The organism is Leisingera sp. ANG-M1, assembly GCF_000813745.1.
GTDB lineage: Bacteria > Pseudomonadota > Alphaproteobacteria > Rhodobacterales > Rhodobacteraceae > Leisingera.
This window is the reverse complement of the sequence record NZ_JWLC01000018.1, coordinates 111813-169483: the sequence shown is the minus strand read 5'-3', so window position 1 is coordinate 169483 and position 57671 is coordinate 111813. Positions and strand designations below refer to the sequence as shown.

The window sequence follows — 57671 nt, the reverse complement described above, 5'->3', positions numbered from 1 at the left end:
AAGCGGGATCAGATCGAGCTGTCGAAAAAGCTGGTGCAGCTGGACTGCAATATGGAGCTGGATTTCACCCTGGATGACCTGGAGGTGAAGGAGCCCGAGGGCGAGACCCTGCTGAACTTCCTGAGCGAGATGGAGTTCCGCACACTCACCAAGCGGCTGGCCGATCAGCTGGGCATGGATGCGCCGGCGATCCCCGAGGCACCAGCCGCGGCGGCAGAGGCTGCGGCGCCGGAGGCGGTGCCGTTCGACAAGGAGAAATACGAATGCGTCCGCGACGCAGCCGCCCTGCAGGTCTGGGTCGACCGCATCCGAGAGCGCGGCTGGGTGGCGGTGGATACCGAGACCACCGGGCTGGACGAAATGGTGGTGGATCTGGTCGGCATCTCGCTGTGCGTAGAGGCGGGCGAGGCCTGCTATATCCCCTTGGCGCATAAGGCGGGCGGCGATGATCTCTTTGGCGGCGAAGGGCTGTCCGAAGGGCAGATGCCGCTGGAAGAGGCCGTTGCGATGCTGAAAGGCGTTCTGGAGGATCCCGCGATCATCAAGATCGGCCAGAACATGAAATACGACGCCAAGATCTTCCACCGCTACGGGGTGGATGTGGCGCCAGTGGATGACACCATGCTGATGTCTTATGCGCTGCATGCAGGCATGCACGGGCATGGGATGGACACGCTGTCGGAGCGTTACCTCGACCACACGCCGATCCCGATCAAGCCTCTGTTGGGCAGCGGCAAATCAGCCATCACCTTTGACCGGGTGCCGATAGACGATGCGGTGCCATATGCGGCCGAGGACGCCGACATCACCCTGCGCCTGTGGCAACTGTTCAAGCCGCAGCTGCATCAGGAGCGGGTCACCACGGTTTATGAAACGCTGGAACGCCCTCTGGTGCCGGTGCTGGCGGATATGGAGCGCAACGGCATCAAGGTGGACCGCGATACGCTCTCGCGCATGTCCAATGCATTCGCCCAGAAGATGGCCGGTTTGGAGGCCGAAATCCACGAGCTGGCGGGCGAGAGTTTCAATGTCGGCTCGCCCAAGCAGCTGGGCGAGATCCTGTTCGACAAGATGGCACTGCCCGGCGGCAAGAAGGGCAAGACCGGCGCCTATGCCACCGGCGCCGATATCCTGGAGGATCTGGCGACCGAGCACGACCTGCCTGCCCGTGTCCTGGACTGGCGCCAGCTGTCGAAGCTGAAATCGACTTACACCGATGCGCTGCAGGATCATATCAATGCAGACACCGGCCGGGTCCATACCTCTTATGCCCAGACGGGCGCCAGCACAGGCCGGATGGCCTCGACCGATCCGAACCTGCAGAACATCCCGGTCCGCACCGAGGAGGGCCGCCGCATCCGCGAGGCTTTTGTGGCGGAAGAGGGCAATGTGCTCTTGTCGCTCGACTACAGCCAGATCGAGCTGCGCATTCTGGCCCATATGGCCGGGATCGACACGCTGAAGGCGGCTTTTGCGGAAGGCAAGGATATCCACGCGATGACCGCGTCGGAGATGTTCGAGGTGCCGCTGGAGGAGATGACGCCGGAGATCCGCCGCCAGGCCAAGGCGATCAACTTTGGTGTGATCTACGGCATCTCCGGCTTTGGCCTGGCCCGCAACCTGCGCATCCCGCGCAAGGACGCGCAGGGGTTCATCGACCGCTATTTCGAGCGCTTCCCGGGCATCCGCCGTTACATGGATTCCACCGTGGAGTTCGCCAAGGAGCATGGCTATGTGCAGACGCTGTTCGGGCGCAAGATCCACACGGCGGAGATCAACGCCAAGGGGCCGAAAGCGGGCTTTGCCAAACGCGCCGCGATCAACGCGCCGATCCAGGGAACGGCAGCTGATGTGATCCGCCGTGCGATGATCCGGATGCCTGCGGCAATTGCTCACCTGCCCGCGCGGATGCTCCTGCAGGTGCACGACGAACTGCTGTTCGAAGTGCCGGAAGCGGCGGTAGAGGAAACAATCGAGACCGCCCGCAAGGTGATGGAAAACGCAGCAAACCCAGCTGTGCATCTGGACGTGAAGCTGGTGGTGGACGCAGGCCGCGGCCAGAACTGGGCGGAGGCGCATTAAGGCAAGCGGCGCACTCCCGCCCGGCTTCGATCTGTCGATCTCATCCCGTTGGGTCCAGCGCCGCTGACGCGGCGCGGGATATGCCCGGACCCTCGCCTCACCGGGTCAAGGGAGCCGCCAGGCTCCGCGCGGCAGCGCGGCTTGCCCTTGACGCGGCCCATGCAGAAAACAATGGGGCCCGCCCCTCAAGGGCAGACCTGCCCTTAGGGGCTTCTCAGCAGAAACACTTGCGCCGCGCCAGCGGCGCCACGCCCAACGGCTGCTGCTGCATCTTTGATGCAGCTTGCAGCGGGCGGGAGCCCCCTTTGGCCGGGTCAGCCGCCGGCGGGCTGCTTTACCAGCTTCGACACCAGCTTGCGCACCAGCGGAGCTGCGGTAAAGGCAACGGCAAAGGCAATCGGCCAGCTCAGGCTCCAGGCGTTCATCCAGGCGCCGGAAAACCCGTCTCCGAAACCCAGCACCTTCCAGGTCGCCACTCCGGTCACGATAAAGGACATCAGCCCCGACAGGATAAAGCTGAACAAAAGCGGCGCAAAGCGGGCAGGCAGCATGGGAGGTATCCTTCCTTCGGTCTCAACCGCCTTATGCAAGCTGCAAGTTCACATTTCAATTCACGAATGTGAAACCGCTTTGAAGCGGCTCAGCGCATCCAGCCAAGGCTGTCTTCGGTGCGCTTGCTGGACGGCGTGTATTCGGCGCTGACCCAGCCTTCATAGCCGCTGGCATCAATTGCCGCAAACAGCTCCTGGAAATCCACTGGCCCGGTGCCCGGCTCGCAGCGCCCGGGGGCCGCACCGATCTGCACATGCACGGCCTGGCTCCCGAACTCTTCCCACACTTTGGCCGCATCGCCGTGGATCAGCTGGGCGTGGTAGGCATCGTACTGCAGGCCGACATTGGGACGGTCCACGGACGCAAGCACTTCCATCGCCAGATTGTAATCGTCCAGAAAATATCCGGGCTGGTCGCCGCTGTTCAGCGGTTCGATGGTGAACTGCTGCGCGGGCGCCCGGTCGGCGGCCCACCTCAGGTTTTCCACAAACGTCTCCTGCGCCGCCTCCCCCTTCGCGTAGCCGGCCATCACGTGGATCCTGCCGGCCTTGAGCGCCTCGGCATAGCGCAGCACCCGGCGGATGTCCCGCTGGAAGCGGTCGACGCCCTCGGGCACTGCGGCATAACCGGGCATGCCGCCAGTGTAATTGGGGGGCGGCGCGTTGATCAGCAGCAGCTCCAGCCCATTGGCCAGCAGCGCGCGCTGGGTCTCCTTGGCCGCGAGTTCATAGGGGTAGAGAATCTCCACAGCCTCAAACCCGGCGGCGGCGGCGGCCTGGAAACGGTCAAGATAGGGCAGCTCGGCAAACAGCATTGAGATGTTGGCTGCGAATCTGGGCATGGAAATCCTCCTGGCTTCACGGTGGTTTACCCCGCAGAAATCCGGGCCGCCAAGAGATAGAAAACGACGCATTGTCGCTTTCCCGCAAGACGCGGGCGGCGGTTTCTGATGCTACTGCAGAAAACCGGCGTATTTCCGCTGGATTCCCTGAGGATCGCAGTCATGACCATGAACCCTGAGCGCCTGCCCGCAGGCTCTTCTGCATCGCCGCGTGCCCATGCGCTTGGCGGCAACGCTTTGGCGGCAGCGGCGATGATGACTTGGGCCGCAGGCTTTCCTGCCGCTGAAGTGCTGCTGCAGACCTGGCCGCCAGTGATGCTGCTGGCGGCGCGGCTGTTGCTAGCGGCGGTTGGCATCCTGCTTCTGTGGGGAATGCGGGAAGGTGTGCAGACCGTACTGCGGGCGCCCTGGCGCAAGGGGCTGATGATCGGGATTTTCGGCTTTGGCGCAAGCGCCTATCTGATCATCCAGGCGCAGGTGCTGACCAATGCAGTAACCGCAGCGCTGATCTGCTCTGCGGCCCCGGTGATCGGCGGGGTGCTGGAGATGCTGCAGGGCCAGCGGCGGCTGGGGGTGCGGTTTGCTCTGGGCGCCGTTGCAACTGTAATCGGAGGAATCATCGCCACCAGCTCGCTCAGCGGTGCTGAACTGGGGCTGGGCGCGGCGGCAGCCGCAGCTGCCATCACGCTTTATACCTGGGCAAGTTCGGCAGCGGTGCGCGAGCTGCCGGATCTGTCGCCCTCGGGGCGCAGCGCGGTCACCATTTGCGGCGGGCTGATTCTGGCAAGCGTGCTGACCGCAGGCACCGCGGCCTTGGGCGGGGAATGGCTGCCGAGCGCACCAGTGGATGGCTACCAGCTGCAGATGCTGCTGATTTTCGGCCTGGTCTCGGTGATGATCAGCCAGTTGCTGTGGCTATCGGCGGTTGAGCGGCTGGGGGTGGCGCTGGCCTCGTTCCACACCAATCTGGCGCCGTTCTATGTGATGATCCTAATGCTGTTTCTGGGCGAGAGCTGGGAGTGGCCGCAAGCGATCGGCGCAGCGGTTGTCGGGCTGGGGGTGATCGTGGCTCAGGACAAGCGGCCCAAGCTGGCGGAGCCGGTGAACGGCAGCCAGGCGTAAGGAAACTCGAGAACTTGCAAGGGCAGCGCCCGGCCCGTCGGGGTGGGAAGCGTAGCGCCCGCCCCGGTGGGGGCGGGTCGGGCGCAGCCCGGCCTATCGGCCGGGCGGGACGTTCCTTGGATGTTAATCCGCTTCCAGCTCAGACGACAGGATCAGCGGGAAGAATGTGCCGCCGGACCAGACGCCGAACCACTCATCGTGATGTTCCCCGAGCTCTGCCAGCCGGTAGAAGCTCTTGCGGTCGATGCGGGCTTCCAGGCCTGCGCGCACCATCACATAGGGAGACGGCTCTCCGCTCTCTGCATCGCGCTCGACCCGGATCGGGGTGTCCGGGCCTGCTGCGGTAGTGTCCTCGACATTTGTCGTGAATGTGATCACCTGATCGCGCCCCTCGCCCGCCGCATCAAAATCCACCGCCACAAAGGGCGCGTCTTCGACCGTGATGCCGACCTTCTCGACAGGGGTGACCAGGAAATACTTCCCCTCTTCCAGCTTCAGGATCGAAGCGAACAGCTTGACCAGCTCGAACCGGGTGAAGGGCGTGCCGAGGTAGTACCAGCTGCCGTCGCGGGCGATGCGGATGTCGAGATCGCCGCAAAACGGCGGGTTCCACAGGTGGACGGGCGGCAAACCCTTGCCTTTCTTGGCCGCTTTCACCGACGCGGCGATGCCTTCGGCACCGGGTGTCACAGCTTTTTGTCCGCTCATTGCTTTTGCCATTTCCTGTCAGCACGATAGAGTAACAGCATATATCCTGGAAACGAGGAATGACATGCCTGAAACCGACGATCTGCTGGCCGGCATCGAGGCGCTGGAAGCCAAGCTGAAACAGGCCCGCGAGTCGATCACCAAGCGATTCATCGGCCAGGAGCGGGTGGTGGACCTGACGCTGTCGGTGCTCTTGTGCGGCGGCCATGGGCTGCTGATCGGCCTGCCCGGGCTGGGCAAGACCCGGCTGGTGGAGACACTGAGCACGGTGATGGGGCTGGATGGCAGCCGGATCCAGTTCACCCCGGATCTGATGCCTGCGGATATTCTGGGCTCCGAGGTGCTGGACACGGCAGAGGACGGCCACCGCTCCTTCCGCTTTGTGCCGGGGCCGGTGTTCTGCCAATTGCTGATGGCGGATGAGATCAACCGGGCGAGCCCGCGGACGCAGTCGGCGCTCTTGCAGGCGATGCAGGAGCGGCAGGTGACAGTGGCGGGCGAAGACCGGCAGCTGGGGGCGCCGTTTCATGTGCTGGCAACCCAGAACCCGATCGAGCAGGAAGGCACCTATCCGCTGCCCGAGGCGCAGCTGGACCGGTTCCTGCTGCAGATCGACGTGAATTATCCGGACCGCAAGACCGAACGCGATATCCTGCTGGCCACCACTGGGGCTGAGGAAGCGGAAGCCTATCAGGTGTTTACCGCCGCCGAGCTGATCGCAGCCCAGACCCTGCTGCGGCGGATGCCGGTGGGCGAGTCTGTTGTTGAGATGATCCTGGATCTGGTGCGGGCGTTCCGGCCCGAAGAAGAGGGTGTCTCCGAGCGGGTGGCGCAGACCGTGGCCTGGGGGCCGGGTCCGCGGGCAGCGCAGGCGCTGATGCTGGCGGTGCGGGCGCGGGCCTTGCTGCACGGGCGGCTGGCGCCGAGCGCCGAGGATGTGCTGGATATGGCCAAGCCGGTGCTGAGCCACCGGATGCAGCTGAATTTTGCCGCGCGGGCGCGGGGCGACAGCCTGACCGCTTTGATCGAAGAAACTGCGGCTGATCTGGCCCGGACCAGGACCGCGGCGTGACCAGACCTGCCGCCTCTCAGGCTGCAACCGGATTGCGGCACCGCGCCGAGGCCGAGGCCAGCGCCTTTCCGCCCTTGCTGGTGCAGGCGCGGCATCTGGCAGGCTCGGTGCTGATGGGCGAGCATGGCCGCCGCCGGGCCGGCACCGGCGATGACTTCTGGCAGTACCGCCCGGCGCAGCCCGGCGACAGCCGCCAGATGATCGACCACCGGCGCTCGGCCATGGGGGACGTGCAATATGTGCGCGAGCGGGAGTGGCATATTTCGCAGACGGTGCATCTGTGGGTGGATACCGGCGCCTCGATGCGGTTTTCCTCATCGCCGAAGCTGCCGCAGAAGATTGATCAGGCGCGGCTGCTGGGTTTGGCCGCATCGGTGCTGATGGTGCATGGCGGCGAGCGGGTGGGCCTGACGGGCGGCAGCTTGCCGCCCCGGCGCGGCAACGTGCAGATCCTGCGGCTGGCTGAGGCGCTGTCGGATGACGGCGATGAGGATTACGCCCCGCCCAACGACCGGGCGCTGATCCCGCATGCCCGGGCGCTGTTCATCTCGGATTTTCTGGGGCCGTATGAGCCGATGGAGCAAGCGCTCTCCAAAGCCGCTGCGCGCGGGGTGCGCGGGGTGCTGTTGCAGGTGCTGGACCCGGCGGAAGAAGCCTTTCCCTTTACCGGCCGCACCCTGTTTGAAAGCGTCAAAGGCGGCGTTACACATGAAACATTGAAAGCCTCGGCGCTGCAGGAGCGCTATCTGGACCGGCTGGCGGAACGGCGGGATGCGCTGGAGCGGCTGTGCCACGAAGCCGGCTGGCGGTTCGGCCAGCATCACACCGGCGACCCGGCGCAGGCTGCGCTGATGTGGCTTTACCACGCTTTGGAAAGAACCGCGCCATGACGACGATTGCGGGCATCGGCTTTACCGCACCCTGGCTGCTGCTGGGGCTGCTGGCGCTGCCGGTGCTGTGGTTCCTGCTGCGGGCGATCCCGCCGGCACCCAAGCGGCAGCCGTTTCCGGCGGTGACGCTTCTGCTGGGGCTGAAGGATGACGAGAGCCTGTCGGACCGCACGCCTTGGTGGCTGCTGCTCTTGCGGATGCTGGCGGTGGCGGCGGCCATCATCGGGCTTGCCGGGCCGGTGCTGAACCCCTCAGCCGAGGAAAGCGGCGGCAGCGGGCCGCTGCTGGTTGTGATGGACGCTAGCTGGGGCGGCGCGGCGGGCTGGAAGCAGACCAGCGCCCAAACGGCAGCGCAGCTGGAGGAGGCCGGACGCGCCGGGCGGCCAGTGGCGGTGCTGCGGCTGAGTGCGCCGGAACCGCTGCAGTTCCGTGCCGCCAGCGACTGGCAGCGGCAGATGGCCGGGCTTGTGCCCCTGCCCTGGCAGCCGGGTCCGGATCAGCTGCAGGGTGCTTTGGCGGCGATTGACGGCGCCGAAGGCGGCTTTGACACGCTGTGGTTCAGCGACGGGCTGGAGTATGCGGGCCGCGACGGGCTGATCGAAGCGCTAAGCCGCCGCGGCGATATCGAGGTGTTCGAACAGCCGGTGCCAGTGCTGGGGCTGCTGCCTGCGCTGTATACCGGCGGCAATATCGAACTGACGGTTCAGCGCAGCCGTGCCGGACCCGCGCAGGAGGTGACGGTGCTGGCGCAGGGCGCGGATCCGGGCGGCACTCCGCGCAGCCTGGCGGCGCTGCCGCTGCGCTTTGCGGATGGCGCCCGCAGCGCCTCGGCCGAGCTGTCGCTGCCGGCCGAGCTGCGCGCGCGGCTGTCGCGGTTCGAAATCCGCGACATGAAATCCGCAGGCGCCGTGGCACTGACCGATGACAGCTTGCGCCGCCGCGAAGTGGCGCTGGTCTCTTCGCAAAGCGCCGATGAAGGCTTGGCGCTGCTGTCGCCGCTGCACTATTTGCGTCAGGCGCTGGCGCCCTCGGCGGAACTGCTGGAGGGGGCGCTTGCGGATCTGCTGCCGGCCAATCCCGATGTGATCGTGCTGGCCGATGTGGCGCGGCTGGCGCCCGCGCAGGAAGAGGCGGTGATCGAATGGGTGGAAAACGGCGGGCTGCTCTTGCGCTTTGCCGGGCCGCGCCTGGCGGCGAGCGATACCGCCCGTTCCGGCGAAGAGCCCCTGATGCCGGTGCGTCTGCGCATTGGCGGCCGCAGCATCGGCGGCGCCATGAGCTGGGGCGAGCCGAAGACTTTGGCGCCCTTTGCCGAGGGCTCTCCGTTTTATGGCCTGGAGGTGCCCGGCGAGGTCTCGATCAGTTCTCAAGTTGTGGCGCAGCCCGACCCCGAGCTGGCCGCGCGTGTGATTGCTGAGCTGGCCGACGGCACGCCCCTGGTGACCCGCAAGACGCTGGGCCAGGGGCAAGTGGTGCTGTTTCACGTGACGGCAAACGCCGAGTGGAGCAGCCTGCCGCTGTCGGGCCTTTTTGTGGCGATGCTGGAACGGCTGGCGGTGTCCTCCTCGGCGGCACAGCCGGATGCGGAGGATCTGGAGGGCACCACTTGGACACCGGTTGAAGTGCTGGACGGGTTCGGACGCATTGAGGCGGCGGAAACACTGCCGGGGGTCAAGGGGCCGGATCTGGTGGCCGCGCCCGCGGGGCCGGAGCTGCGGCCGGGCGTCTATGACGGCGGGCGGCGGATGCTGGCCCGAAACGTGCTGCGCCCTGGCGACGAATTGCAGGCGGCGCGCTGGCCTGCTTCGGTTGAGGTCAGCGGTTATGATGCGCCGCAGGAGCTGCCTTTGAGCGGCGCGCTGCTGACGCTGGCGCTGCTGCTGCTGGCGCTGGATGTGCTGGGCACGCTGCTGGTCTCGGGCCTGCTGGGCGGCGCCCGCACTGCGTCTTTGGCCGGGGCACTGGCTTTGTCGGCACTGGCCCTGCCGCAGGACGCACGGGCGCAAGCCCCGCCGGTGGCAGAGGATTTCCGGGCAGCCGGGCTGGCCTCGGAACTGGTGCTGGCGCATGTGCTGACCGGCGACGCGCAGGTCGACAGGATCGCTGAAGCGGGGCTTCGCGGGCTGTCGGACACGCTGTTCTTCCGCACCTCAGTAGAGCCGGCCAAACCGGCAGGTGTGGATCTTGAGCGCGATGAGCTGGCGTTTTACCCGCTGCTCTACTGGCCCATCACCCGCGACCAGCCGCTGCCCTCGTCCGAGGCTTACGGCAAGCTGAACGCTTACCTGCGGGCAGGCGGGATGATCCTGTTTGACACTCGCGACGCCGATCTGAGCACCTCCGGCGCTACCAGCCCGGCGGCACGGCGGCTGCAGCAGATTGCCCTGCCCCTGGACATTCCGCCGCTGGAGGTGGTGCCGGAAGATCACGTGCTGACCCGCGCCTTTTACTTGCTGCAGGCCTTCCCGGGGCGGCACAGCCGCGGGCCGGTCTGGGTCGAGGCGGCGCCGCCAGATGCCGAGCAGGCCGAAGGCATCCCCTTCCGCAATCTGAATGACGGGGTGACGCCGGTGGTGATCGGCGGCAACGACTGGGCCGCAGCCTGGGCGGTGGATGAGAACGGCCGGCCGCTACTGCCGGTGGGGCGCGGCTATGCTGGCGAACGGCAGCGCGAGCTGGCGTTCCGCTTTGGCGTTAACCTGGTGATGCATGTGCTGACCGGCAATTACAAATCCGACCAGGTGCATGTGCCGGCACTGCTGGACCGGCTGGGGCAATAAGGAGCGGATAAGATGACACAAACGATCCTGTTTGACCCGCTGATGCCCTGGCCCGTGATCTGGGCCGCGGGCGGCATCACCCTGGCGGCGCTGATCCTGGGCCTGTGGAAGGGGCTCTCGGGCTGGGCCCTGCGTGCGCTGGCGGCGCTGGTGCTGCTGGCAGCGCTCTCGGGGCCGGTGCATCAGAGCGAGGACCGCGCGCCGCTCAGTGACATCGTGATTGTGGCCGAGGACCAGACCGCCAGCCAGCAGCTCAGCACCCGGCCTGAGCAGATGGCGCGGGCACGCACCCAGTTGAAGGCGGCCCTGGCGGACCGGCCCGGGACCGAAGTGCGCTGGGTCACGGTGGAAGACGGAACCGGCGATGAGGGCACTCAGCTGATGGAGGCAATTGCCGGCGCGCTGGCGGATGAGCCGCGGGCGCGGGTGGCGGGCATCATCGCCCTGTCGGACGGGCAGGTGCATGATGCGGGCCAGATGATGGCCCTGCCCGCGCCGATGCATCTGCTGCTGACCGGCCGCGCGGACGACTGGGACCGGCGGCTGATCGTCAAAAACGCCCCCGGCTTTGCTATCATCGGTGAACCGGTGAAGCTGACCTTGCGGATCGAGGATCAGGGCGCGGTGCCGGAGCCGGGCGGATTTGCCGAACTGGAGATTTCCGTGCGGGGCGAGGAGCCGCAGCGCTTTACCCTGCCGGTGGGTGTGGATTTCGAACTGCCGATGGTGCTGCAGCACGGCGGCCGCAACGTGATCCAGTTCAGCGTGCCGGAGGAGCCGGGCGAGCTGACCGCGCGCAACAACACCGCTCTGGTGCAGATCAACGGGGTGCGCGACCGGCTGCGGGTGCTGCTGGTCTCCGGCGAGCCGCATGCAGGCGGGCGCACCTGGCGCAACCTGCTGAAATCCGACAGTGCGGTGGATCTGGTGCATTTCACCATCCTGCGGCCGCCGGAGAAGCAGGACGGGGTGCCGGTGGAGGAACTGTCGCTGATCGCCTTCCCCACCCGCGAGCTGTTCCTGGAAAAGATCGACGATTTCGACCTGATCATTTTTGACCGCTACAAACGGCGCGGCATCCTGCCCGCGGTTTACCTGGACAATGTAGCAAACTATGCGATGGGCGGCGGCGCTGTTCTTGTGGCGGCAGGGCCGGATTTTGCCAGCGCCGACAGTATCTACCGCTCGCCGCTGTCCCTGATCCTGCCGGCTGAGCCGTCGGCGCGGGTGCTGGAAGAACCGTATCGGCCGGAAGTGACCGATCTGGGCAAGCAGCATCCGGTGACTTCGGGGCTGGAGGGGACAGAGGATTGGGGCCGCTGGCTGCGCCAGATCGAGCTGCGCACACCGGAAGGCCATGTGCTTATGAATGGTGCGGGCGAGCGGCCCTTGCTGGTGCTGAACCGGGTCGGTGACGGCCGGGTGGCGCTCTTGGCCTCGGACCACGCCTGGCTGTGGAGCCGCGGCTATGAAGGCGGCGGCCCGCAGCTGGAGCTGCTGCGGCGTCTGGCGCATTGGATGATGAAGGAGCCGGAACTGGAGGAGGAAGCGCTGTGGGCCGAGGCATCAGGCCAGCGGATGCGGATCCTGCGCCGCACGCTGGCGGGCCAGGCCGGGCCGGTGATGGTGACCAACCCGGATGGCTCGACGGCCGAGCTGGAGCTGCGGCAGACCGCGCCGGGCCAGTGGGAGACCCGCTATGACGGGCCGGAGCCGGGGCTCTACCGGCTGGAGGAAGGCGGCGAAACCGCAGTGGCCGGGCTGGGGCCTGCGGCGCCGAAGGAGTTTGAGGAGACCATTGCCACAGGGGATGTGCTGGAACCGGTGCTGGCGCCTTTGCGCGGCGGGGTGCTGCGGCTGGAGGACGGCCTGCCATCCTTGCGCAGCGTCCGGGCCGGGCGGCCCGCAGCGGGCCGCGGCTGGATCGGCCTTACCCCGCGCGACGCTTATGAAACGCTGTCGGTGAGCCAGGGGCCGCTGCTGCCGGCCTGGCTGGCACTGCTGATGGCGGCGTTTTTCCTCATGGCAGGCTGGCTGCGCGAAGGCCGCCGCTGACTATCCACGCATTTTCCCATCAATAAGCCGTTCATTCCGTCCAAGAAGCACTCCCGCCAATCGCCGGGGTCCTGACGGACCCCGCGCCAGTTGGGCCAGGCGCCGCGCCATAGGCGCGGCGCGGATCGCTTCGGGCAAAGCCCGAAGCGAAAAACCTCAGCAGAATAGCAGTTGCCGCCTGTTCTGAGGCTATTCGGCGAAAGAGACTGAAACGGTGGGATTGCCGGGCAGTCCCTGGTAGGTGACGCTGACCCCGCCTTTGGTCTTCTGCGGCGGGAACAGCGGGCCGAAGGAACCAACGGAGATCAGGTCGCCCGCTTTGAAGACGATCCCCTTGGAGCGCAGCCACAGGGCAGAGTTCACCGGGTTGCCCAGAACCGCACGTCCTGGCGCCTGCACCAGAACATCTCCGGCGCCATCGTGCATGGTGACAGTCATCTCTTCGAGCATGCGGGCCATCGCAGCGGGCTCCTCAACTGCCACCGGGGAGCCGAGCACGCCAAGCCTGGCGCCCACCCCCATAGCGGTGATGGTCACGGGGGTGATGGGCTCGCCCTTGGCCAGCGCCAGGTCGGGGAGCTCGATAAAAGGGCGAATGGCGGCAGTATGGGCCAGGGATTCCTCTGGCGTTTCTGCGGTATTGATCCCAGCGTCCTTCACCACCAGCACTAGGTCCGCCTCCACCATCGGCACCGCGCCCCAGCGCACATCGACTGTGGCGCCGTCCTGGAGCATCATGTTTTCATAAAGCAGCCCTTGCACGGGTTCGTCAGTGCCGAAGCGTTCCTGCGCGGGCCGGCTGGTGAGCCCGGCCTTATAGCCCGCAACCGCACCTAGGTGCGGTTCCATGGAAAGAACCAATTTCGCTTGAGTACAGAGCGCATCCGCCATGCTGGCGCCTGCTGCCAGCGCTTTGGCCGGGGTTTTGGCGGCATAGCTTTCCACAAACGCCGCCACTTCGGCATCTGAGGCGCAAGCCGCCCAGGCAGCAGGTGCAGCAAGGGTTATGGCACAGGCAGAGAGCAAGGATTTCAGCATGATGGGGCCTCAGCAAATGGATGGGGTCAATCAATCCGCAGGTTAACCCGGCCGGAGCGGCCTGCGCCATCGACAATCACCAGCGAGGAAAAGCCGGTACCCGGACTGGGCACCGGAAACTCTCGGCGGCGCTGGCCGGACAGAACGGGGCGGCCGTTGGCCAGAACCAGGAAGGGCGCTGTGCCGCCGCGCAATTTCAGGGTCAGGCTGCCGCCGTCCAGCGCCAGGCGGGCGCCCTCAGGCGGAAACAGAATTTGCGGCGCATCGCGGCTGTCATCAAAAGCCGCCGCCCGCGGGCGGAAACGCTGCAAGGGCAATGGCAGCTCGGCGGAGCTGACGATGAGTGCCGCAGGCGGCGGAGACGGCAGCGGGTCGAGAGCGGGTTTCAGACGGCCGAAAGCCTCGAAAAGAACCGGAGCTGCCAGATCGCCGCCGAAGATGCCCGGTACCGGCGTGCCATCGGCGCGGCCCAGCCAGATCCCGATCACGTGGCGCCCGTCCCAGCCGATGGCCCAGGCGTCGCGGTGGCCATAAGAGGTGCCGGTCTTATAGGCAATGGCGCCGGGCTGTGCGCCCGGCGGCACCGGCAGGCCGCGCAGGATGTCTCCTACCTGCCAGGCGGCTTCGGCTGAGATCAGGCGGCCAGTCTGCTGCGGCGGCGCGCCCTGCAGAACGCGCAGCCTGGGTCCCTGCCCGCCTGCTGCCAGCCCGGTATAAAGCTGCACCAGGTCCTGCAAGCTGATCCCGGCTCCGCCCAGCGACAGCGCCAGCCCGGGCGCGCCGCCCGGCAGTTGCGGCTTGGCCCCGCCTGACCGCATGGCCGCCATCAGCCGCGCCGGGCCCAGCTCCTGTGTCAGCTTTACCACCGGGATATTGAGCGACAACTGCAGCGCCTCGCGGATCCGGATATCGCCGCGGAACGCATTGTCGAAATTCTGCGGCGCATAGCCTGCGAAATTCACCGGCCCGTCGTGGATCAGCGTTTCCGGATGCGCCAGCCCCTGGTCGAAAGCCAGCCCGTAGACCAGCGGTTTCAAGGTGGAGCCCGGGGAGCGCAAGGCCTGGGTCATATCCACAAATCCGCGCCGCGCGGCATCGGCGTAGCCGGGCGAGCCAACCAAAGCCTGTACCTCGCCGGTCTGGTGATCAGCGGCGATCAGGGCCGCGGAAAGCTGCGGGCCTGCAGCCCGGGCAGCCTCTGCCAGCAGTTGCTGCATCCGGGATTGCACCGCGCTGTCAATGGTGAGGCGCAGCTGGTGTTTGCCAGGGTGCGCAGCCCGGACCCGCTCTGACAGATGCGGTGCCAGGCGCGGGAAGGCTGCCATACGGTACGGCAAAGCGCTGCGGCGGGCAGCCTCTGCGTCTTCATGAGACAAAACACCTTGCCGCTGCATCCGTGCAAGCACCCGGTTGCGGGCTTCCTGCGCCGCTTCCGGGAAACGGTCCGGGCGGCGGCGTTCCGGCGATTGCGGCAGCGCCACCAGAAGCGCTGCCTCTGCCGGAGTCAGGCGCCCCGGTTCCTTGCCGAACCAGGTATAGGCCGCGGCCCGGATGCCCTCTGCTGCGCTGCCATAAGGCGCATGGGTCAGGTAGAGAGTGAGAATCTCGTCCTTGCTGAGGCGCCGCTCCAGCGCCAGGGCCACCCGCATCTGGCGCAGCTTGCCGGACCAGCGGCCGGTGCTGCCGTCCTCCAGCAGGCGCGCCACCTGCATGGTAAGGGTGGAGCCGCCGGAGACCGTGCGGCCGTTCCACAGCGCCTGCCCCGCGGCGCGGAGCAGCGCCACTGGATCGACGCCGGCGTGAGCGTAGAAGCGCTTGTCCTCGTAGCGCAGCAGCATGGCCAGGAAACGCGGGTCGGCCTGGTCCGGCCGGACCGCCAGGCGCCAGAGCCCGTCTTCGACCGGAAAGGCGCGCAAGAGCCGGCCCTTGCGGTCGAGAACCTCGGTCGAGGTTTCAGCGAGGGTAAGAGGGAGATCGGTACGGTCTATCCAGGCATCGAAGCTGCGCCAAACTGTGAAAGCCGCCGTGAGTACAAACACGAAAGCCGCCGCGCGCCACTTCCACCTGCTGCCTGTGCGATAGGCCGGGCACCGCCCGTCCGCCTCCCCGGGCTGGCGAAGCTCCCCCTGCCGCGGCCGGGCGATGCCCTTCAGTTTGTTAAACCGCCGTTTCACTTGACCTCTACGCGTCCCGCCCCTGTCCGTGCCCTATAGGCCGGGCGGTACATGTCCTCGACCGAGGCCGCCGGGTGGTGGAAACGGCCCGGTGTCACTGCACGGGCGATGTAAGCCAGCGTCACAGGGGAGGCGTCCCGAACGTCCACCGCGGCCAGGAAGCGGTCGCTGCGGAACTCTGCGTGCTCGGCTTCAACCGGGTTCAGCCAGTCCAGATCGCGGAGATCTCCGGAGCGCAAGAGGTTGGGGTTGTCGATCTCAAAGCCCGCCGGCAGCGGATCATTGACCAACAGCCGGGCGCCGGTTTTCTCATGCGGACGGACCTGCAGAACGGTAACAAAGCGCGTACCGGCCTGCAGCGCCTGCATGTCCAGCGGCTGGCCCTCTAGCGTGAAATAGCTGCGGTCGATTGTGTAGCCGAAGCCCCCTGCGGCAGGCGCAACTTCAGGCACGCCCAGCGTGGTCAGAGTGATCTCAGCCGTTCGCCCGCTGGCGGCGGTCAGGGCCAGTTCCGGGGTTTCCAGCCCGCCTGCCGCCCGCACAAAGGGCCCCTGAACCGGCTGGCCGTTGACCAGCAGGCCTGAGTCCTCGGGCCGCTGCGCCAGGGCGTGGGCCGCCATCAGGGTCCATGCGGCTTCCTGGGTGGAGCGGCGGCTGGAGGCCTGCACGATCCGGGCCGACAGGCTGCTGCGGTCCACGGCTTGCGACCCTGCCTCGGCCGCCAGCGCCAGCACGCCCGCGGTGTCGCGCAAAGAAGTGCCGAAGTCTGCGCGCCACAGGGAGGTGTTCTCCCGGGTGCCTTGCAGCATCTGCGCCGCACGAGCAAACATCCGGTCGGCGCGGCGCTGGTCGCCATAGGCTGCCAGAGCTGCTCCCAGCTGGGCGGCGGCCAGCGGGGTTGCGAAGGCTTCGCCTTTTACATCGGCATAGTAGCGCAAGTCGCCCATCTGGGCGGCGCCTTCGCGGGCCAGAACCAGGAGCGCATAGGCGATCTCTTCACCGCCGCTGTCGAAGTCGGAGGCATAGTTGATGCGGTTGCGCAGGTTGTCCATCGCCTGGGCAAAGGCCTGCTGCGGCACCTCATAGCCCTGCGCGCGGGCACGGCTCAGGAAATCGCTGGCATAGGCATCCAGCCAGAACTCGCCGCTGTCGGCCCGCCACATCCCAAAGGCGCCGCTGGGGGCCTGCCGGGTCAGCACCTTGCGGATGGCGGCGTTGACGCGCTGGTCCACCGCCGGGCCGTCGCCCAGCCCCGCGGCTTCTGCAACGCTGCTAAGGTAAAGAAGCGGCAGTGCTTTGGACGTGACCTGCTCGGTGCAGCCGTAGGGGTACTGATCAAGATCCGCCAGCAGCCCCGGCACGTCGAACTTGGCCAGCGGGCCGGAGGAGATGACGGCGCGGGCCGTGCCGGGACGCAGGCCGGTGAAGACCTCGCCGTTGAACAGGAAGGTGTCGCCGCCTGCCAGGGTGAAGCGGCGGGTCTGCGCCACCACCGGGTCATTGGCCCGCACAGGCAGGCGGAGGTCCTGCCGCAGCTCCTGCCCATCGGGCGTGGTGAGCTTGAGGGTCAACTGGTGATCTCCCACGGTTTCCGCGGAGACCGGCAGCTCCAGCACTGTCTTGCCCTGCTCTGCCAGGGTGATGGCGGCAGGCAGGGTTCCGAGCGAGAGGCCGCCGGCAGTGCTGGCGGTCAGCGCCATCTCTCCGGCCGGGCCGTCGGCGTGCACGATTTCAATGCGGGCGCGGCTTTGGTCGCCAGGCGCCAGGAAGCGCGGCAGCGACGCAGTGACCACGACCGGGTCGCGCACCAGCATGTCGGCTTCGGCCTGGCCCACGGCTTTGCCCGACCAGGCCACCGCCATAAGCCGCACGGTACCATTGAAAGTCGGCAGGGAGATGGGGAACTCGGCCTCGCCGTTTGCATCCACGCGCAGCGGGCCGGAGAACAATGCCACCAGATCCTGGGTGGGCGGCGGCGATTGCATCTTGAGCCCGCTGTCCGCATCGCCGCCGGAGCGGATCCTTCCCATGGCGCCGTTGCCGGGGTCGATGAGCCTGCCGTAAACATCGCGCAGTTCCATGCCCAGCCGGCGCTGGCCGTAGTAATGCGCGCTGGGATCGGGGCTTGTGAAGCCGGTGAGGTTGAGGATACCGAGGTCAACGGCGGCCACGGTGAGCCAGACCTCTTCGCCTTCGGCCGCGCCATCAACGCGGAGCTTCGCCACCTGGGTGCCGCGCGGGCGGGCCACTTCGGGCACTTCAATTGCAACCCGCAGCTGCTGGCCTGGCTGGGTGATGCTGGCATGAGCCAGACCCAGGGCACGCACAGGCGTGCGGTTTTCTTTGCCTGCCACAGGCTGGATCACCGTTGCGGTCACATAGGCACCGCTTCCCCACTCTTGGGTCACATCCAGCGGTATCACGGTTTCACCTGCGGGCACGTCAACCGCCATCCGGTGGATCAGCCGGTTTGAAACCACCGAGACCAGCGCGGTGCCCGCGGCCTGCGGCACGATGCGCAGGCGGGCAGTCTCACCGGGGGCATAGTTTTCGCGGTCCAGCGACAGTTCCAGCCGGGCCGGCGTATCCTGGCTGCCTGCAGGCGCGTACCAGCCCGCATAGAAATCAAATGCGGCCGAGGCATAGGCGCCGTCCAACCGCTCAACCACCAGTTCGTAGCGGCCCCATCCGACCGGCTGCGACAGCGGCAGGGGATCGCTGCCAAGCTGCGCCTCGCCGGTGGCAATGCGGGTGCGGCGGGTGATCGGCTCCCAGTTCCAGTTGCCGTAAAGCTGGTACCACTGATAACGCGTCTCGACCCGGTTCAGCGTCCATTTCACCCGCATCGGCATCGGCGTGAGATCCGGCGCCAAGGCGATCAATTCAAACCCTGCCTCGGCACCTTCTGCTGCGACCTCATCAAACAGCGGCTTGATGCCGATGACAGGACCCGCGGGTTTTACAGGCAGCTCGAGGCTGCGCTCCACAGGCCGCGCGGCGCCATCGGCAACACGGGTGGCGAGAGTGGCCAGCAGCGGCTTGCCCTCGGCCGGAATGGTGTCCGGCAAGCTGACCGGGAAGACTGCATGGCCGTCGGCACCGGTTTCCTGCCCGCCGAAATAGGCGGTTTGAGCTGAAGATGGCTCGTCATAGCGGCCGAAGCGGAAGCCGGGCCATTGCTCCAGGGTGCTGGCGGCGGTGAGGCGGATATCGCCCTGCACTTTCAGACCTGCACCCGGTGCGCCGAACAGGTAATCGGCCTGCAGCTCCAGCTGAGCGGCGGCGCCGGGCTGGAGGGCCTCGGCATTGATGACCTGTTGTTCGAAGTCGATACGTTCCGGCAGGAAGTCCTCAACCAGGATCTGACGGCTGGCGAGTGCGGGCGCCTTGAGATCGCTCTTGATCTCGATCCGCCAGGTGCCGCGCGGAGCGGCGGGGCCGGTGGCCAGCGCAAAGACATGGCCGCCCTGGTGGCCAGCCGCGGAGGTCTGGCGGGTGTATTCCACACCGTCGGGGCGCAAAAGGATAGCGGTCAGCGGAAGTCCGTCGATGGCCTGGGCTTTGCTGTCACGCGCCAGCGCCGTCACATGCACGGTCTCGCCGGCCCGGAAGGCACCGCGGGTGGTGGCCAGGAAGACATCCACCGGGCCAGGCGCGGGCCGCCCGGCAACGCCGCGGTCGGAGAGATCAAAGGCCGCATCGGTCAGCGGCAGAAAGGTGAAGTCGTCCTCTCCGGCCTGGGCGGTGATCAGCGCGGGCGCAGCGCCGCCCGTACCGCGGATCAGGCCGGGTGCAAAGCGGACATAGCCGCTGGCATCGCTGGTCTCGGAGGCCAGCACCTCGTTGGCGCTGGAAATCAGGCGGACTTTGGCGCCTGCATGCGGCTTGGCATCCGCAAGCCCCTGCACCTGCACATGCAGCCCGTCGCTGCCGGACATGGTGCTGAGGCCAAGGCCGGTCATCACAAACCATTGGGTCGCGCCGGCATCATCATAGGGATCGGCGCCCGGCACCCGCGCGGTCAGCGCGTACAGGCCCGGCTTTTGCCCCGCCATTGCCTCAGCCAGCGGCACGCGGCTGGTCATGGTCTGATTGATGGCGGTGTCCACTTCGGCGCTGCCCTGCCAGACTTCTTCGGCAATATCCGAGGCGAAATGGGTGTCCTCCCAATGGGAAAGCGGCTTGGCAAAGTAGCCCTCCTGCAGGGTGCGCAGCACGTTGCGGCTGCTGACCCGGCGCAGGCGCAGGTCCAGCTCCGTCAGGTTCACGGTCTCCACTGGCAGCGCCGCTTGACCGCCTGCGGGCAGCACATAGGCCCGGCCCGGGAAGCGCACCAGCGGGGCACGGTCGCGCACATAGTGGGTCAGTTCCACATCCTTGTAGAGCTGCTCGCCGCTGGCCGCAGGCAGGCCCCGGCGCAGGGTCAGGCGGTACTGTTGGCCATGCTCGACCCCGTCGAAACAAAGCTGACGCCCTGAGACGGTGACCGCCAAACCGCCCTGCGGCAGGCGCACGTAGTTTTCATATTCCGTGCCGGCCTGTTCAAGATCTTCGGAAAACTCGGCACAGATCCGCGGCGCCGCGCTGTCGCTTTCAACCGTGGAGCCGGTCACCCGGAAGCCGTATTTCCGGATGGCATAATTCAGCAGCTCGGCATTTGCCTTGAGCGGAATGATCTCCTCTGCCAGGTGCAGCAGCGGCAGCATCTCCCGCCCCCGCCCAAGCGATTCCACAGCCTCCGCCGCCTGGCGCAGAGCCTGGGCCTGGGCTTCGGGCGCGTCAGCTCTCAGATAGCCGTTGAGCGCAGCAAGATAGGCGTCCTGGCGGAACCGGCGCTGCTGGCGGCTGCTGCCGCGCTCCTCGAAGGCGCGCAGGAGATAGTCCGAGAATCTGGTCCAGTCCTGTGCCGAATCCGTAAGCACCACCGCCTGCCCCATCCAGCGCAGAGCGGCGAGCGGATCGCCTGCGCGAATCAGGGAGCGGGCCGCCGAGAAAGCTTCGGCCGCATCCTTGGCCGACAACGGATACGCGAGCCCCAGCGAGCGGGACAATTCCGCCGCCTGCTGCAGGTCCTGTGCGGTGACGCTCTTTAGCCGGCCTGCACGGTCCTTGGCCGCGGCCGCCAGACCGGCCGGGACCAGTTGTTTCACGGCTGAGAGCGCGCCGTCGTAGGGACTGGGCTGCTGCAGCTCTGATTTCGGGAAACAAGCGTTGGAGCGCTGGTTGAAAACAAAACCGGCACACTCAGCCTGCGCGGAACAAGCCCGTGCACAGGCAGCCTGATCCGTGTCGAACAGCGGCTGCAGGTCCGATCCGAAAAAATCAGTGTTGGCAAAAGACTGGTAGCGGAAGTCCGGCACCGCCGGCCCGGCAAAGGCAGCGGTAAGAGAAATCAGGAATCCAAGGCAGAAATTGAAAAAACAGGCAAACAGACGCGGCATGGCACCCTCCAATACTGTTTGCAGGCTGGCACGGGCTTAACGTCATAGCAAGATTCACCCGCGTAACACGATAGGAGCAGCCTTGCTGCCGCCTGCGCGCGGAATTTGCCGCGCGCCGTTCGTGTTTATGTATTGCCGGAGTTCGCAGGGATGAGCCTTGCAGAAAAATTAGCGGAAGAAAGGCGGGCCCGGCTTGCCGCCGAGCGGCTGCTTGAACTCAAGCAGGCCGAGCTTTCTGCCGCGAACCGCAAACTTGGCCGCCACGCTCTGGCGCTGACCAAGCAGATCGGCCAGACGCAGGCCGAAGTGGCCACCGTCCGCGACGAAAACGCCAAGGTGAAGTCTGACCTGCACACCGTGCAATCCGACCTGCACACCGCCAATGAGAAGATCGAGACCGCGGAACGGCGGCTGTGGCATTCGATCCAGGTGTTCCAGGACGGCTTTGCCTTTTTTGATTCCGACAGCAAGCTGATCGGCGCCAATACCGCCTATCTAAACATCTTCGACGGGCTTGAGGAGATCACTCCCGGTATCTCCTATACGCGCATTCTGCAGCTGCTGACCGACGAGGGGCTGATCAACACCGGGGAAATGGGCCCTGATGCCTGGCGCTCGATGATGAACGACCGCTGGCTTCTGCCCGCGCCTGCGCCAGTGGTGGTGCAGCTGTGGGACGAACGCTATCTGCGGCTGATCGACCAGCGCGGCCATGGCGGCGATGTGGTCTCGCTGGCGCTCGATATCACTTCAACGGTGCGCTACGAGAAAGAGCTGCGCGCCTCCCGCGCCCGGGCCGAGGCAGCCAACCGGGCCAAATCCGCCTTCCTTGCCAATATGAGCCACGAGATCCGCACCCCGATGAACGGGGTTGTCGGCATGGCCGAACTGCTGAGCGACACCGCTCTGGATGAGGAACAGCGGCTCTACGCCAACACGATCAAAAACTCGGGCGAAGCGCTGCTGGTCATCATCAATGACGTGCTCGACTATTCCAAGATCGAAGCCGACAAGTTGGAGCTGCACCCCGAACCGTTCGACTTAGAGCGCAGCCTGCATGAGGTGGTAATGCTGCTGCAGCCCAGCGCGCGCGACAAGGGGCTGGCGCTGCTGGTGGATTACGACCTGTTCCTGCCAACCAAATTCGTTGGCGACCCGGGCCGGATCCGTCAGGTGCTGACCAACCTGGCCGGCAACGCGGTGAAATTCACCAAGGAGGGCCATGTGACCCTGCGGGTGACCGGCATCTCCTCGCCGGAAGACAAGCAATGCGCGGTGCATGTGACCATCGAGGACACCGGCATCGGCATTCCCGAGGAAATGATCGATCACGTCTTCGGCGAGTTCAACCAGGTCGAGGACGAGCGCAACCGCAAGTTCGAAGGCACCGGGCTGGGGTTGGCGATTTCCAAGCGGCTGATCGAGATGATGGGCGGCGAGATCTGGGTCGACAGCGAAGAAGGCAAGGGCTCCTGCTTCGGGTTCCGCCTGCCGCTGCCGATGGACGGCAGCCCGGACCAGCCGGAGCCGAAGCTGCCCAGCTCCCTGCGCCATGTGCTGCTTGTGGATGATGTTCCGCTCAACTGCGAGATCCTGCAGAAACACCTGCTGATGCTGGGCATTCAGGTCACCGCGGCGGAAACCGCGGCCGCGGCCCTTTCAGCGATGCAGGACAGCGTCGATCTTGTGATCAGCGGCCACAACCTGCCGGCTCTGGACGGGCTGCAGCTGGCCAAGGACCTCAAGGCCGGCCCCTGGGCCAGTGTTCCGGTGCTGCTGCTGAATTCCAGCCCGAACGCCGCCAACGAACCTGATATCCGCCAGCTGGTGGACGGGGTGCTGCAGAACCCGGTGCCGCGGGACGATCTGTTCAACCAGCTGGCCAAGCTGGGCGCCAGCGCAGACGCAGACGCAGACGATGTGATTTCCGAACCCCGGACCGAAGCGGGAACCGCTCAGGCCGCGGCCGGGCCGGAACAGGCTGCCGCGCCCAGCAGCCCGCAAGAGCCGCACGAACTGCAAGAACCGCAAGCACGGCGGATGCGGGTGCTGGCAGCGGAGGACAACAAGACCAACCAGCTGGTGTTCCGGAAGATGGTGAAAGAGCTGAACATAGAGCTGCAATTTGCCAACAACGGGCTGGAAGCCGTAGAGGCCTTCCGTTCATTTGGCCCGGATCTGATCTTCATGGATATCTCCATGCCGATGATGGACGGCAAGGAGGCCACCGCGGAAATCCGCAGGCTTGAAGACGGAACCGGCGCCCATGTCCCGATTGTCGCGCTGACCGCGCATGCGATGACGGGCGATTCAGAGGGGATACTGGCCGCCGGACTGGATCATTACCTCACCAAACCTCTGCGTAAGGCTCTGATCCACGATAAAATCCGGACTTTCGCGCCCGATGAGGCCCAGCCGCTTGATCCTGACGGTGCAGCTGCCGCGGCAGGACAACCCTGAGCAAAGCGGCCAAGGGGCTCTATTCAGCCAGCCTTCACGGCAGTTGCCGCCAATCAGGCTCTCCCGCGCCCGCAGGCGTGCCAGCTGTGCAGGCACGCCTTTCGTGCGGCCTTGGGCCCGGCAGCGCGCAAAGCGCGCTGCCGGGCCCAGCCGGGGCGGTGCCTTCTTTGAATACGCCAAAGCGGGTGGAAGTGCTCTGGCTGCCTTAAGCCTTGCGCAGAAAAACCGGTTTGTGCGGTTCGGACATCGACGGCTGATAAGCATAGCCGCCGGTGTCGAAATCCTTCAATGCCTCGGCATCATCCAGCCGGTGCTGAATGATGTAACGCGCCATCGCGCCGCGGGCGCGCTTGGCGTAAAAGCTCACGACTTTCGGCGTGCCGTTCTTGTCTTCCATGAAGACCGGAGTGATCACCTCCGGCTTCAGGGCTTTGAGATCCACCGCACCGAAATACTCCTGGCTGGCGCAATTCACCAGAAGCCTGCTGCCAACCGCGTCCGCCTGCGCATTCAGAGCTTCGGAAATCCGGCTTCCCCAGAATTCATAAAGGTTCTTGCCGCGTGTGTTTTTCAGCCGCGAGCCCATTTCCAGCCGGTAAGGCTGCATCGCATCCAGCGGCCGCAGTACGCCATACAGACCGGAGAGGATGCGGAAATGATCCTGTGCCCAGGCCATCTCTTCGGCATCCAGCGACGCGGCTTCCAGCCCCTGATAGGTATCGCCGGCAAAGGCCAGTGCCGCCGGGCGGGTGGCACTGGCTGCCGGGTCAGCCGAGAAGTCCCGGAACCGGGTATAGTTCAGCTTGGCCAGATCCTCGCTGATGTGCATCAGCTTCATCAAATCCGCCACGGATTGCCCGCGGGCCACATCTGCCAGTTCCACCGAGTCATCGTGGAGCTGCGGCCAGGTCATCTCCTGATCCCGTTCTGCCCAGTCCAGCTTCTTGGCCGGAGAGGTTACTACCAGCATCTCTGCCCCCTCAGATAACACGCATTGTTCTTGGCGCGACCCTAGCCCGCGCCGCGCAGGACGTCCAGAAACGCCGAGGCGAAACGTTCGGCGCGGCGCTCCCCTAACAGCCTTGTGATGCCCGCTTCGTCATCCACGCGCATCTGCGCCACCTTAGCCAGCAGCGAGGCCGAGCAGGTCAAAGGCTTCAGCGTGCCGCAGTCCCCGCGCGAAAGCTGCGCCTGCACTTCCAGGAGCGCGTCGTAGACCGAGCCCGCCTCGCGCCCGGCCAGCTTGCGACGGGCGGGATGCAGCTGCTCAGCAGCGCCCGTGATGACGCCGAGGAAATCATCGCCGTAGCGTTCCAGCTTCTTGGCGCCGACGCCGTTGATGCGGGCCATCTGGTCAAGGGTTTCCGGACGCATCTCTGCCATCTCAATGAGGGTGCGGTCGGGGAAAATCACATAGGCCGGCACTTTCTGTGCCTCCGCCAGCGCCCGCCGCTTGGCCTTCAGCGCCGACAGCAGCGGCGCGTCCTCTTCCGAGACCAGTGCCTTCACTGCCGGGCGGCGGTCGGCCTTGCGGATGGTGTCCTTGCGCAAGCTGATCTGCTGCTCGCCGCGCAAAACCGGCTGCGCGGCCTCGGTAAAGCGCAGGGCGCCGTGGCGTTCCGGGTCGGGGCGCAAGAGGTCGTGCCCCATCATCTGCCGGAACACCGCCTGCCATTCGCGTTTGCTGTATTCCTTGCCGCAGCCGAAAACCGAGAGCTGGTCGTGGCGGCGTGCCTGCACCCGCTCGGTTTCATTGCCCAGCAAGATGTCGATCAGATGGCCTGAGCCGAACCATTCCTCGGTCCTGAGCACCGCCGACAGCGCCTTCCTCACCGCTGTTGTGCCGTCGAACACATCCGCCGGCGTGTCGCAGAGATCGCAATTGCCGCAAGGCTCTGCCTCCTCGCCGAAATAGCCCAGCAGCTTCTGGCGGCGGCAGTGCAGCGCCTCGGCCAGTCCCAGCAGCGCATTGAGCCGGGCATGATCGGCGGCGCGGCGTTCCGGCGGGGCGAGGCCCTCGTCAATCTGCGAACGGCGCAGGCGGATATCGTCGGGGCCGAACAGGGTGAGGGTTTCCGCAGGGGCGCCGTCGCGGCCGGCGCGGCCGATTTCCTGGTAATAGGCCTCGATGCTTTTCGGCAGGTCGGCATGGGCAACCCAGCGGATGTCGGGCTTGTCGATGCCCATGCCAAAGGCAACGGTGGCGACCACGATCAGACCATCCTCTCGGGCAAAGCGGGTTTCGACAAAGCGGCGGTCTTCGGGGTCCATGCCGCCGTGGTAGAAACAGGCGGAATGGCCGGCCTCGCGCAGGGCGGCCGAGAGCGCTTCGGTCTTGGCGCGGGTGCCGCAGTAGACAATGCCCGACTGGCCCTTGCGGGCGGCGGCGAACTCCAGGATCTGGCGGCGGGGGCTGTCCTTGGCGCCGAAGGCCAGGTGGATGTTGGGCCGGTCAAAACCGCGCAGGAAGCTGCGGGGGGCATCGCCGTCGAACAGCTTCTGGACAATCTCTTCCTGGGTTTCCTGGTCCGCGGTTGCCGTGAAAGCCGCCAATGGCACGTCCAGCGCCTGACGCAGCTCACCAATGCGGAGGTAGTCGGGGCGGAAGTCGTGGCCCCATTGGCTGACGCAATGGGCCTCGTCCACCGCAATCAGGCTGACGCCGATGCGGCGCAGCATGCCCATAGCGGCGCCAGAGGCGAGACGTTCGGGCGCCATGTAGAGGAGTTTCAACCGGCCGGCCTCGATGGCTTCCCAGACCAGTTCAGTTTCTTCTTCGGTATTGCCGGATGTGAGGGCGCCTGCGGCAACACCTGCCTCTTGCAATGCCCGCACTTGGTCACGCATCAAAGCGATGAGGGGCGAGATAACCACGGTAATGCCGTCGCGCAAAAGCGCTGGCAGCTGGTAGCACAAGGACTTGCCGCCGCCCGTCGGCATGATTGCCAGCACGTTTTCCCCGGCCGTTACGGCGTCGACAATTTCCTCCTGCCCGGGGCGGAAGGCATCAAAGCCGAAGATCTCGCGCAGGATGGGTGCGGCGCCTGACAGCTCTGTCATGGGGCGGGGGGCCTCGTGGTGGTGGTCTGCTCTTTATGGCAGGCACAATCCCACAGGAGGCATGGGGCGGCAAGGGCCGCCAGGCAAAAGCCCGGCGAAAGCCGCCGGGCCGGAGGAGTTCAGATCAGTAGAACGCCGAGATATTGTTCACCAAGATGATGCGCACGGCATAAACCGCGATCAGCACCACCAGCGGTGCCAGGTCGATGCCGCCCATATTGGGCATCAGGCGGCGCACCGGGGCATAGAGCGGTTCCAGGATCCGGTTCAGCATGTACCAGATCTGCGCCACCAGCTGCTGGTGCAGGTTCAGGACCTGGAAGTTGATCAGCCAGCTCATGATCACATGGGCAATGATGAAGAACCAGACGATGTCCAGGATCAGCATCAGGATTTGGAACAGCGAAACCATCTGTATTTCCCTTTTTCGAACAGCCTCACAGGTAAGCAGCCTGCAGGAAATACGCAAGGCTTCCGCGAGGTTGCGGTTGACGCGCTGTAAACGGGTGGCATCACGGGCACATGGCAACAAGGAGCCTCTGCCCATGTACCCGATTGTCCGCCTAATCAAGGATACCGTGCTGGCCAGCCGGATGGCGCCGCTGGAGATCACCGGGCTGCATGTCTCAAGCCACATCTGCTGGCCCTGGGATCTGGACATGTGGATGGAGCTGAACAACGGCCGCACCATGACGTTGTATGACTTGGGGCGCACCATGCTGGCGCAGCGGGTGGGGCTGATCAAGGCGCTGCGCCAGCAGCGCTGGGGGCTAACGGTGGCGGGCTCCTCAGTACGCTACCGGCGCCGCATCCGCGGGTTCGAGAAGTTCGAGATGCGCAGCCGCGCGGCCGGGTGGGACGAAAAGTTCATCTACGTTGAGCAGTCCATCTGGAAGAAAAACGGCGAGTGCGCCAGTCATGTCATGCTGCGCACGGCGGTGACGGACCGCAGCGGCATCGTGCCGCCAGCGCGTGTGCTGGAGGCGCTGGGGCATGATGCAGCGGCTTCGCCTGAATTGCCCGAGTGGATCCGGAACTGGTGCCAAGCGGATGCCGGCCGGCCCTGGCCGCCGATGCAGGACGGGCTTGCCTAGGCCCCTGCCCGCCTGTCATACCTGAAAGCAACTATAACAAGAGGCCGGGTATGCAGCAGATATCCACGCGCAAGCGCATCTGGGGATGGTGGTTCTTTGACTGGGCCAGCCAGCCGTATCAGACACTGCTTGTGACCTTTGTCTTCAGCCCGTTCTTTGCCGCCGTGGCAGCGGAGTATTTCATGGGCCAAGGGGTGGAGAGCGAGGCCGCCAAGGCGCAGGCGCAGACCGTCTGGTCGATGTGCCTGACCGTGACCGGGCTGATCATCGGCTTCGGGGCGCCGTTCCTGGGGGCGCTGGCTGATATCACCGGCCGCCGCCTGCCCTGGATCATGATGTTCTCGCTGATGTATCTGATCGGCGCCTGGGGACTGTGGTTCATGGATCCGGGCGGCTCGAACCTGTGGTGGATGCTGGTCAGTTTCGGCTTCGGCTTCATCGGCGCCGAATTCGCCCTGATCTTTATCAACGCGCAGCTGCCAACGCTCGCCAGCCGCGAGGATGTCGGCGACATCTCAGGCTCGGGCTTTGCCTTTGGTTACCTCGGCGGGGTGCTGTCGCTGTTCATCATGCTGCTGTTGTTTGTCGAACAGAGCACCGGAAAAACACTGATCGGGCTGAGCCCTGCCCTGGGCCTGGACGCTGAAGCACGCGAAGGCACCCGGGCGGTCGGGCCCTTTGTCGCGATCTGGTTTGCCGTCTTCATGATCCCCTACTTCCTGTGGGTGAAGGACCGCGGTGCAACCGGGCGCAAGGCGAGCCTGGGCAAGGCCTGGCAGAAGGTGGTCAAGCTGGTCTCGGGCCTGCGCCACCGGCTGAGCCTGGCAAGCTACCTTGGCTCCTCGATGTTCTACCGGGACGCGCTGAACGGGCTATACGGATTTGGCGGCGTTTACGCCAAGCTGGTGCTGGGCTGGGAGATCACCCTGATCGGCATCTTCGGCATTGTTGCCGCTTTTGCCGCCACAGTTTTCAGCTGGCTGGGCGGCAAAGCGGACAGGCGGTTCGGTCCGAAGCCAGTGATCATCACCTCGATCCTGATCCTGTCGCTTGTCTGCCTGATCATCGTTTCCATGTCGCGCACCCAGATCTTCGGCATCGGCCTGGCCGAGGGATCAGGCCTGCCGGATGCGGTGTTCTTTGGCTGCGGCGTGCTGATCGGCGGCTTCGGCGGCATCCTGCAATCGGCCAGCCGCAGCCTGATGGTGCGCCACACCAGCCCGGCCAATGCCACCGAGAGCTTTGGCCTGTTTGGCCTGTCGGGCCGCGCCACCGCTTTTTTGGCACCGATGCTGATCGGGGTGGCGACCACGGTGACCGGCAGCGCCCGGCTGGGGATCACCCCGGTGATCGCGCTGTTTCTGATCGGATTGGTACTGTTGTTCTGGGTTCAAGCAGAAGGAGATCAGGAGTGAGACTGTTCCTTGCCATATTTTTAGCGGTTGCTGGTTTTATGAGTCCGGCAAGCGCGCAGACCCCCGCCAAGGCGCTGTTCGGGGCCAAGCCCAGCGCCTCGCAGCAAAAGCCCGCCCCGTTTGGCTCTTATGCCAAGGGCTGCGTGGCCGGCGCCGCGCAACTGCCTGAGACCGGCCCCACCTGGCAGGCGATGCGCCTTAGCCGCAACCGCAACTGGGGCCACCCGGAAGCGGTGGATTTCGTAAAGGATCTCAGCCGCTTTGCCGCCACCCAGCCCGGCTGGAAGGGGCTCTATATCGGTGACATCAGCCAGCCGCGCGGCGGGCCTATGCTGTCGGGTCACCGAAGCCACCAGATCGGCCTCGATATCGACATCTGGATGCGCCCGCCGGACCGGCTGAACCTCAGCCGCAGCGCACGCGAAAACATCTCCTCAATCTCCATGCGCCGGGCCAAAGGGGCCTATGTAAATGCCAGCTGGACCCGCGCCCATCACGAGATCCTCAAGGCAGCCGCACAGGACAAGCGGGTGGCCCGGATCTTTGTCTTCCCCGGCGCCAAGGTGCAGATGTGCAACGATGAGAAGGGCGACCGGCGCTGGCTGCGCAAGATCCGGCCCTGGTGGGGGCACCACTACCACTTCCACGTGCGGCTCAACTGCCCGCGCGGCGCCCGCGGCTGCGTGGATCAGGCCGCCCCGCCCAAGGGCGACGGCTGCGCCGATGCCCAGCGCTGGGTCAATGACATTCTGAACCCGCCGCCGCCGAAACCGGTTGACCCGAACGCGCCAAAGCCTAAACCGAGACGCGACTACACCCTCGCGGACCTGCCCAAGCAATGCGCCTCCGTTCTGCAATCAAACTGATCCTGGCTCTGGCCGCGGCTGGCTGTCTTGCGGCAGCCGCCTATGCCGCGAACCGCCCTGGCGCCGCCGCGGGCGAGGCGCGGTTTCTGGGCAGTTTCACCTGGAAACTGAACCAGCCCTGGTTCGGCGGCTTCTCTGCGCTGAAGCTCAGCAACGATGGCAACGCGATGACCGTGCTCAGCGACCGCGCCACACTGGTGACAACAGCAATCCAGCGCAAGCAGGGTCTGATCTCAGGCATCACCACCCAGCAAGCCCACGGGCTGCGGGCGTCAACCGGCAAAACGCTCCGAGGCTTTGCCGGCGACAGTGAAGGCCTGGCGGTGGCCAAAGACGGCAGCCGCTACATCTCCTTTGAAGGCGCCGCCCGCGTCGCCCGCTACCTGCACCCCGGAGCCCCGGCCAAGGTGCTGCCGCGCCCCAAAGCGTTCCGAAAGCTGCCGCCGAACAAGTCGCTGGAAACCCTGGCCATCGACCGCCGCGGCCGTCTCTATACCTTGCCGGAGCGGGCTTTGGACAGCCAAGGGCAGATCCCGGTCTGGCGCTGGAACGGAGACCGCTGGTCGCGGCCTTTCTCCTTGCCGCCTCAGGGAGGTTTCTTGCCGGTGGATGCAGATTTCGGCCCCGACGGGCGGCTTTACCTGCTGGAGCGCGACTTTACCCTCTTCGGTTTCCGCAGCCGCTTGCGCCGCTGGGACATCACAGCGGCAGGGCCGGCAAACGAAGCCGTCCTGCTGCAAACCCGGGCGGGAACCCATGACAATCTCGAAGGCCTGTCGGTCTGGCGCACCCGGAATGGGGAGCTGCGCGCGACCATGGTGTCAGACGACAATTTCCTGCCGCTGCAGCGCACGGAACTTGTGGAATACGCCCTGCCCCGCTGACAGGCGCCAACCGCGCCGCGGCAGCGGCGCCACGCCCAACTGCAACGCGCATTCTTTGAATGCGGCGGCGCAGGCGGGAGCGCTCCGGCTGCTGGAATGCGCTTGCTCAAACCACCGCTCCGGTCTAGACGGGGCCGCTTCCCGCACAAGCGGGACAAGTCTCCGCGACCTCGTCTAAAAAACGGATCCGAAAAATGAGCCGCGCCCATATCCCCGGCATTCTTGCCATGGCCGCCGTTGTGGCGGCCTCGAACATCCTGGTGCAATTCCTGTTCGGTCAATGGCTGACCTGGGGCGCCTTCACCTATCCCATCGCCTTCCTGGTCACCGATGTGATGAACCGGGTCTACGGCACAGCTGCCGCCCGCAAGGTGGTCTTCGCGGGTTTCATCGCGGGGGTGATCTGCTCGCTGATCGGCACCCAAATCATGCTGCAGGGCGACGGCTTCACCTATCCGGCGGTCACCCTGCGCATCGCCATCGGATCGGGCGCCGCTTTCCTCACCGCGCAGCTGCTGGATGTCGCTGTGTTCTCCGCACTGCGCGAAGGGAAATGGTGGCGGGCGCCCTTGGCGTCCACTCTGATCGGCTCCTCGGTGGACACCGCCTTGTTTTTCACCATCGCCTTTTCCGGAACGCTCAGCTGGCTGGAACCAGCAAATGACATCTCCTGGGCCGCTGAGGCCCTGCCGCTGCTGGGCGCGGGCCCGGTGGCGCCGCTCTGGGTGTCCCTCGCCGTGGCGGACTGGCTGGTGAAATTGTCGCTTGCCCTCCTCGCCCTTGTGCCCTTCCGCATCATCGTGCGTAAGCTCACCGTAAAGACCACATGATTTTGTTTTGACATTAACCGAATCTGTGGCAGGCTGAGGGCACACGAAACATTCAGAAAGGAGGTGCCCATTGTCTAGAGAAGCTATGGAGAGCAGTGCCGGAACAGTTCAGAAGGAGTGCGGCCGAGGCAGCCCTTGGCGCGTATAGAACTTTGAATTGGTGCTGACCTAACCGGTGCACCTCCTATCATCTCGAAGGGCTGTTCCCGCGTGTGGGAGCGGCCCTTTCGCTTTCAATGCTGCCCTGCAATAACCAGCCATGATCCGCATCAACGACCAAATCATCCTGCAAGACTGGGAAATGACCGAGAGCTTCATGCGCGCCTCGGGCCCAGGCGGGCAGAATGTGAACAAGGTGGCCACGGCAGTTGAGCTGCGGTTCGAGGCGGCCCGCTCGCCTGCGCTCGCGCCTGCGGTCAAATCCCGGCTGAAACGGTTGGCCGGGCGGCGCTGGACCAAAGAAGGCGCCATCATCCTGCAATGCGACGAGACCCGCTCGCAGCAAAGAAACCGCGAGATTGTGCGTGAACGGCTGGCCGAACTGGTGCGCAAGGCGCTGGTGGCACCCAAGCGGCGGATTGCCACCAAACCCACCCGCGGTTCGGTCAAACGCCGGCTGGAGGCCAAGAAGCAGCGCGGCGAGCTGAAAGCGACGCGCGGTAAGATCGACCCGGACTGACTTGGGATTGCGCCGCCGCCCGGCCCGGCCCATTCTGGCGCCAGGCAATTCAGGAGGGAAAACCATGCGGCTGGAAGGAAAAACCGCCATCGTGACCGGCGGTGCCTCGGGGTTCGGCGCGGGCATCGTCCGGAAGTTCCTGACTGAGGGTGCCCGGGTGATGATCGCAGACATCAACGGGGCCGCGGCAGAGGAAATGGCCGCAGGCCTGGGCAGCCATGCCTTGGCGCAAACCGTGGATGTCTCTGACCGCGCCTCGGTCAATGCCATGGCTGAGGCCGCGCTGGACGCCTTCGGACACCTCGACATCCTGGTCAACAACGCAGGTGTCACCCATCTGCCTGCCCCGCTGGAGGACATCACCGAGGACGACTTTGACCGGGTGATGGGCGTCAACATGAAATCGGTCTACCTGACAGCCCGTGCGCTGGTACCGCATATGAAGGCACGCCAGGCTGGAGCAATCCTAAATGTCGCCTCCACCGCCGGTGTCTCGCCGCGGCCTAACCTCAATTGGTACAACGCCTCCAAGGGCTGGATGATCACCGCCACCAAGACCATGGCGGTCGAACTCGCCCCGCATGGGGTGCGGGTCAACGCGATCAACCCGGTGGCGGGCGAAACCCCGCTTTTGAAATCCTTCATGGGCGAGGACACCCCGGAGCGGCGTGCCCAGTTCTTGTCAACCATCCCGATTGGCCGGTTCTCAACGCCCGAAGATATGGGCAACGCCGCCTGCTACCTGTGTTCAGATGAGGCAAGCATGGTGACCGGCGTCGCCATGGAAGTGGACGGAGGCCGCTGCATATGAAACCCGTGAACCTGGCCGAGAAGCTGGCGATGTTCTCCAGCCATTGGGACCCGCATGTGGTGGCGGATTACAACGGCAACGACGTGATGGTGGTGAAGTTCCAGGGCGAATTTCCCTTTCATGTCCACCCCGACACCGATGATTTCTTCCTAGTGCTCGAAGGCGAAATGGTGATGGAGATCGAAGGCCAGCCGCCCCAGACCGTGCGCCAGGGCGAGTTGTTCGTGGTACCCAAAGGCGTTACCCACCGCCCCCGAGCCGCGCAGGAATGCAAGGTGCTGCTGATCGAACCCAAGGGCGAGCCAAACAGCGGCGACCCGGCAACCGCAGCCCCCAAACCGCGGATTTGACCTCCTGCTTTCCTCTTGCTTCAAATATCCCCGCCGGAGGCAGCGCGCCAAGGCGCGCATTGGCAAAACAAAGGACCGATCGCAATGATCCCCGGCTCCCGAAACCTGATCACCGACGTGCCCGGCATCCAAGTTGGCAACGCCCAGGACGCACTGCTGAAATCCGGCACCACGGTTCTGACTGCTGATCAGCCTTTCACCGCCTCGGTGCATGTGATGGGCGGCGCGCCGGGCACGCGGGAGACCGACCTGCTGGCGCCGGACAAATCGGTAGCAAAGATCGACGCCTTGGTTCTGTCTGGCGGTTCCGCTTTCGGGCTGGATGCCTGTTCCGGCGTGATGGACGCGCTGCGGGCACAAGACCGCGGCTTTCCAGTTGGCCCTGCGCGGGTGCCGCTGGTGCCGGGGGCAATCCTGTTCGACCTGCTGAACGGCGGCAGCAAAGACTGGGGCGAAAACCCCTACCGCGCCCTAGGGCGGGCCGCGTTTGACTCGGCTTCGGAAGATATCAAGCTGGGCACCGCTGGCGCGGGAGCCGGTGCCACGACGGCCATGCTCAAGGGCGGGCTGGGCTCGGCCTCGCTGGTGCTGGAGAGCGGCGCCACAGTTGGCGCATTGGTTGCGGCCAACCCGATGGGCTCGGCGACTACGCCGGGGGACAGGCACTTCTGGGCCGCGCCGTTCGAAATTGATGGCGAGTTCGGCGGGCTGGGTCCCGACCCCGCGGCCGGGCTGGGACGGCAGCTGCCCAGCCGTAAGATTGCCGCCATGACCCGGCAAAGCGGCGGTGCGGTACTGCCTGAAGAGCGCGCCAATACTACCATTGCCATCGTCGCCACCGATGCCGCCCTGACCAAGGCGCAATGCCAGCGCCTGGCCATGGCAGCGCATGACGGGATCGGCCGCGCCATTGTGCCGGCCCATATGCCCGGCGACGGCGATCTGGTGTTTGCCGCCAGTACCGGCGCCCGCCCGGCCGCAAACCCGGAGGCAGAGCTGTCCTCGCTCTGCCACGCCGCGGCACTGTGCCTGTCCCGCGCCATCGCCCGCGCGGTCTATCTCGCCCGGCCCGAGTCCGGCGACCTGCTGCCCTGCTGGGCGGCCCCCTGAACAACCGCGGCTTTCTGCCGGGACTTTGACGCGCGTCAAACTGCCGGTTGACACCGCGGGCTATTGAACCATGAGTCACACGTGCCAACTCAAAACCGGAGCAAGCAATATGAAACCTCTGATGACTGCCGCCATTCTCGGCCTCCTCGCCGCCCCCGCCTTTGCCGAAGGCGACCCGGCCAAGGGGGAGAAGGGGTTCAACAAATGCAAATCCTGCCACACCGTCACCTCGGATGCGGGCGACGTGATCGTCAAAGGCGGCAAGACCGGCCCCAACCTGTGGGGCATTGCCGGGCGCACCGCAGGCACTGTCGAAGGGTTCAAATACAGCAACGACCTGACCGCCGCCGGTGAAGCGGGCCTGGTCTGGGACGAAGAGAAATTCGTGGCCTTCACCACCGACCCCAAGAAATTCCTGCAGGCGGAAACCGGCAACTCCAAGGCCAAATCGAAAATGTCCTTCCGCCTGAAGAAAGGCGGCGAGGATATCTTTGCCTTCCTGGCGGCCAATGGGCCTGCTCCGGCGGAAGAGCCCGCAGCGGAGGAAAGCGCAGAGGCAGCCTCCGAATAAACCTGGAGCAGCCAGCGGAACGGCTACAAAGCCGCGGCATTTTCGCCGCGGCTTTTCGCGTAATTGCTTTCGTAACCTGCAGGCGGTAGCGGTAGAAGACGGATTTTGCGAAATGCGGCATGCCGCACCATTTGAACACCGTCACGGAAACAGCATGAGCCACATGATCCCCGCCTGGGTGAACGGCGATTTGACACCGGTTGACAAGCTCGCAGCGCATGAGCGCGGGCTGAAGCACAAGGCGGTCTCCGTCTTTGTGGTGAAAGGCGTGGAAATCCTGATGCAGCGGCGGGCGATGGGCAAATACCACACCCCGGGCCTGTGGGCGAACACCTGCTGCACCCATCCGATGTGGGACGAGCAGCCCTCGGCCTGCGCGGTGCGGAGGATGCAGGAGGAGCTGGGGATCAGCGGCCTGTATCCTGAATTCCGCCATCACCTGGAATACCGCGCCGATGTCGGCAACGGGCTGGTCGAGCATGAGGCGGTCGACGTCTTCCTGGCCCATGTGCACCGGCCTCTGAACGTGACACCCAACCCCGACGAAGTGATGGAAACCCGCTGGGTCGACTACCACGACCTGCTTGCCGAGGTCAGCCGCCACCCCGAACGCTTCACCCCCTGGCTCAAGATCTACCTGCACAACTACGCCGATGTGATTTTCGGACCCGACCTGATCATTGCCGGCAGGCGCTGAGCAGGCGCCCCGCCCGCTTCCGCTTGATCGCGCACCCGGCCTGTGTTCCTCTGCGCTCGAAAATAGGAGGCACACTTATTATGACCATTCTCATCGCTGGCGGCGGCATCGCGGGCCTGAGCCTCGGCCTCACGCTGCATCAAATCGGCGTGCCGTTTCATATCTATGAAGCGGCCGAGCGGCTGGAGCCGCTGGGTGTAGGCATCAACTTACAGCCCAATGCGGTGCGGGAGCTTTTCGACCTCGGGCTGGAGCGGGAGCTGGATGGCATCGGGGTGAGAACCCGGCAGCTGGGGTTTTACAGCAAGCTGGGCAAGACGATCTGGGAAGAGCCGCGCGGCACCTGGGCGGGCTATGCCTGGCCGCAGTATTCGGTGCACCGGGGCAAACTGCAGATGATGCTGTACCGCGCGCTGGTTGAGCGCGCCGGGCCTGAGTGTATTACCACCGGTGCCCAGGCTGCCGGTTTCGAGACCAGCAGTGCCGGCGCTGCACTGCTGCTGCAGGACGGGCGGCGGGCCGGCGGCAGGATGGCCGTTGCCGCGGATGGCATTCACTCGGCGCTGCGGGCGCAGATGGTGCCGGATGAAGGCGCTCCCATCTGGAACGGCCGCATTCTGTGGCGCGCCACCACCCGCGCGCCGGAGGTCAAGGGCGGAGCGGCGATGGCCATGATCGGCCATGACCATCTGCGGCTTGTGGCCTATCCGATCTCTCAGCCGGATGCAGATGGCACTGTCACCATGAACTGGATTGCGGAGAAACAATTTGATCCATCATCGCCCTGGCGCAGGGAAGACTGGAACCGCCCGGCCGACATCACGGAGTTTCTGCCGGACTTCGAAAGCTGGCGCTTCGGCTGGATTGATGCTCCGGATCTGATCCGCGGCGCAGAGGCGGTTTATGAATACCCGATGGTGGACCGCGATCCTCTGGAGACATGGACGCAAGGCAATGTAACGCTGATGGGCGATGCCGCCCATCCGACCTATCCCATCGGCTCCAACGGCGCGAGCCAGGCGATCGTGGATGCCCGGGTGATCGGAGCAAAGCTGCTGAAGCACGGGGTGACGCCCAGCGCCTTGCAGGCCTATGAGGCCGAAGTGCGGCCGCTGGCCACGGCGGTTGGGCTTGCAAACCGCGCAGGCGGCGGGCCGGATGCGGTGCTGCAGCAGGTCGAAGACCTGTGCCGCGGCGATTTTCAGGACATCAGCGAAGTGATCCCGCAGCCGGACCTGGCCGCCCATGCCGCCAAGTACAAATCCATTGCCGGCTTCTCCATCGAAGACCTGAACGCCCGTCCCCCAACCATTCCGGCAGGTGCCCGCATCTGCTGAGGAAGCACTCCCGCGCCTGTGCCGCTGCATCGAAGATGCCGCAGCTAGCCTTGGGTCCGGCGCCGCCCTGGCGGGCGGCGTGCGCCTGCGGCGAACCGCAGGGCAAGGGCGGCACGGCCGCCGCGCCGCGGGCTCGGTTCAAACTAGAGGCGGGGCTCGCCGCACCCATGTTTGGCAAGGCACGTTATGGGCAGGCCTGCCCTTGGATCGCTTCGCAGCAAAAAAGGACAGCGCCGTGCAAAGCACGGCGCCACGCCCAACTGCGCAGGCACATTCTTTGAATGTGGCGGAACAGGCGGGAGTACTTCCCCTCCGCTTCACACCCCAATCACCGCCTGCACAGCACGCAGCCAGCGGGCATAGGCTGCTCCGCGCACCTCCGGCTGCATCTGCGGGGTGAACTGGCGGTCGAGCTTCCAGGTCTGAGCAAATCCCGCCTGATCCGGATAAACTCCGGCCCGCATCCCCGCCAGCCAGGCAGCGCCCAGCGCGGTGGTTTCCTGCATCACCGGGCGGTCGACAGCAGCGCCCAGGAGGTCCGACAGGCTTTGCATGGTCCAGTCGCTGGCGCTCATGCCGCCGTCAACGCGCAGGGTCACCTTAGCCTCGCCGCCCCAGTCGGCGCGCATCGCCTCCCACAGGTCGCGGGTCTGATAGGCGACGCTTTGCAGCGCGGCGCGGGAAAATTCCGCCGGTCCGGAGTTACGGGTCAAGCCAAAGACCGCCCCCTGGCAGTCCGGCTTCCAATAGGGCGCGCCGAGGCCGGTGAAGGCAGGCACCAGAACCACGTCCTGGCCAGGATCGGCCTGCAACGCCAGTTCGCCCGATTGCGATGCCTGCTCGATGATTCCGAGCCCATCGCGCAGCCATTGCACTGCCGCGCCCGCAATGAAGATTGAGCCTTCCAGCGCGTAAGTGGGTTTGCCATCCAGCTGATAGGCAATTGTGGTCAGCATCCGGTTTTTGGAGACAACCGGCGCATCGCCGGTGTTCAGCAGCGCAAAACATCCCGTGCCATAGGTCGACTTCATCATGCCCGGCTGGAAGCAGGCCTGACCGATGGTGGCGGCCTGCTGGTCGCCGGCCACACCGAGGATTGGAATCGCGCCGCCGAGGATCTCCGGATCGCTGGTGCCGAAATCGGCGGCGCTGTCCTTCACCTCAGGCAGCATCTGCTGCGGCACGTCCAGAAGATTGCTGATGGTGCGGCTCCAGCGGCCTTTGCGGATGTCATACAGCAGGGTGCGGGCGGCGTTGGTAGCGTCAGTCGCATGCGAGGCGCCGCCGGTCAGGCGCCAGATCAGGAAGGTGTCGATGGTGCCAAACAGCAGCTCGCCAGCCGCCGCCTTCTCCCTCGCGCCCGGCACTGTGTCGAGAATCCATTTCACCTTGGTGCCGGAGAAATACGGGTCCAGCAGCAGGCCTGTCCGGTCGGTCACCATTTCTTCATGTCCAGCCGAACGCAGCTCCTCGCAGATTGAAGCGGTGCGGCGGTCCTGCCAGACAATGGCGTTATGAATAGCTTTGCCAGAGGCCTTGTCCCAGACCACCGTGGTTTCGCGCTGGTTGGTAATGCCGATGCCGGCGATCTCCGCAGCAGAGACATCCAGATCCGCCATCACCTTGCGGCAGACCGCAACGGTGGTGGACCAGATCTCTTCCGGGTCATGTTCCACCCAGCCCGCCTGCGGGTAGTGCTGGCTGAACTCCTGCTGCGCCGTGCCCGCGACCTGCATGGCATCGTCAAACAAAATTGCCCGGGTCGAGGTGGTGCCCTGGTCAATCGCCAGAATATAGGTCATCTGCTGCCCTCCAGTCTCCTTTGACCGGGGACAATAAACGCAAATTCGGTACCGCTACCAGCCCTTACTAAGCGTTTAGTTCAGGAACCTCGATATTGTCGATCAGACGGACGCCGTCCATCCAGGCAGCAGCCAGCAGCCGGGCGGACCGGGAGGGGGTGTCCAGAGCTTCCAGCGTGCTGGCGCAGCGCAGATCGAAATATTCGACATCGCCAAACCCGGCATCCGCCAGCGCCTGCCGTGCGGCAGCTTCCAGCTGCGTCCAGGGTTCTCCTGCGGCAGCCTTGGCAGCCGCTTCCCGCATCGCGGCGTTCAGTGCGGCCGCCTTGGACAGCGCGCCCTCAGACAGCAGCAGATTACGCGAGGACATGGCAAGCCCCGAAGGCTCGCGCACCGTCTCGCAGCCGATCACCTCGACCGGGATGTCCAGATCACGGGCCATGCGGGTCACCACCATCAGCTGCTGGTAGTCCTTTTGGCCAAAGAACGCCTTGTCGGCGCTGGTCTGCAGGAAGAGTTTCGCCACGACCGTTGCCACCCCGTCGAAGTGGCCGGGGCGGAAGGGGCCTTCCATCACCGCGGTGATGCTGCCGCCGACCGAGACATTGGTGGCATAGCCGTCCGGATAAATCTGGTCCGGGTCCGGGCAGTAGATCAGATCGACACCTAGATGGGCGAGCTTCGCGGCATCCTCGTGTTCGGTACGCGGGTAGTTTGCCAGATCTTCCGGCTTGTTGAACTGCTTGGGGTTCACAAAGATGGTCACGATCACCCGGTCACAGGCCTGTTTGGCAGCTTCGGCCAGCGACAGGTGGCCCGCATGCAGCGCGCCCATTGTGGGCACCAGGCCAATGGTCTCGCCGTTGCGGCGCCATTCAGCCGTCTTGGCGCGCAGGTCAGACAGGCGGCGCAGGATCGGAGCGGTCATCTCAGAAGTCATCCTTTGGAGGGCGCCTGATCGGCAAAGACATGTTCGGCAGCCGGGAAGCTGCGGGCCCGCACCTCGGCGGCGTATTCGGCAATAGCGGTTTCCGCCAGCGGGCCAAGGTCGGCATAGCGTTTCACGAATTTCGGTTTGAAGGCAGTGAAGAAGCCCAGCATGTCGTCAACAACCAGGATCTGGCCGTCGCAGCCGACGCTGGCGCCGATACCGATGGTGGGGATTGCGACCTCGGCGGTGATCCTGTCAGCCAGCACCTGCGGCACTTTCTCAAGCACCACCGAGAACGCTCCGGCCTCTGCCACGGCACGCGCATCGGCCAGCACGGCCTCAGCCTGCTCCTCGCGGCCCTGCACCTTGTAGCCGCCCAGCGTGTTGATCGACTGCGGCGTGAGGCCAATATGCGCCATCACCGGGATGCCGCGCTTGACCAGGAAGCGGATGGTCTCGGCCAATTCGACGCCGCCTTCCAGCTTGACTGCGGCGCAGCCGGTCTCTGCCATCAGCCGGGCGGCGTTGCGGAATGCCTGCTGCGGGCTTTCCTCATAAGAGGCAAAGGGCATGTCGATGACCAGCATTGCCTTGTCCAGCCCGCGGGCCACCGCCAGGCCGTGCAGGATCATCATCTCCATTGTGACGGACAGGGTCGAGGTCAGACCGTGCAGCACCATACCGACGCTGTCGCCGACCAGAACAAAGTCGCAATGGGCATCCATCAACCGCGCCATCGGCGTGGTGTAGGCTGTAAGGCTCACCAAAGGCGTGCCGCCCTTGCGGGCCCGGATGTCTTCGGCGTTGGGTGCCTGTTTCTTGGCTGTTGCGCTCATGGCTTCCTGTCCGCGGTTCCTTAAGTGCGCACGGATTATCAATTAACGCCGCGTGCTTCCAGTGCGCGAAATGTCCCTAGCCCTTGATTACGCCCGGGAAAGTGGGAAACTCGTTTCCCATAAGCGCCGTTCAGGGCCCGAGTATAGCACATCAGGGAGATTTCAAATGGCATTCAAATCATTCGTTCTTGCGGCAAGTTCCGCGCTGGCCCTGATGGCGGGCAGCGCCTGGGCCAAGGACAGCGTCACCATCGCCATGCAGCTGGAGCCGCCGCATCTGGACCCGACCAGCGCCGCCGCCCAGGCCATCGACTCGGTGGTCTATTCCAATATCTTCGAGGGGCTGACCCGCTTCATGGGCGACGGTTCCGTGGTGCCGGGGCTGGCCGAGAGCTGGGAAATTTCGGAAAACGGCACCGTCTATACTTTCAAGCTGCGCGCAGGCGTGACATTCCATGACGGCAGCGCGATGGATGCGGAGGATGTGAAATTCTCGCTTGACCGTGCCCGGGCCGAAGACAGCACCAACGCGCAAAAGGCACTGTTTGCCGGGATCACCTCGGTGGAGGCCGTGGACCCGCAGACGGTAAAGGTCACGCTGGACGGGCCCAACGGCAATTTCCTGTTCAATCTGGCCTGGGGCGATGCGGTGATTGTGGCGCCTGAGAGCATTGAGGACATCAAGACCAAACCCATCGGCACCGGCGCCTATACCTTCCAGGAGTGGGTCCAGGGCGACCGCATTACCGTGGCCCGCAACCCCGACTACTGGGGCACGCAGCCGACGCTGGCCTCCGCCACCTTTAAATTCATCTCCGACCCCACCGCCGCCTTTGCTGCGATGATGGCCGAGGATATTGACGCTTTCGACAACTTCCCGGCACCGGAGAACCTGCCCCAGTTCGAGGCGGATCCCCGGTTCCAGGTGCTGGTCGGCTCGACCGAGGGCGAGACGATCCTGTCGACCAACAACAAGCAGCCGCCGTTTGACGACGTGCGGGTGCGCGAGGCTGTGGCCCATGCCATCGACCGCCAAGCAATCATCGACGGCGCAATGTTCGGCTATGGCACCCCGATCGGCACCCATTTCGCGCCGCATAACCCGGCCTACAGGGACCTGACCGGCGCGTCTTCCTTCGACCTGGATAAGGCCACGGCGCTGTTAGCCGAGGCGGGGTTTCCCGATGGGTTTGAAACCACCCTGCACCTGCCGCCGCCGTCTTATGCTCGCCGCGGCGGCGAGATCATTGCGGCGCAGCTGGCCGCCGTAGGCATCAAGGCAGAGATCATCAACGTAGAATGGGCGCAATGGCTTGAGACCGTATTCCGCGGCAAGAACTTCGGCCTGACAATCGTCAGCCATACTGAACCGATGGACATCGGTATCTATGCGCGGCCGGAGTATTACTTCCAGTATGACAGCAAAGCTTTTCAGGAACTGATGGCCAAGCTGAACGCCACCACTGACCCCGGAGCCCGGACCGCGCTGCTGCAGGAGGCGCAGGAGATGATTTCGGCAGACTACGTGAACGGCTACCTGTTTCAGCTGGCCAAACTGGGCGTCGCCAAAGCCGGGCTGCAGGGGTTGTGGGAGAATGCACCCACGGCGGCCATCGACCTGAGCGCGCTGAGCTGGGCTGAGTAAACATCACCGAACTCTTGCCCGGCGGCACTGCCGGGCAACGCCTGCCCCTTCCCGCGGGAGGGCGCTTCGCATCCGCACAGGGCCGGACTCTGCCCTCCTTGGCCTAGAGCCCGTGTCTTACCCGCAAATAGGCCACCCCTTGCCGGATCACTTGCCTGACCTCCCCGCCGCGCGGCTGGTCGCGCAGCGTGGTGAACCAATGCTCCGGCGGGTTGCGGCCCAGCCGGTTGCCGTTGAACTCCAGCCCGCGCAGGACCTTTTCACCCGCCTCTGGCAGGTGCTCTGGTATTTCAAACCCATTGAGCGTCGCCCAGACCCCTGTCCACAGCCGCCCGACCGACCACGGGTTATACCCGCCCCCGCCCAGCACCAGATAACGCGGCGCCATCCCCATAAGCGCCCGTACTACCGCCCAATGCGCGTTGTTTGACAGATCCAGATGCGGCAGCGGGTCTTCGGTCACCGCATCTGCCCCGCATTGCAGCACAATGGCATCCGGCGCAAAAGCTTCGACTGCGGGCAGGATCAGTTCGTCGCGCACATGGGCCATCTCGTCATCGTTGAAGCCGCGCGGCACCGGCAGGTTCAGGGCCGAGCCTCCAGCGTCCTCCATCAGCGTTCCTGTCTTGGGCCAGAGGTTTTCCTCATGCACCGAGATCATCAGCACGTCAGGGTCGCCGGCAAAGCCATGCTCCACCCCGTCGGCATGATGCGCATCGATATCCACATAGGCGATCCGCTGCGCGCCGTGGTGGCGCAGCGACAGCATCGCCAGCACCGGATCGTTCAGGTAGCAGAAGCCGTTGGCCCGGTCCGGCATCCCGTGATGGGTGCCGCCCGCCGGGTTGTAGACCACGCCGCCATTGGCCAACAGCTCGCCCGCCAGGATCGAGCCGCCCGCAGCCGTGGCCGGGCGGCGGAAGATTTCCGGGAACACCGGGTTGGAGATGGTGCCCAATTGGTGCCGCGCGCGGACCTCCTCGCTCACCCCCTGTGCAGCCTCTGCCGCCTGAAGAGCCGAGACATACTCCGGCGTGTGCCAGGCAGTCAGCGCCGCCGCTTTGGCCTGGGGTGAGTTCACATAGACCTCATCCGGCAGCCAGCCCAGCGCCCGCGACAGATCCATCACCGTTGAAACGCGCGGCACGCGCAAAGGGTGCGTGCGCCCGTATGAGGAGCCGCGGTAGATTTCCGATCCAATGAACAGAGGCTTGGCAAGCATTTGCCAGTGATACCCCGCTCCTGCCCCGGCAAGAAAGAGCCCAATCAGTATTCCAGCCGCCCATCCGTTGCACACATTGCACGCATTTCGCACACCTCTGGATCCGAAATGCACCAACCCTCTGACATGGAGTGATTTTTTTCGCCGTCCGCAACGTTCTCCAGCTTCTTCTCTGGACCGCTGCTTTACGCAGACCTAACGTAGCCGCAATGCTGCGCTATGCCTTGAAACGCCTTCTGTCCCTGCTTCTCAGCCTGGCTGCTGCCTCGCTGGTGATCTTCTTTGTGGTTGAGGTTGCTCCGGGCGATCCCGCTTCCTTCATGCTGGGAGTGAATGCGCAGGCGGATACGGTTGCTGCGCTGAAGGCCGAACTAGGGCTGGACCAAAGCAAGCCTGCCCGGTACCTGACCTGGGTCATAGGCATGCTGGGCGGCGATTTCGGTACCTCCTATACCTACCGCACGCCGGTGGCCGGGATGATTGCTGACCGGCTGTGGGTGTCGCTGCCGCTGGCGGTCTACGCTCTGACCCTCTCCACCCTGATCGCTTTTCCCGCAGGCATCTACGCCGCTGCCCGCCGAGGCAAGGCGGGAGATATGGCGGTGACCGGCGCCACGCAGCTGGGCGTTGCGGTGCCGAACTTCTGGTTTGCGATGATGCTGGTGCTGATCTTTGCTATCAACCTGCGCTGGTTCGGGGCCGGCGGGTTCCCCGGCTGGGAAGCCGGGCTTTGGGCAGGCCTGCATGCGCTCACCCTGCCCGCCATTGCGCTGGCGCTGCCGCAGGCGGCGATCCTGACCCGGGTTATGCGCTCGTCGCTGCTGGACATACTGGGTGAGGACTTCATGCGCACCGCCCGCGCCAAGGGGCTGACCCGGAATCAAGCGCTGTGGCGGCATGGCGTGCGCAATGCACTGATCCCGGTGCTGACCATCATCGGCCTGCAATTCTCCTTCCTTCTGGCAGGCGCCATCATCATCGAGCAGGTCTTCTACCTGCCCGGCCTTGGGCGGCTGGTGTTCCAGGCGATCTCCTCGCGCGATCTGATCGTAGTGGAATCAGTGGTGATGCTGCTGGTCTTTGCGGTGATCACGGTGAACTTCCTGGTCGATCTCGCCTATGCACTGGTGGACCCGCGCCTCAGGAGCCTGACATGAGCCGCAACCTGATCCTTGGCGGCCTGCTGTCCGCACTGGTGCTGCTGGCCGCGGCGGTGTCGTTCTTATGGACGCCGTTCGATCACGCCGCATTGAACATCCCGGCCAAATTGCAAACCCCCAACGGGCAGCACTGGCTGGGCACCGATCATTTCGGGCGCGACCTGATGTCGATGATCATGGTCGGCGCCCGTACCTCTATCGCCGTGGCACTGGTCGCCGTGGGTATCGGCATGGGGGCCGGCGTGCCGCTGGGGCTGGCCGCGGCAGCACGCAAAGGGTCATGGCTGGACGAGGGGATTATGCGCGGCAACGATCTGGTCTTTGCCTTCCCGTCGCTGGTGATCGCCATCCTGATCACGGCCGTCCTGGGCGCCGGTGCCGTCAACGCCATCATCGCCATCGGCATCTTCAACATTCCCGTCTTTGCCCGCATCACCCGCGGCGCGGCGCTGTCCCTTTGGGAGCGCGAGTTCATCCTGGCAGCCCGGGTGGCAGGCAAAAGTGCAGCGCGTATTTCGGCCGAGCACATCCTGCCCAACGTCATGAACCTGCTGATCGTGCAAGGCACCATCCAGTTCTCGCTGGCGATCCTGGCCGAGGCCGGCCTGTCCTACGTCGGCCTGGGTGCTCAGCCGCCCACGCCCAGCTGGGGCCGGATGCTGGCCGATGCGCAAACCATGGTGAGCTTTGCCCCGCATCTGGCGCTGGTCCCCGGCTCGGCCATTATCCTGACGGTGCTGGGGCTGAACCTGCTGGGCGACGGGTTGCGCGACTACCTGGACCCGAAACTGCGGGTGGCACGCGCATGACCTTGCTGGATGTCACCCATATGTCGCTCTCCATCGGCTGCCTCCCGGTGTTGAAAGATGTGTCTTTCCACGTCGACCCGGGCGAGATCGTGGCCGTCACCGGCGAAAGCGGCTCGGGAAAGTCGATGACCGCGCTGGCGGTGTTGGGGCTGCTGCCGGAACTCGCACAGGCGAAAGGCTACATAACACTGGACGGCACACAGTTGCTGGAGCAGTCCGAGACTGAGATGTGTGCCATTCGCGGTCAATCCGTGGGCATGGTCTTCCAAGAGCCGATGACAGCCTTGAACCCGGTCAAAACCATTGGCGAACAGGTGATGGAGACCATCCTGATCCACAAAGCAATGGCCCGCGCCGAGGCCGAAGCCCGCGCGCGCGAGGTGCTGGACCGGGTCGGGCTGCCTGCGGACCGCTTTCCCCTGACGCGCTATCCGCATGAACTGTCTGGCGGCCAGCGCCAGCGGGTGGTGATTGCCATGGCCATCGCCCTGCGTCCCAAGCTGCTGATCGCGGATGAGCCGACCACCGCGCTGGACGTGACCACCCAGGCGCAGATTCTCGATCTGCTGAAGGATCTGGTGCAGGACTATGGCATGGGGCTGCTGATCATCACCCACGATCTGGCGGTGGTGGCAGATCTGGCCGACCGGATCGTTGTCATGCGCCACGGCGAGGTGGTGGAGACCGGCCATACGGATTGGCTGCTGCGCAATATGCGCCATCCTTACACGCAGATGCTGTTTGCCGCCTCGAACCATCAGGTCGCGCTGCCGGCCCCGCCTGCCCCTGCCCCGCTGCTGGAGGTCAGGAACGCGGTGCGCGACTACAAGACGCCACGCAAGTCGCTGTTCTCCAAACCCGGCACATTCCGTGCCGTGAACGGTGTCTCCTTTACCCTGAACCGCGGAGAGCGGCTGGGGCTTGTTGGTGAGTCGGGCTGCGGAAAATCGACCCTAACAAGGGCAATTCTGGGGTTGGAACCGCTGCAGCAAGGCGCGATTCGCCTGGATGGGCAACCCGTCACGACTCACCTTGCCCCCAGCCTCCGCCGCAAGATGCAAGTGGTGTTTCAGGACCCCTACGGCAGCTTCAATCCGCGTCATAGGGTTGAGCGGCTGATCACCGAGCCTTTCTACACGCTGCCAGACCCGCCAACGGGGACAGCTCGCAGAGACCTGATTGCCGAAACCCTCACCGCCGTTGGACTGCAGCCTGACGATGCACAGAAATACATCCACCAGTTCTCCGGCGGCCAGCGGCAGCGGATCGCCATTGCCCGAGCGCTGATCACGCGGCCGGAGCTGATCATATTTGATGAGGCGGTCTCGGCCCTGGATGTGTCTGTCCGCGCCCGTATCCTCGACCTGCTGGCAGAGCTGTGCGAGGCCTACGCCCTCACCTATCTGTTCATCAGCCACGACCTGAGCGTGGTGCGCACGATCACTGACCGCTGCCTGGTGATGCAGCAGGGGCAGATTGTCGAGCAGGGCGAAACCGAAACCGTTTTCAGCAACCCGCAGCATCCCTACACCCGGCAGCTGATTGCCGCCGCGCCAGTGCTGCCCGATCTGGATCAGGGGGCCGCATGACCCTGGCGCTGGCACTGATCATGCCGCGGGAGCAGGCCTTCTTTGCCGCAGCGCTGGCACCTTATTTTGCCGAAGTCGCCCCGCAGGCCGTCATTGATCCCACGGAGCGGGCAGGCCAGATGCTGAACCGCAAGGACGTGACCGCCTTCTGGATCCTGAATGATATCCGGCGCATCGGGTTTGCCATCGTGCTGAACCTGCCGGATGACCGGCGCGAATTGTCGGAATTCTGCATCCTGCCGCAGCATCGCCGCCGGGGCTGGGGGCAGCAGGCGGCCACCTTGATACTCCGCGAATTTCCGGGCCGCTGGCGCATGGGGCTGTCCAAGTCCTCACGCGAGGCGGTGGCCTTCTGGGGCACCTGTCTCAGCATTCTGCCGGGTATCCGGGACTTGCGCGAAGGCGCGCCTTTCACCGAACATCAGATCAAAAGCTACAGCTTCGACATCGCAGGAGCGCATGATGACTGACACCTCCCCTCTCTGGTTCGATCCCGCGCTCTGCCTCATCGGTGGAGAATGGCTGCCTGCTGCCAGCGGCGAAACCCTGCCGCTGATGAATCCATCGGACGGCAGCGAAATCTGCCGGATCGCCCGGGGCAGCGAAGCCGACATCAACGCAGCGGTCGCAGCAGCAGGCGCCGCACTGGAGGGGGAATGGGGTGCGATGACCGCGCTGGAGCGGGGCCGCATCCTGACCCGCATCGGACAGCTGGTACTGGAGCGGGTTGAAGACCTGGCGGTGCTGGAAGCCATGGATGTGGGCAAGCCGCTCACCCAGGCGCGCGCCGATGCGGTGGCGCTGGCGCGCTACTGCGAGTTCTACGGCGGCGCGGCGGATAAGGTGATGGGGGAAACCATTCCCTATCTGGATGGCTACACCGTCTATACCCTGCGCGAGCCGCACGGGGTCACGGGGCATATCGTGCCCTGGAACTATCCGATGCAGATCATCGGCCGCTCGGTCGGTGCGGCGCTGGCGATGGGCAACGCCTGCGTGCTGAAACCCGCCGAGGAGGCCTGCCTGACAGCTCTGGCCTTTGCCTGTATCGCCATTGAGGCCGGTTTGCCCGCCGGGGTTCTGAATGTGGTACCGGGCCTGGGCGCCGAGGCCGGCGCGGCTTTGGCCGGGCATCCTGGTGTTCAGCACATTTCCTTCACCGGCTCTGTCAAAACAGGCGCACTGGTGCAGCAGGCGGCAGGCGCCAATGTTGTGCCGGTGACGCTGGAGCTGGGCGGCAAGTCGCCGCAACTGGTGTTTGATGACGCCGATCTGGATGCGGCCCTTCCCTTCCTTGTGAACGCAGGCATTCAGAACGCAGGCCAGACCTGCTCGGCCTCCTCGCGGATTCTGGTGCAGCGCGGGGTGTATGCAGACGTTAAGGCGCGGATGGCTGAGGCTTACACCGCCCTAACCGTGGGGCCAGCAGCCGAAGATTTGCGGGTCGGGCCGCTGATCTCTGCCCGCCAGAAGCAGATTGTGGAAAGGTATCTGGAACAGGGCTCAGGACTGCCGGTTGCAGCCCAGGCAACTGTCGTCCCGCACGCCCCCGAGGGCGGCGCTTATGTGCGCCCGACACTGTTTGCCGATGTGCCGGAGGATCATGTCCTGGCGCGCGAAGAAATCTTTGGGCCGGTGCAGGTCCTGATCCCGTTTGAAACCGAAACCGAGGCTCTCCGGATCGCGAATGCCACGGAATACGGGCTGGTCGCCAGCATTTGGACCCGTGACGGCAGCCGCCAGATGCGGCTGGCGAAGCAGCTGCGGGCGGGACAAGTCTTCATCAACAATTACGGGGCCGGCGGCGGTGTGGAGCTGCCATTTGGCGGGGTCGGGAAATCCGGCCACGGCCGGGAAAAAGGGTTTGAGGCGCTCTACGGCTTTTCTCAGCTGAAAACGGTGGCGGCCCATCACGGCTGAAACCGGTTGACGCCGGAGGTTTTGCGCTGTGCTTTTCACCTCGCCGGAGGCAGGCCGCGCCTCCGGCGCGGCCTGCCGGGCCCAAGGGGCGGCCTTGCTTTTCAAAGCATGGGCGACGCGCGGGAGCTGCCCGTTGCTGCTGGCACCGCTAGCGCAATCTCAGACGATGACGTCCAGCCGCTCTTGCGCGCCAACGCCGAACACCCGTTTGTAGCGCTTGATTTCTTCCGCAGGCCCCATTGCCTTTTCCGGGTTGTCCGACAGTTTCACGGTGGGCTTCCCATTGGCGGCCACCGCCTTGCAGACCAGCGAAAACGGCGCCAGCGCATCCTCCGGCACCAGTCCGCGGAAATCATTTGTCAAAAGCGTGCCCCAGCCAAAGGACACTTTGGTGCGCCCCGAGAACTGCGCGTGCAGATCCTGGATCTGCTGCACATCCAGCCCATCGGAAAAGATCACACGCTTGTCCGCCGGATCCTCACCGCGCTGCTGCCACCAGTTGATCGCCACCTCGGCACCCTTGACGGGATCCCCGCTGTCGATGCGGATGCCGGTCCAGCCTGCCAGCCAGTCGGGCGCACGGTCTAGAAAACCCTTGGTGCCGTAGGTGTCCGGCAGGATGATGCGCAGGTTGCCCTCGTGCTCGTCATGCCAATCCGACAGTACATCATAGGGCGCTTGCGCCAGCGCCGCGTCGCCTTCGGCCAGCGCCGAATAGACCATCGGCAGCTCATGGGCGTTGGTGCCGATCGCCTCCACCTCGCGGCGCATGGCGATGAGGCAGTTGGAGGTGCCGGTGAACTTCTCCCCCAGCCCCTCGAGCATTGCCTGCACGCACCAGTCCTGCCAGAGGAAGGAGTGGCGGCGGCGGGTGCCGAAGTCGGCAATCGTCAAGCCCTCCACTTCGCGCAGGCGTTCTATTTTTTCCCAGACCCGGGTCATGGCGCGGGCGTAGAGCACCTGCAGCTCGAACCGGCCCATGCTGTTGATCACGGCACGCGAGCGCAGCTCCATTAGCACCGCCAGCGCTGGAATCTCCCACAGCATGACCTCGTGCCATTTGCCTTCGAAAGTCAGCTCGTACTGATCGCCCTTGCGCTCCAACTGATAGGGCGGCAGGCGCAGGCCTTCGAACCATTCCATGAAATCGGGGCGGAACATCTGCCGCTTGCCATAGAAGGTATTCCCGCGCAGCCAGGTGCTTTCGCCGCGGCTGAGCGACAGCGAGCGGATGTGATCAAGCTGCTCGCGCAGCTCACCCTCGTCGATCAGCCGTGCCAGCGGCACCTGTGAGGAACGGTTGATCAGCGAGAAGGCCACCGTGGTGTCCGGCTTGTTGCGGAACACCGACTGGCACATCAAAAGCTTGTAGAAATCAGTGTCGATCAGCGACCGGACAATCGGATCGATCTTCCATTTGTGATTATAGACGCGGGTTGCAATATCCACCGGCGGCCTCGTGCTTAAGGATCACTGATTGATAGGATAGCCCGCCGGCGGGGGCAAAGGAAATCAGCCCGCGCGGCGGCTTTGCACCTGCGGCGCCAGCTGTTCCAGAAGTTCCAGCAGTTTGCCCCGGTTAACCGGCTTGCTCATGAATTCATCCATGCCTGCCGCAAGACACGCCTCCCTGTCGGAGGCAAAGGCATTGGCGGTGAGCGCCACAATGGCCGGCTGCGGGCGCGGCAAGGTACGGATTGCGCGGGTGGCTTCCAGCCCGTCCATCTCCGGCATCGACATATCCATCAGGATGATATCCGGAGCAAAGGCCTCGAACCGCGCGACAGCTTCCCGGCCGTCTTTGGCAAAGGCCAGTTCCACCGGGGCCGCTTGCAGGAATTTCTCCAGCAGCACCCGGTTCACCGCGTTGTCTTCAGCCACCAGCACCCGCAATCCATCCAGAACCTGCAGACCGGCGGACCGCGGCGGCACGGCCGGCTCCGCGCGGGGTTCCGCTCTGGCAAGGCCCAACCGCAGCCGTACTGTGAAACAGGAGCCCGCTCCCAATTCGGATGACACCGAGATATTGCCATCCATCGCCTCGCTCAGGCGGCGGCAAATCGCCAAGCCAAGGCCGGTGCCGCCAAAACGCCGGCTGATTGCCGCGTCTGCCTGCGAGAACCGGTCAAACACCGTTTCAAGCTTCTCCTTGGCGATGCCGATCCCGGTGTCGGCAACCGAGAACAGCAGGTCATAGCCCGCCGCCGCCGGCTCCGCGCCGAGGGTGACCGTAACCCGTCCCTGTTCGGTGAATTTGATCGCGTTACCGGCAAGATTCATCAGGATCTGCCGGATCCGCCGGTCGTCTCCATACAGCTGAGCGGGCACCGCATCATGAATGTCGAGCAGCAGCTCCAGCCCTTTTGCATCCGCCTGTCCCTGCAGCAGCTGAATTGTCTCGCCGAAACAGGCGCGAGGGTCGAAATTCGCACGGCTGAAGGAAACTCCTTCGGCATCCATTTTGGACACATCCAGAACATCGTTGATCAGCGCCAGCAACGTATCCGCGGAGCTGAGAATGGTTCCGGCATAGGCGTCCTGTTCTTCGTTCAGCCCGCTGTCCCGCAGCAATTGCGCCATACCGATCACCCCGTTCATCGGCGTGCGGATCTCATGGCTCATAGTGGCCAGGAAGTCGGCCTTGGCCCGCGCGCCTTCTTCGGCGGCAATCCGGGCCTCTTCCAGCTGCCGGGCGTGCTCCTTGGCGGCGGAAATGTCCCGCTCCACCGCAATCAGGGTTTCCAGCTCGCCTGCACTGTCCAGCATCGGCACCTGGCTGGTCTCGATCCAGATCCGCTCCCCGTCCTTGCGACGGTTGCGGATTTCCACCCGCACCGGCCGGGCATAGCGGACGCTGTCCTGCAGCTGGCGGATGGTGGCCGCATCGGTTTCACCGCTGTTCAGCAGATCGCCGGGCATCTGGCCCACAGCCTCTTCATAAGAATAGCCGGTCAGGCGGGTGAAACTGTCATTGACCCAGGTGATGCGCCCGTCGCGGTCCATCAGCATCACGCTGTCGTTGGCGTTTTCCGCCACCAGGGCCAGGCGCTTGGCCTCCATCTGCTGCTCATAGAGCCGGGCATAGGCGCTCTCCAGTTCCTGCTGCTGCAGCGCCTGGGCCAGCGTATGACTGCGGGCCCGGCTGGAATTGCGCATGACAAAGGCGAGGAACCAGCAAAAAGAGCCATAAAGCACCGCCAGCCCGGCCAAGTGCAAATTGTACATCGGCGCCAGAACCGGCGCCTCGATGATTTCATACGCAAGGAAGGCAACCGGCAAAGCTGCATAGACCAGCAGTTTGGTGACAACTGCGCGCGGATGATAGGGCAGCACCAGGCCGGCATTGATCGCCGCCCCCGCCAGCAACCCGATAGTAAACAGCGGTTCGTTATGGGTATGCGCCATCAGCGAGGGCATCTCCACGAAGAACGGCACCGAAGCAGCGGCACTAAGGGCCGCTGCATGCAGAAAGGCCGTCAGAGACGTCAGCAGCCGCAGGGTGCCCTCCCGCATGCCGCGCCGGGTCAGCGCATCGGCCTGGCGTAGCAGCAGGCAATCGGCAGCATCGCCGGCAAGAGAAATGGCATAGCCCGCCAGCGCGTACAGCGGCGGCACCACCAGACCCAGCACAAGAAAGGCCAGCCCCATGAAAAGCTGCCGCCCCCAGAACAGGCGGACACGGCCGCGGGCATAGCGCAGCAGCAGCTCAAGCGAGCCGTATTTCCTGTAATAGCTGGCTAGGGGGCCGCTGCCGGCCCCGTCCGCAGTTTCCATCAATCCGCCTTGCCGTCCGGGTACCCGGGCAGCCTAACCCGGATATTGTTAATTTTTTCAGGCATCAACTCAGGATTGCAGAACAATTCCGGCTTCTTTCATCTGTGTCAGCGCCGCCTGCAAAGAGCCGTCCAGGTCAATCGCCCGGCAGGCCGTCAGATCGACGGTCACAGCGAAGCCAAGCCGCGCCGCATCCAGCGCGGTGAAAGCGACACAGAAATCGGTGGCCAGCCCGGCCAGAGTGAGCCCGGTGATCCCCCGGCTGCGCAGATAGCCTTCGAGGCCAGTGGGCGTCGTCTGATCGTTTTCGAAGAACCCTGAGTAGCTGTCGATCCCGACCCGGAATCCCTTGCGCAGGATCAGGTCGCCATCGGTGCGCAACTCCTCATGAAACGCGGCGCCATCGCTGCCTTGGACACAATGATCGGGCCAGAGCACCTGGGTGCCATAGGCCATTTCAACAGTTTCAAACGGCGCCTTGCCAGGATGCGATGAGGCAAAGGAGGAATGACCGGCCGGGTGCCAGTCCTGAGTCAGGATAACAGTGTCGAACTGCACCATCATCGCGTTGATGGGGGCCACCACCTCATCCCCGCCCGGCACTGCCAGCGCGCCTCCGGGACAGAAATCGTTCTGCACATCGACAACGATCAGCGCCTGGGTCATCACCTGCTCCTTTTTCCGGCCTACACAATATCTAGCGGTGCGGAGCTGTCTTGGGAACTGTTGCTAGGCGGCCGGGCGGCCGTGAAGCGTTAAGGATACTGCCACTCCCCTTATTTTACTGGCGTGCAGGCGGCAGTTCTTTCTCTTGAATTACCCCCGCCAGGGTTCTAAGGGCGGGGCATGTACACGATTGCTGCCCTCTATCACTTCACCCGTTTTCCCGATCCCGCTGCGATCAAGCCAGCGCTGCTGGAGCTTTGCCAGGCGCAAGGCGTCAAGGGCTCGCTGCTGCTGGCGCAGGAGGGGATCAACGGTACTATCGCCGGCCCGCGGGCAGGTATCGACGCGGTGCTGGCGCATATTAAGGCGCTGCCGGGGTGCGCCGGGCTGGAGTGGAAAGAGGCGATTGCCGCCGAACCGCCGTTCGGCAAGATGAAGGTGCGGCTGAAGAAAGAGATCGTGACCATGGGGCAGCCTGACGTGGACCCGCTTGCCTCAGTTGGCCACTACGTCGAGCCGGAAGAATGGAACGACCTCATCCGCCAGGACGATGTGGTGCTGATCGATACCCGCAACGATTACGAGGTGGCGATTGGCACTTTCGAAGGTGCCATCGACCCCAAGACCGAAAGCTTCCGCGATTTCCCGGCCTGGTGGGAAGAAAACAAGGATCGCTTCCACAACAAGCGGGTGGCGATGTTCTGCACCGGTGGCATCCGCTGCGAGAAATCGACCAACTACCTGCTGGGCCAGGGGGTGGAGGATGTCTATCACCTGAAAGGCGGCATCCTGCGCTACCTGGAGGAAATGCCCGCGGAGAGCAGCACCTGGGAAGGCGAATGCTTTGTCTTCGACAACCGGGTGTCAGTCGGCCACGGGCTGGCGGAAGGTCCGCATGAGCTGTGCCACGGCTGCCGCCGTCCGATTCTGCCCGTGGACCAGGAGCGGCCCGAGTTTGAACAGGGGGTCTCCTGCCACCTGTGCATCGATCAGACCTCGGACGAGGACAAGGCCCGGTTCCGGGAACGGCAAAAGCAGATGAAACTGGCCCGCGAACGCGGTGAAGGCCATCTGGGCAGCATCCCGCTGTAAACCCGCAGCCCGTAAATCAGACACTAAAAAGGCCGCTTCCCAATGGGCAGCGGCCTTTTTCAGCTTTGCACGGAACGCTCTGCGTCAGTGGCCGCTCATCCCCAGATAGCTGCGGGTACTGGCCAAGAGGCCTTCGCCCTCGGACGGAGGCAGCAGGCGGGCGTGGTCCTGGGCAGCAGCCTCGCCCATGTCGGGCAGCTGGTGGGCGATGCCCTTGTGGCAGTTGATGCAGGTCTTCTCACCGGTGAACAGGAAACGCTCATGCGCATCCGCCGCCCGCTTGGACTGGCGGGTGATGTCCATGGACTCGTCCGAGTGGCAGTTGCGGCACTCAAGGCTGTCGTTTGCCTCAAGCCGTGCCCATTCGTGCTGCGCCAGTTCCAGCCGGTGCTCCAGGAATTTCTCCCGCGTGTTGATGGTGCCGAAGATCTTGCCCCAGACCTCCTTGGAGGCCTGCATCTTGCGGGCGATCTTATTGGTCCAGTTGTGCGGCACGTGGCAGTCCGGGCAGGAGGCGCGCACGCCGGAGCGGTTGGAGTAGTGGATCGTCGGCTTCAGCTCCTCGAACACGTTGTCGCGCATCTCGTGGCAGCTGGTGCAGAAGGCCTCGGTGTTGGTGACTTCCAGCGCGGTGTTGAAGCCGCCCCAGAAGATGATCCCCATCACAAAGCCGCCCATGGTCAGAAAGCCGAGCGAGAAATAGGCGCTGGGACGCCGGATGATCCACCAGAGCCGTTTGAGGAAACCAATCATCAGTCCGCCCCGCTCTGCTGCGCGTTCACGTAGTCGATCACGCGGTCCACATCGACGAACTCATTCTCGACCAGCGGCCGCGCGTTGGTCTGCACCACGTGGCACTGGTTGCAGAAGTAGCGCCGCGGGCTGACTGCACCCAGGGTCTGGCCATCACGGTCCATGAAGTGGGTGACCGAGATCATCGGCGCCTGGCTGACCTCCACCGCGGTGCGGCTGTGGCAGGTCAGGCATTTGTTCGAATTCAGATCAACCTGATAGTTGTCGGTCTTATGCGGGATCAGCGGCGGCTGGTCCGGATAGTTGCGCACCTGGCGGATGTCGGTGTTCACGATGCCGGGGATCTGGGTGGCTTCACCCTCCTGGTCCAGCGGCGCATTGTTGCGCAGCGTGGCAACCTGGTTCTGGGCGACGGCTGCCGTGGCCATAAAAACCGGAACAGCCAGGATAGCGAGACGGAAATGTTTCATGACGGGCCTCACACTGCTTCGATACGGACTGCGCATTTCTTGAAGTCCGTCTGTTTCGAGATCGGATCGGTGGCATCCAGCGTGACTTTGTTGATCAGCCGGCGCGCATCGAACCAGGGCACAAAGACCAGCCCCTTGGGCGGTTTGTTGCGGCCGCGGGTCTCGACCCGGGTGCGCATTTCACCGCGGCGCGAGATGATTTTCACCTCGGTGCCGCGCCTGAAGCCCATGGCCTTGGCGTCATCCGGATGCATGTAGCACAGCGCATCGGGGACGGCCTGATACAGCTCGGGCACCCGCTGGGTCATCGAGCCGGAGTGCCAGTGCTCCAGCACACGGCCGGTGGCCAGCCACATCGGGTATTCCTCGTCCGGGCTTTCCGCCGGCGGCTCGTAAGGCAGCGCAAAGATCACCGCCTTGCCATCGGGCTTGCCGTAGAACTCGTAGTCGGAACCCGGGGTCACATAGGGGTCGGAGCCTTCCTTGAAGCGCCACTGGGTTTCCTTGCCGTCCACCACGGGCCAGCGCAAGCCGCGCACCTCGTGGTAAGTGTCGAACGGCGCCAGATCGTGGGCCTTGCCGCGGCCGAATTCGGCGTATTCCTCGAACAGGCCTTTCTGGATGTAGAAGCCGAAGTCCTCGGATTCGTGGTTGCCGTATTCGCGGGCCTTCTCGGTCAGCTCGTATTTGTTGACCTTGCCGTTGGCGAACAGCACGTCGAACAGGGTCTTGCCCTTGAACTCCGGGTTGGCGTCCAGCAGCTCAGCCGGCCAGACCTCGTCGGTGGTGAAGCGCTTGGAGAATTCCGCCAGCTGCCACAGGTCGGACATGGATTCACCCGGCGCGTTGACCAGCTGGTACCAGAACTGGGTGCGGCGTTCAGCGTTGCCATAGGCGCCTTCCTTCTCCACCCACATGGCAGCGGGCAGGATCAGGTCGGCAGCTTCGGCGGTCACCGTCGGATAGGCATCGGACACCACGATGAAGTTGTCGGGGTTGCGGTAGCCCGGCAGCCCTTCCTCCATGATGTTGGGAGCGGCCTGCATGTTGTTGTTCACCTGAACCCAGTAGCAGTTGATTTTGCCGTCCTTCAGGTCGCGGTTCTGCTTCACCGCATGGGAGCCGACCCAGCCCGGAATGGTACCCTCGGGCAGTTTCCAGATCTTTTCGGCATAGGCACGGTGCTCGGGGTTCTTGACCACCATGTCGGCAGGCAGACGGTGCGAGAAGGTGCCCACCTCGCGCGCGGTGCCGCAGGCAGAGGGCTGGCCGGTCAGCGAAAACGGCGAGTTGCCCGGGGTGGAGATTTTGCCGGTCAGCAGGTGGATGTTGTAGAGCAGGTTGTTCACCCAGACACCGCGGGTGTGCTGGTTGGTGCCCATGGTCCACAGCGACATGACCTTGGTGTCGGGATCGGCATAAAGCTTGGCGATCTTCTCCAGAGTCGCAGCCGGAACACCGGACATTTCCTCTGCTTTTTCCAGCGTGTACTCGGAAACGAACTCGGCGAATTCCTCGAAAGACATCGGCTCGGAGCCGCCTGCCTTGCCGGCATTCACGGCTGCCTGCTCCAGCGGGTGCTCGGGGCGCAGGCCATAGCCGATGTCCGTATTGCCGCGGCGGAAGTTCACGTGTTTGCTGACGAAGTCCTTATGCACCGCGTCGTTCTGGATGATGTAGTTGGCGATGTAGTTCAGGATCACCAGGTCGGTGTGCGGGGCGAAGACCGCCGGGATGTCGGCCAGGTCAAAGCTGCGGTGAGTGAAAGTCGACAGCACCGCCACCTGCACATGCGGATGGCTGAACCGGCGGTCGGTGATGCGGGTCCAGAGGATCGGGTGCATCTCCGCCATGTTCGAGCCCCACAGCACAAAGGCGTCGGCGTTCTCGAAGTCGTCATAGCAGCCCATCGGCTCATCGATGCCGAAGGTGCGCATGAATCCGCCCACGGCCGAGGCCATGCAGTGGCGCGCGTTGGGGTCGATGTTGTTGGAGCGGAAGCCCGCTTTCATCAGCTTGGATGCTGCGTAGCCTTCCCAAACAGTCCACTGGCCGGAGCCGAACATGCCGATGCCTTCGGGGC

45 protein-coding genes (2 of these 45 cut by a window edge) are annotated in these 57671 nt (G+C 64.7%); 26 read left to right on the top strand and 19 right to left on the bottom strand.

Translation table 11 applies throughout. The annotated features are described in order from the left end of the window. Nucleotides 1-2082, top strand: the 3' portion of a protein-coding gene (gene polA / locus RA19_RS16000) for a DNA polymerase I (protein WP_039164373.1). 720 nt of this gene lie to the left of the window's left edge; 2082 of the gene's 2802 nt are visible here — the last part of the coding sequence; its start codon lies off the left edge, out of view; it ends in the stop codon at nt 2080-2082. 314 nt (nt 2083-2396) lie between these two features. Here the strand turns inward: polA and RA19_RS15995 are convergent, their stop codons facing one another. Together RA19_RS15995 and RA19_RS15990 are read right to left on the bottom strand one after the other, a co-directional pair. Further along, nucleotides 2397-2633, bottom strand: a complete 237-nt coding sequence (locus RA19_RS15995; protein WP_039164371.1) for a DUF2798 domain-containing protein — start codon at nt 2631-2633, stop codon at nt 2397-2399. A gap of 89 nt (nt 2634-2722) precedes the next feature. Then, the gene (locus RA19_RS15990; protein ID WP_039164369.1) at nt 2723-3475 is read right to left on the bottom strand and encodes a hydroxypyruvate isomerase family protein; all 753 of its coding nucleotides are present in this window, start codon (nt 3473-3475) and stop codon (nt 2723-2725) included. 162 nt (nt 3476-3637) lie between these two features. On the opposite strand from RA19_RS15990, the gene RA19_RS15985 reads away from it, so the two are divergent. Beyond that, a complete protein-coding gene (locus RA19_RS15985) occupies nt 3638-4597 on the top strand; it encodes a DMT family transporter (protein WP_241479079.1) in 960 nt (319 codons plus the stop codon). A gap of 123 nt (nt 4598-4720) precedes the next feature. Here the strand turns inward: RA19_RS15985 and RA19_RS15980 are convergent, their stop codons facing one another. After that, nucleotides 4721-5305, bottom strand: coding sequence for a DUF1285 domain-containing protein (locus RA19_RS15980; RefSeq protein WP_039164367.1), 585 nt, complete (start codon nt 5303-5305; stop codon nt 4721-4723). Nucleotides 5306-5369: 64 nt separating this feature from the next. Between RA19_RS15980 and RA19_RS15975 the strand changes: the two genes are divergently transcribed. The 4 genes from RA19_RS15975 to RA19_RS15960 are packed head-to-tail and all read left to right on the top strand — an operon-like array spanning nt 5370 to nt 12102. Further along, on the top strand, nt 5370-6377 hold the full coding sequence (locus tag RA19_RS15975; protein ID WP_039164365.1) for an AAA family ATPase: 1008 nt from the start codon (nt 5370-5372) through the stop codon (nt 6375-6377). Beyond that, nucleotides 6374-7267 carry a DUF58 domain-containing protein gene (locus RA19_RS15970; protein WP_039164363.1) on the top strand — a complete coding sequence of 298 codons (894 nt, stop codon included), beginning with the start codon at nt 6374-6376 and terminating at the stop codon, nt 7265-7267. The genes RA19_RS15975 and RA19_RS15970 overlap by 4 nt, the downstream gene beginning before the upstream one ends. Further along, a complete protein-coding gene (locus RA19_RS15965) occupies nt 7264-10047 on the top strand; it encodes a DUF4159 domain-containing protein (protein WP_039164361.1) in 2784 nt (927 codons plus the stop codon). Before RA19_RS15970 ends, RA19_RS15965 begins: the two co-directional genes overlap by 4 nt. 12 nt (nt 10048-10059) lie before the next feature. Further along, entirely contained in the window at nt 10060-12102 is a 2043-nt protein-coding gene (locus RA19_RS15960) for a membrane protein (protein WP_039164359.1), read from the top strand. 189 nt (nt 12103-12291) lie between these two features. On the opposite strand, the gene RA19_RS15955 is transcribed toward RA19_RS15960, so the two are convergent. The 3 genes from RA19_RS15955 to RA19_RS15945 form a co-directional block, all read right to left on the bottom strand. Next, the gene (locus tag RA19_RS15955; RefSeq protein ID WP_039164357.1) at nt 12292-13140 is read right to left on the bottom strand and encodes a 2-keto-4-pentenoate hydratase; all 849 of its coding nucleotides are present in this window, start codon (nt 13138-13140) and stop codon (nt 12292-12294) included. A gap of 26 nt (nt 13141-13166) precedes the next feature. After that, a complete protein-coding gene (gene pbpC / locus RA19_RS15950; protein ID WP_039164355.1) occupies nt 13167-15179 on the bottom strand; it encodes a penicillin-binding protein 1C in 2013 nt (670 codons plus the stop codon). A gap of 131 nt (nt 15180-15310) precedes the next feature. Next, nucleotides 15311-20755 carry an alpha-2-macroglobulin family protein gene (locus tag RA19_RS15945; protein WP_082020557.1) on the bottom strand — a complete coding sequence of 1815 codons (5445 nt, stop codon included), beginning with the start codon at nt 20753-20755 and terminating at the stop codon, nt 15311-15313. A 150-nt stretch (nt 20756-20905) separates the two neighbouring features. Between RA19_RS15945 and RA19_RS15940 the strand changes: the two genes are divergently transcribed. Further along, nucleotides 20906-23215 (top strand): response regulator, encoded by a 2310-nt coding sequence (locus RA19_RS15940; RefSeq protein WP_039164353.1) that lies wholly within the window; start codon nt 20906-20908, stop codon nt 23213-23215. Between the two features lie 205 nt (nt 23216-23420). On the opposite strand, the gene yaaA is transcribed toward RA19_RS15940, so the two are convergent. The 3 genes from yaaA to RA19_RS15925 all read right to left on the bottom strand — a co-directional run bounded on the left by yaaA (nt 23421) and on the right by RA19_RS15925 (nt 26687). After that, nucleotides 23421-24185 (bottom strand): peroxide stress protein YaaA, encoded by a 765-nt coding sequence (gene yaaA / locus RA19_RS15935; RefSeq protein ID WP_039164351.1) that lies wholly within the window; start codon nt 24183-24185, stop codon nt 23421-23423. A gap of 41 nt (nt 24186-24226) precedes the next feature. Next, entirely contained in the window at nt 24227-26275 is a 2049-nt protein-coding gene (gene recQ / locus RA19_RS15930) for a DNA helicase RecQ (RefSeq protein WP_039164349.1), read from the bottom strand. A gap of 124 nt (nt 26276-26399) precedes the next feature. Beyond that, nucleotides 26400-26687 (bottom strand): YggT family protein, encoded by a 288-nt coding sequence (locus RA19_RS15925; protein WP_039128614.1) that lies wholly within the window; start codon nt 26685-26687, stop codon nt 26400-26402. Between the two features lie 133 nt (nt 26688-26820). On the opposite strand from RA19_RS15925, the gene RA19_RS15920 reads away from it, so the two are divergent. The 12 genes from RA19_RS15920 to RA19_RS15865 all read left to right on the top strand — a co-directional run bounded on the left by RA19_RS15920 (nt 26821) and on the right by RA19_RS15865 (nt 36919). After that, on the top strand, nt 26821-27369 hold the full coding sequence (locus tag RA19_RS15920; RefSeq protein ID WP_039164347.1) for an acyl-CoA thioesterase: 549 nt from the start codon (nt 26821-26823) through the stop codon (nt 27367-27369). A gap of 50 nt (nt 27370-27419) precedes the next feature. Beyond that, a complete protein-coding gene (locus RA19_RS15915; protein ID WP_039164346.1) occupies nt 27420-28784 on the top strand; it encodes an MFS transporter in 1365 nt (454 codons plus the stop codon). 38 nt (nt 28785-28822) lie between these two features. Further along, nucleotides 28823-29650: a penicillin-insensitive murein endopeptidase gene (gene mepA, locus RA19_RS15910; protein WP_193748285.1), complete on the top strand. Its 828-nt coding sequence runs from the start codon at nt 28823-28825 to the stop codon at nt 29648-29650. Next, nucleotides 29623-30534, top strand: a complete 912-nt coding sequence (locus tag RA19_RS15905) for an esterase-like activity of phytase family protein (protein WP_039164342.1) — start codon at nt 29623-29625, stop codon at nt 30532-30534. The genes mepA and RA19_RS15905 overlap by 28 nt, the downstream gene beginning before the upstream one ends. A 194-nt stretch (nt 30535-30728) precedes the next feature. Then, on the top strand, nt 30729-31364 hold the full coding sequence (locus tag RA19_RS15900) for a queuosine precursor transporter (RefSeq protein ID WP_039164340.1): 636 nt from the start codon (nt 30729-30731) through the stop codon (nt 31362-31364). 259 nt (nt 31365-31623) lie between these two features. Then, nucleotides 31624-32043: an alternative ribosome rescue aminoacyl-tRNA hydrolase ArfB gene (gene arfB, locus RA19_RS15895; protein ID WP_039164338.1), complete on the top strand. Its 420-nt coding sequence runs from the start codon at nt 31624-31626 to the stop codon at nt 32041-32043. Nucleotides 32044-32107: 64 nt separating this feature from the next. Further along, a complete protein-coding gene (locus tag RA19_RS15890) occupies nt 32108-32854 on the top strand; it encodes an SDR family oxidoreductase (RefSeq protein WP_039164336.1) in 747 nt (248 codons plus the stop codon). Next, nucleotides 32851-33204: a cupin domain-containing protein gene (locus RA19_RS15885; RefSeq protein WP_039164334.1), complete on the top strand. Its 354-nt coding sequence runs from the start codon at nt 32851-32853 to the stop codon at nt 33202-33204. The genes RA19_RS15890 and RA19_RS15885 overlap by 4 nt, the downstream gene beginning before the upstream one ends. Before the next feature lie 84 nt (nt 33205-33288). Continuing rightward, nucleotides 33289-34314, top strand: a complete 1026-nt coding sequence (locus RA19_RS15880; protein ID WP_039164332.1) for a P1 family peptidase — start codon at nt 33289-33291, stop codon at nt 34312-34314. 109 nt (nt 34315-34423) lie between these two features. Continuing rightward, nucleotides 34424-34885, top strand: a complete 462-nt coding sequence (locus RA19_RS15875) for a c-type cytochrome (protein ID WP_039164330.1) — start codon at nt 34424-34426, stop codon at nt 34883-34885. 154 nt (nt 34886-35039) lie between these two features. Beyond that, the gene (idi, locus tag RA19_RS15870; protein ID WP_039164328.1) at nt 35040-35582 is read left to right on the top strand and encodes an isopentenyl-diphosphate Delta-isomerase; all 543 of its coding nucleotides are present in this window, start codon (nt 35040-35042) and stop codon (nt 35580-35582) included. Between the two features lie 80 nt (nt 35583-35662). Continuing rightward, nucleotides 35663-36919, top strand: a complete 1257-nt coding sequence (locus RA19_RS15865) for a flavin-dependent oxidoreductase (protein ID WP_039164326.1) — start codon at nt 35663-35665, stop codon at nt 36917-36919. A gap of 317 nt (nt 36920-37236) precedes the next feature. Here RA19_RS15865 and glpK read toward each other — a convergent pair whose 3' ends face one another. From glpK to panB, 3 genes are all read right to left on the bottom strand, one after another. After that, a complete protein-coding gene (gene glpK, locus RA19_RS15860; protein ID WP_039164324.1) occupies nt 37237-38721 on the bottom strand; it encodes a glycerol kinase GlpK in 1485 nt (494 codons plus the stop codon). Between the two features lie 67 nt (nt 38722-38788). Then, nucleotides 38789-39649 carry a pantoate--beta-alanine ligase gene (gene panC, locus RA19_RS15855; RefSeq protein WP_039164403.1) on the bottom strand — a complete coding sequence of 287 codons (861 nt, stop codon included), beginning with the start codon at nt 39647-39649 and terminating at the stop codon, nt 38789-38791. 8 nt (nt 39650-39657) lie between these two features. Continuing rightward, nucleotides 39658-40488, bottom strand: coding sequence for a 3-methyl-2-oxobutanoate hydroxymethyltransferase (gene panB / locus RA19_RS15850; RefSeq protein WP_039164322.1), 831 nt, complete (start codon nt 40486-40488; stop codon nt 39658-39660). 166 nt (nt 40489-40654) lie between these two features. On the opposite strand from panB, the gene RA19_RS15845 reads away from it, so the two are divergent. Next, nucleotides 40655-42133, top strand: a complete 1479-nt coding sequence (locus tag RA19_RS15845; RefSeq protein ID WP_039164320.1) for an ABC transporter substrate-binding protein — start codon at nt 40655-40657, stop codon at nt 42131-42133. A 103-nt stretch (nt 42134-42236) separates the two neighbouring features. Here RA19_RS15845 and RA19_RS15840 read toward each other — a convergent pair whose 3' ends face one another. Beyond that, on the bottom strand, nt 42237-43355 hold the full coding sequence (locus RA19_RS15840) for an acetoin utilization protein AcuC (RefSeq protein WP_039164318.1): 1119 nt from the start codon (nt 43353-43355) through the stop codon (nt 42237-42239). A 209-nt stretch (nt 43356-43564) separates the two neighbouring features. On the opposite strand from RA19_RS15840, the gene RA19_RS15835 reads away from it, so the two are divergent. From RA19_RS15835 to RA19_RS15815, 5 genes are read left to right on the top strand one after another with little or no spacing between them, the layout of a single operon-like run. Further along, on the top strand, nt 43565-44512 hold the full coding sequence (locus tag RA19_RS15835; protein ID WP_039164316.1) for an ABC transporter permease: 948 nt from the start codon (nt 43565-43567) through the stop codon (nt 44510-44512). Further along, on the top strand, nt 44509-45324 hold the full coding sequence (locus tag RA19_RS15830) for an ABC transporter permease (protein ID WP_039164314.1): 816 nt from the start codon (nt 44509-44511) through the stop codon (nt 45322-45324). Before RA19_RS15835 ends, RA19_RS15830 begins: the two co-directional genes overlap by 4 nt. Beyond that, the gene (locus RA19_RS15825) at nt 45321-46913 is read left to right on the top strand and encodes an ABC transporter ATP-binding protein (RefSeq protein ID WP_039164312.1); all 1593 of its coding nucleotides are present in this window, start codon (nt 45321-45323) and stop codon (nt 46911-46913) included. The genes RA19_RS15830 and RA19_RS15825 overlap by 4 nt, the downstream gene beginning before the upstream one ends. Then, complete coding sequence (locus tag RA19_RS15820) at nt 46910-47383, top strand: GNAT family N-acetyltransferase (RefSeq protein ID WP_039164310.1); 474 nt, start codon at nt 46910-46912, stop codon at nt 47381-47383. The genes RA19_RS15825 and RA19_RS15820 overlap by 4 nt, the downstream gene beginning before the upstream one ends. Beyond that, nucleotides 47376-48833, top strand: coding sequence for an aldehyde dehydrogenase family protein (locus RA19_RS15815; RefSeq protein WP_039164309.1), 1458 nt, complete (start codon nt 47376-47378; stop codon nt 48831-48833). Before RA19_RS15820 ends, RA19_RS15815 begins: the two co-directional genes overlap by 8 nt. Before the next feature lie 159 nt (nt 48834-48992). Here the strand turns inward: RA19_RS15815 and pncB are convergent, their stop codons facing one another. From pncB to pncA, 3 genes are all read right to left on the bottom strand, one after another. Beyond that, the gene (gene pncB, locus RA19_RS15810) at nt 48993-50282 is read right to left on the bottom strand and encodes a nicotinate phosphoribosyltransferase (protein WP_039164307.1); all 1290 of its coding nucleotides are present in this window, start codon (nt 50280-50282) and stop codon (nt 48993-48995) included. Nucleotides 50283-50345: 63 nt separating this feature from the next. Further along, on the bottom strand, nt 50346-52607 hold the full coding sequence (locus RA19_RS15805; protein ID WP_039164306.1) for a PAS domain-containing hybrid sensor histidine kinase/response regulator: 2262 nt from the start codon (nt 52605-52607) through the stop codon (nt 50346-50348). 69 nt (nt 52608-52676) lie between these two features. Further along, nucleotides 52677-53273 (bottom strand): bifunctional nicotinamidase/pyrazinamidase, encoded by a 597-nt coding sequence (pncA, locus tag RA19_RS15800; protein ID WP_039164304.1) that lies wholly within the window; start codon nt 53271-53273, stop codon nt 52677-52679. 180 nt (nt 53274-53453) lie between these two features. On the opposite strand from pncA, the gene trhO reads away from it, so the two are divergent. Then, complete coding sequence (gene trhO, locus RA19_RS15795) at nt 53454-54365, top strand: oxygen-dependent tRNA uridine(34) hydroxylase TrhO (protein WP_039164303.1); 912 nt, start codon at nt 53454-53456, stop codon at nt 54363-54365. A gap of 84 nt (nt 54366-54449) precedes the next feature. Here the strand turns inward: trhO and RA19_RS15790 are convergent, their stop codons facing one another. The 3 genes in view from RA19_RS15790 to napA are tightly spaced (at most 8 nt apart) and all read right to left on the bottom strand, a layout consistent with a single transcriptional unit that may run on beyond the window. Further along, nucleotides 54450-55118 (bottom strand): cytochrome c3 family protein, encoded by a 669-nt coding sequence (locus RA19_RS15790; protein ID WP_039164302.1) that lies wholly within the window; start codon nt 55116-55118, stop codon nt 54450-54452. After that, nucleotides 55118-55588, bottom strand: coding sequence for a nitrate reductase cytochrome c-type subunit (locus tag RA19_RS15785; RefSeq protein WP_039164300.1), 471 nt, complete (start codon nt 55586-55588; stop codon nt 55118-55120). Before RA19_RS15785 ends, RA19_RS15790 begins: the two co-directional genes overlap by 1 nt. A gap of 8 nt (nt 55589-55596) precedes the next feature. Then, nucleotides 55597-57671 carry the 3' portion of a nitrate reductase catalytic subunit NapA gene (gene napA / locus RA19_RS15780; protein WP_039164298.1) on the bottom strand. The gene runs 424 nt beyond the window's last position, so only the last 2075 of its 2499 coding nucleotides appear in the window; the start codon falls outside the window, past its right edge — the gene reads right to left on this strand; its stop codon occupies nt 55597-55599.

Coding starts and splice junctions, on each gene's coding strand:
- yaaA (WP_039164351.1), bottom strand. CDS start 24,185: ATGCTGGTAGTAACCTCTCCGGCCAAGAAGCTGGACTGGGCAGAACGG.
- RA19_RS15965 (WP_039164361.1), top strand. CDS start 7,264: ATGACGACGATTGCGGGCATCGGCTTTACCGCACCCTGGCTGCTGCTG.
- RA19_RS15955 (WP_039164357.1), bottom strand. CDS start 13,140: ATGCTGAAATCCTTGCTCTCTGCCTGTGCCATAACCCTTGCTGCACCT.
- RA19_RS15840 (WP_039164318.1), bottom strand. CDS start 43,355: ATGCTTGCCAAGCCTCTGTTCATTGGATCGGAAATCTACCGCGGCTCC.
- RA19_RS15920 (WP_039164347.1), top strand. CDS start 26,821: ATGTACCCGATTGTCCGCCTAATCAAGGATACCGTGCTGGCCAGCCGG.
- pncA (WP_039164304.1), bottom strand. CDS start 53,273: ATGACCCAGGCGCTGATCGTTGTCGATGTGCAGAACGATTTCTGTCCC.
- RA19_RS15990 (WP_039164369.1), bottom strand. CDS start 3,475: ATGCCCAGATTCGCAGCCAACATCTCAATGCTGTTTGCCGAGCTGCCC.
- RA19_RS15940 (WP_039164353.1), top strand. CDS start 20,906: ATGAGCCTTGCAGAAAAATTAGCGGAAGAAAGGCGGGCCCGGCTTGCC.
- RA19_RS15885 (WP_039164334.1), top strand. CDS start 32,851: ATGAAACCCGTGAACCTGGCCGAGAAGCTGGCGATGTTCTCCAGCCAT.
- RA19_RS15915 (WP_039164346.1), top strand. CDS start 27,420: ATGCAGCAGATATCCACGCGCAAGCGCATCTGGGGATGGTGGTTCTTT.
- idi (WP_039164328.1), top strand. CDS start 35,040: ATGAGCCACATGATCCCCGCCTGGGTGAACGGCGATTTGACACCGGTT.
- RA19_RS15875 (WP_039164330.1), top strand. CDS start 34,424: ATGAAACCTCTGATGACTGCCGCCATTCTCGGCCTCCTCGCCGCCCCC.
- RA19_RS15995 (WP_039164371.1), bottom strand. CDS start 2,633: ATGCTGCCTGCCCGCTTTGCGCCGCTTTTGTTCAGCTTTATCCTGTCG.
- RA19_RS15785 (WP_039164300.1), bottom strand. CDS start 55,588: ATGAAACATTTCCGTCTCGCTATCCTGGCTGTTCCGGTTTTTATGGCC.
- panC (WP_039164403.1), bottom strand. CDS start 39,649: ATGACCGCTCCGATCCTGCGCCGCCTGTCTGACCTGCGCGCCAAGACG.
- RA19_RS15890 (WP_039164336.1), top strand. CDS start 32,108: ATGCGGCTGGAAGGAAAAACCGCCATCGTGACCGGCGGTGCCTCGGGG.
- RA19_RS15945 (WP_082020557.1), bottom strand. CDS start 20,755: ATGCCGCGTCTGTTTGCCTGTTTTTTCAATTTCTGCCTTGGATTCCTG.
- trhO (WP_039164303.1), top strand. CDS start 53,454: ATGTACACGATTGCTGCCCTCTATCACTTCACCCGTTTTCCCGATCCC.
- arfB (WP_039164338.1), top strand. CDS start 31,624: ATGATCCGCATCAACGACCAAATCATCCTGCAAGACTGGGAAATGACC.
- RA19_RS15960 (WP_039164359.1), top strand. CDS start 10,060: ATGACACAAACGATCCTGTTTGACCCGCTGATGCCCTGGCCCGTGATC.
- RA19_RS15980 (WP_039164367.1), bottom strand. CDS start 5,305: ATGAGCGGACAAAAAGCTGTGACACCCGGTGCCGAAGGCATCGCCGCG.
- glpK (WP_039164324.1), bottom strand. CDS start 38,721: ATGACCTATATTCTGGCGATTGACCAGGGCACCACCTCGACCCGGGCA.
- RA19_RS15975 (WP_039164365.1), top strand. CDS start 5,370: ATGCCTGAAACCGACGATCTGCTGGCCGGCATCGAGGCGCTGGAAGCC.
- panB (WP_039164322.1), bottom strand. CDS start 40,488: ATGAGCGCAACAGCCAAGAAACAGGCACCCAACGCCGAAGACATCCGG.
- RA19_RS15805 (WP_039164306.1), bottom strand. CDS start 52,607: ATGGAAACTGCGGACGGGGCCGGCAGCGGCCCCCTAGCCAGCTATTAC.
- RA19_RS15845 (WP_039164320.1), top strand. CDS start 40,655: ATGGCATTCAAATCATTCGTTCTTGCGGCAAGTTCCGCGCTGGCCCTG.
- RA19_RS15790 (WP_039164302.1), bottom strand. CDS start 55,118: ATGATTGGTTTCCTCAAACGGCTCTGGTGGATCATCCGGCGTCCCAGC.
- RA19_RS15835 (WP_039164316.1), top strand. CDS start 43,565: ATGCTGCGCTATGCCTTGAAACGCCTTCTGTCCCTGCTTCTCAGCCTG.
- RA19_RS15925 (WP_039128614.1), bottom strand. CDS start 26,687: ATGGTTTCGCTGTTCCAAATCCTGATGCTGATCCTGGACATCGTCTGG.
- RA19_RS15905 (WP_039164342.1), top strand. CDS start 29,623: ATGCGCCTCCGTTCTGCAATCAAACTGATCCTGGCTCTGGCCGCGGCT.
- recQ (WP_039164349.1), bottom strand. CDS start 26,275: ATGACAGAGCTGTCAGGCGCCGCACCCATCCTGCGCGAGATCTTCGGC.
- RA19_RS15985 (WP_241479079.1), top strand. CDS start 3,638: ATGACCATGAACCCTGAGCGCCTGCCCGCAGGCTCTTCTGCATCGCCG.
- mepA (WP_193748285.1), top strand. CDS start 28,823: ATGAGTCCGGCAAGCGCGCAGACCCCCGCCAAGGCGCTGTTCGGGGCC.
- RA19_RS15825 (WP_039164312.1), top strand. CDS start 45,321: ATGACCTTGCTGGATGTCACCCATATGTCGCTCTCCATCGGCTGCCTC.
- RA19_RS15815 (WP_039164309.1), top strand. CDS start 47,376: ATGACTGACACCTCCCCTCTCTGGTTCGATCCCGCGCTCTGCCTCATC.
- RA19_RS15865 (WP_039164326.1), top strand. CDS start 35,663: ATGACCATTCTCATCGCTGGCGGCGGCATCGCGGGCCTGAGCCTCGGC.
- RA19_RS15880 (WP_039164332.1), top strand. CDS start 33,289: ATGATCCCCGGCTCCCGAAACCTGATCACCGACGTGCCCGGCATCCAA.
- RA19_RS15830 (WP_039164314.1), top strand. CDS start 44,509: ATGAGCCGCAACCTGATCCTTGGCGGCCTGCTGTCCGCACTGGTGCTG.
- RA19_RS15820 (WP_039164310.1), top strand. CDS start 46,910: ATGACCCTGGCGCTGGCACTGATCATGCCGCGGGAGCAGGCCTTCTTT.
- RA19_RS15900 (WP_039164340.1), top strand. CDS start 30,729: ATGAGCCGCGCCCATATCCCCGGCATTCTTGCCATGGCCGCCGTTGTG.